The organism is Curtobacterium sp. NPDC092190, from assembly GCF_044755625.1.
Lineage (GTDB): Bacteria > Actinomycetota > Actinomycetes > Actinomycetales > Microbacteriaceae > Curtobacterium.
The window spans coordinates 454174-506687 of the sequence record NZ_JBIVRJ010000002.1 but is presented as its reverse complement, the minus strand read 5'-3'; the positions used below and the strand labels follow the sequence as shown (position 1 = coordinate 506687).

Below are 52514 nucleotides of genomic sequence, written 5' to 3'. Positions count from 1 at the left end.
CTCGGCAGGTCGACGATCGGTGACACCTGCGTGCCACCGAGCACAGCGTCGTCACCGGACGTCGTGCCACCCGCGACCGGGGTCGAACCCGAACCCCCGCCGGTGCCGGTCGTGCCGGTGCCGGTGCTGGTGCCGTCACCGACGACGCCGATGCCGTTCCCGCCGATCGTGATCGGCAGGTCGACGATCGGTGACACCTGCGTGCCACCGAGCACAGCGTCGTCACCGGACGTCGTGCCACCCGCGACCGGGGTCGAACCCGAACCCGAACCCGAACCCGGGGCAGCGGTCGGCGCCGTCCCCGTCGCGGAGCCGTCACCGAGCACCCCGATGCCGTTGCCGCCGACGGTCACGGGGACGGACACGACCGGGGCGACCTGCGTCCCGGACGCGATGCCGTCCGAACCGGACGTCACCGGCTCGGCTGCCGGTTCCGGGACCGCCGGGCTGCTCGTCGCCGCGGCCGGAGCGGACGCCGGAGCGGCTTCCGCGTCACCCGCGACACCGACGGCGTTGCCGGTGACCGACACCGGAGCGATGACGTCACCGACGACCTGCGTCCCCGACGCGAGAGCGTCCGAGCCGGTCGTCGTCGGAGCAGGAGCAGGAGCCGGGGCGGGCGCCGGAGCCGAAGCGGGCGCCGGAGCGGTCGCCACGGCGTCGCCCGCCACGGCGACCGCGTTGCCGGTCGCCTGCACCGGTGCCGTCACGACGGGCGCGACCTGGGTGCCGGACGCGATGCCGTCGTCACCCGAGGTGCCCGGGGCAGGAGCCGGGGCCGGAGCAGCCGGAGCGGGAGCCGGAGCCGAGCCGGTCGTGGACACGGCGTCGCCGAGCACCCCGAGGGCGTTCCCGGAGACGGACACCGGGGCACTGATCGACGGTGCCACCTGGGTGCCGGACAGGAGGCCGTCGTCACCGGAGGTCGTGGCGGCGTTCGCCACCGCGGTCCCCCCGAGCGTCAGGCCGCCGACGAAGAGGGTGAACCAGAGCCCTCTCGAGACGTACTTGTTCATGGTCGTTCGTTCCTCACTGATCGAGATCTGTCCTCCGACCGCGATCGCGGTCGGGTGGTGCGTGCCTGCCGTGCTGGACAGGCGCACCGATCTCAGTCAGGAGCGACGTCGTGGTCGCCGACGACGGACGCGGGGACCACGTCGTCGGCGAGGCTGCCGCGTGACCCCACGGCGAGGGAGAACCGGACACCGGAGGTGCCGTCGAGCCCGACGGGCGCGGCGCCCGCGGAGCCGGAGATGGCACCGCCCGCGGCACCGGAGACGCCCGGGCCGGACGGGAGGCCGTCGTGGCCGTCGCCGTCCGCCGGGACGAACAGCGCCGCCCCGCCGACGGTCGCCGCGGCCGGAACCGGAGCGGCCGGGGCGGCAGCACCGACGACGGTGGCGACCGCCACGTGCTCGGTGGCCGGAGCGCCGTCGCGTGCGACGTCACCCGGTACTACCGGGACACCGGCCACCGTCAGTGGGCCGCTGGCGCCGTCCACGGCGACGGCGGAGGCTGGGGTGGGCGCGTCGTGCCGGACGCGCACCGGCTGCTCGTCCGTGCCGCCCACCGGGTTCGGCGCGGTCCCGGGGACGGGCGCCGTGCCTCCCGGCAGGAGGGGCGGCAGCGGGGCCGGCGTGACGGGGAGCGGCAGGACCGGCGTCACCGGGAGCGGCAGGACCGGGAGCGCGTCCTCGACGGGCGGGAGGACCTGCTCGACCGTGCCGGGCAGCGATCCGACGGTCGTCCCGACACCGTCGACCACGTCGTCGACCGCTCCGGTGACCGGCGCGGTGACGGTGCCGACGGTGTCGTCACCGAGCAGGTCGCGGGTCACCGGGAGGGCGCGGACCACGCTGTCGACCGTGTCGACGACGCCCGTGACGGGCCGTGCTCCCGTGACCGTCTGCACCGTCTCGGTGACGGGGCGGAGGGCGCCGGTGAGGGTGTCGGTGAGCGGCCGGGAGGCACTGCTCGCCACGTCCTCACCACCGGCGGTCGTCGGCGTGGCCGGGATCGCGGCGGTGCCGGTCGGCGGAGTCGGCGACGCCTGCGGCGTGGTCGGGGCCTGCTGGGCCGCCGGCGTCTGCTGTGCGGTCGTCGTCTGCTGGGTGGTCGGAGCGACGGGAGCCGGAGCAGCGGGGGCGGGGGCTGCGGGAGCCGGAACTGCGGGAGCCGGAGCCGCTGGCACCGGGGCAGCGGCGGGCGGTGCGACGGCCTGCCGCACGGGGGCGACCGCACTGTCGACGGCCTGCGTCGCCCCCTGCACGGTGTCGCCGACGTCCTGGACCAGCCCGCTGATCAGCCCGCGCTGCTGCGGAGCCCCCTCGGCTGCTGCCGCCGGACGGGCACCGAGGAGCAGCGAGAGCAGCACGAGCGCAGCGGCGACCCCGACGCCCACGAGGGCGGTCCGGAGCAGCGCGCCCCAGGGGTCGCGCAACGGCTGGTCCATGCGCTCACCTCCTGATCTCGGCTGCGCACGTAGAGTGGTTGACCGGCACTGTACGCCGATCGATCCCGGACCGGAACCGGTCACGGAAGAAATTCTCAGGAAAGGCCGCACGTGGTCTCGATCTTCTCCGCCCCGACGCGCAACCTCGACATCGTGACGCTGCACGAGATCCTGCGGCTCCGACAGGACGTGTTCGTCGTCGAGCAGGAGTGCGCCTACCCGGACATCGACGGTCGCGACCTCGAGCCGGGCACGGTGCAGTTCTGGGCAGGTCAGGGCTCGGTGGACGCCACGCTCCGGCTGCTCCGCGAGGACGACGGCACCGAGCGCATCGGCCGCGTCGCCACCGCCCGGCACGCGCGGTCGCAGGGGCTCGGGGCGCAGCTCATGGAGGCGGCGATCGCCGAGTCCCGCTCGTCGTCGATCGCGATCAACGCGCAGGCGCACCTCGAGCAGTGGTACGGCCGGTTCGGTTTCGTGCGGTCCGGCGACGACTTCCTCGAGGACGCGATCCCGCACGTCCCGATGACGCGCACCCGCTGAGCGCACTGTCGTCCGCGTCCCGGGTCGGTGCGACGTCGTCGGCCCGGATCAGGCTCGCCGGCGCCGCAGCTCGTCGCCCGGGTCAGGCGCGCCAGCGGCGGAGCTCGTCGAACGACCGCCCCTGGTGCGCGCGGTCCGCGACGAGCCGCTCGAACACGATGTTCGTCTGCGTCGTCGCGACGGCGGGATCCCCGCTCAGCTCGTCGGCGACGAAGTCCCGCAGCTGCTCCGTCGACGTGCAGGCGATGTGCACGAGGAAGTCCTTGTCGCCGGCGAGGAACGCCACGTCCTGCACGACGGGCACCCGGAGCAGGCGCTTCGCGAAGTCGCGCAGTTCGTGCCGGGCCGCGGCGTGCACCCGGACGGACACCATCGCCTCGATCGCGAACCCGAGCTTCGCGACGTCGACGTCGGCCCGGTAGCCGCGGATCACCCCGGCGTCCTCGAGCGCGCGCACCCGCGTCAGGCACGTGGACGGCGCGACCCCGACCGCGGCGGCCAGCCGGTTGTTCGGCATCCGGGCGTCGCCGGCGAGGGTCCAGAGGATGCGCTCGTCGACCTCGTCGAGGCGCGGTGCGGGATCGGGGCGACGGACGGTTCGGTCGGACACGCCCCGACGTTACCGCTGGTCGACCCCCGCGCTACATCGCCAGCGTCATCCCGACCACGGCGACCGTCATCGCGAAGACCTCACCGCTGCGGACGGCTCGACGGTCCTCGCGCGCCCACTCGTACCGGAGCAGCCACCCGCTGAACGCGCAGTAGCCGACCACACCGGCTCCGAGGACCGCGGAGAGCGCGATCCCGTGTCCGGCGTGCCCGTCGGACAGCCCGGTCGCGTGCCCCATCAGGAGCATGCCGGCCATCACGACCGACGACAGTGCCCGGTGCACGTCCATCGGCTCCGCCCGACGCCCGTCCGGCCGACGGCGCCGCAGCACGGGCAGCGGCGCGAGGAGCAGCAGCGTCGCCGCGGCCAGCAGCGTCCACGAGGCGCCCGCCTGCACGACGGGGAGCACCATCGCCACGAGCATCACCGCGGCGGGGACGATCACACCCGGTCGGGGCCGGTAGCGGTCCCCCACGATGCAGCAGACCGACGCGAACTGCGGCACGACGAGCATCGCGTCGGCGACGGTCTCGTGCACGGCGGTCACGGCGAGCGGCGTCCGGGTCGGTCCGGTCGGTCAGTCCTGGGCGCGCGCAGCGGCCTTATCGGCACGCTCCTGCTTCACGCGGGCGTTCTCGGCGTGCACCTCGGCCTGCGTCGCACGCTCACGCACGAGCCACTCGGGCATCTCCTGCAGGAGGTCCTTGACCTCGGCGGTGGTCAGGGGCTCCTCGACCCCGGCACGCACGAGGCCGGAGATCGACACGCCGAGCTTCTGCGCGACGACCGGACGCGGGTGCGGCCCTTCGCGACGGAGTTCCTCGAGCCACGCCGGCGGCTGCGTGCGGAGCTCGTCGAAGGCGGTCCGGGTGACCGGCTCCGCGCGGAACGACTCCGGGGCTGCCGCCAGCAGGATGCCGAGCTTCTTCGCAGCCGTCTCGGGCTTCATCGTCTGTTCCTGCGCCATGCGTACCAGGGTACGGCCCCTACACTCGGTTGCATGACCGCGGCCCTCACCATCGCCTTCGTCCCGGGGGTCTCCCCCGCGAAGTGGGTCCGGGTCTGGCGGGAACGCTTCCCGGACGCCGAGCTCGGCCTGCTGCCGATCGGACCGACCGAGGTCGACGACGCGCTCACCGGCGAGGCCGACATGGCCTTCGCCCGGATGCCCGTCGGCGCCCACCTCAACGCCATCCCGCTCTGGACCGAGACGGCCGTCGTCGCGATGCCGAAGGACGCGTCCCTCGCCTCCTCCGACGTGGTGACCGAGGCCGACCTGGCCGACGTGCACGTCGTCGACGCCGGGCCCGTGCCGGAGGACGTGTCCGCCGCCCTCGACCTGGTCGAGGCGAACGTCGGGGTCGTCGTGCTCCCCCAGTCCCTCTTCCGCGCGGCCAGCCGCAAGGACCTGGTGGCGAAGCCCCTCGACGGCGCAGCGGGCACCCGGATCGCCCTCGTCTGGCGCGACGCGGACGCCTCCGACACCACCGAGGAGTTCATCGGTGTCGTGCGCGGTCGCACCGCCAACAGCTCGCGGAACGCCGCCGACCGACCGGGAGGCACGACGAACGCCGACGACGCCGGCGCGCGCGGCACGCGGGACGGCTCCGGAGCCGGTCGCGGCAGCACCGCCCGTGCCGGTGGTGGCAAGGCCACCGCGAAGCAGGCCGCCGGCGGCAAGGCGGGCGGCAAGGGCGCCCGCAAGCCGCGCGGGAGCGGACGACCGGGCACCCAGCGACTCGGCAACGGCAAGCCGAAACGCGGGTCCAAGGGCAACCGGTGACGGACACGCGGCTCGTCCCGATGCCGGCCACGCGCCTCCCGGCCTGGCTGGACCGCACGATGGCGGAGTACGTCGGATCGCGCATGCGGGCCGGTGAGACCCGCGAGCAGGCCGAGGCGAACGAGCAGCGGTCGCTCGACCAGTGGTTCCCGGACGGGGCACCCCTGCCCGACCACTTCGTCTGGGACCTGGTCGACGACGCGGACGCCGTCGTGGGGTACCTCTGGATCGGACCGTTCTCGTCGGGCAGCACCGAGTGGTGGGTGTTCGACGTCGAGGTCGACGAGCCGTTCCGTCGCCGCGGTCACGCCCGACGGGCGCTCGAGGCCGGGCAGCGGGTCGCCCGTGAGCACGGCGCCACGAGCATCGGGCTCAACGTGTTCGGGTACAACACGGGCGCGCAGGACCTGTACGCCGCGCTCGGCTACCGCGTCACCGCGACGCAGATGCAGCTCCCGCTCGACTGATCGCGGCCTGTCAGCCCCAGACGCCGGACGTGCCGCGTCGGTGGCTGCCGACCAGGTGCGTGTCGACGATGCCGAGTGCCTCCATCAGGGCGTGCATCGTCGTGGGCCCGACGAACGCGAACCCGCGCTTCCGCAGGGCCGTCGACAGTGCCACGGACGCCTCGCTCGTCGTCGGGACCTCGGCGATCGTCCGCGGCGCCGGTGTCGCGTCCGGCCGGAAGGACCACACGAGGTCGGCGAGCCCACCGTCGGCGCGCAGGGCGATCGTCGCGTTCGCGTTCGTGATCGTCGCGCGGATCTTCGCCCGGTTCCGGACGATGCCGGCGTCCGCCATCAGGCGCTCGACGTCGTCGTCCCCGAAGACCGCGACCACGTCCGGGTCGAAGTCCGCGAAGGCCGCGCGGAACGCGGGGCGCTTGGCCAGGATCGTGCGCCAGGACAGCCCGGACTGGAACGCCTCGAGCGACAACCGCTCGAACACTCCGCGCTCGTCGCGGACCGGCATGCCCCACTCGGTGTCGTAGTACTCGCGGAGCATCGGGTCGGTCGCGGCCCAGACCGGGCGCGCGAGGCCGTCCTCTCCGGTCACCAGGCCGTCGGGGATCGTCGTCGGGTCGTCGCTCACGCGTCCATCCTGGCGGACCGCACCGACGACTCCGGGGTCACCGGTCGGTGCCGTCGCCCGTCATCGCGGCCTGGTCCATCCAGACGTACTCCCACCGGTGGCCGTCCGGGTCGGTGAAGCTGCGCTGGTACATGAAGCCGAGGTCGGTCTCCGGGCGGTCCTCGTTCCCGCCGCTCATGACGGCGGCGTCGACGATGCGGTGCACCTCGTCCTTCGAGGCTGCGCTCAGCGAGTTGATCACCTCGACCGTCCCGGGGGCGGCGATCGTCCCGTCGGTGAACTCCTGGAACTTCGCGTGCGTGAGGAGCATCACGTACACGGTGCTGCTCACGACGATGCACGCGGCGGTCTCGTCGGTGAACTCCGGGTTCACCGTGTAGCCGAGCGCCTCGTAGAAGCCGACTGCCCGGTCCAGGTCGGTGACCGGCAGGTTGATGAACACCATCTGCTCCACGGTGGTTCCCTTCGTCGAGCACCAACCTGGCGCAGCCGCCCGTCGAGCGCAACCGTTCCGTCCCGGGACCGACCGCGTCCCGGCCGCTCGCTCCTTCCCAGAACGCCCGAGATGGAACGTGAGAACGGGCGTACCTGGTCGGATGATCCGACCCGGTACGCCCGTTTTCACCAGATACGCCCGTTCGTGCTGGCGGGCCGTTCAGCCGCGCAGCCGCGCGCAGCGGGGTCAGACCCGCTCGCGCCCCTCGCCTGCGGCGCGCTGGTCGGCCTCGGCCTCGGCCTGCCCGACGATGTCCTCGGCGGGCACCGGGTTCAGCCGGTCCCACAGGAAGAAGAGCAGCCCGCCGACGAGCAGCGACAGCCCGACCCACAGGTTGATGTGGATGCCGCCGGTCTTCTCGGGGTCGGTGTCCCAGTGGACGATGCCGACGATGGTGGTGATCACGCCGTAGAGCACGAACAGGCCGCCGAGGATGCGGCGCAGGTCGAGTCGGCGGGTGGAGCGGACGAGCGCCGCCTGCTCCTCGGTGAGCTTCGTGGTGTCCTCACGCATGGGAGTACTCCTTCGGGTCCGGGCCTAGAGGAACGGCAGGTAGAGGGCGACGCACAGCACGAGCGCGACGGTGCCGAGCAGCGCGGGCGAGCGGTACCAGGCGGTGTCCGTCGCGACGGCTCCGGCGGTCATGTCGATCTTGCCGACGCCGTACACCAGGCCGCCGAGCTCCGACACGTCCTTCGGCTTCGTGGCGAGCGAGACGAGCACGCCGACGACGAGCACCGTGACGAACGAGATGATCGCGCCGTACATCGTCTCGGCGGTCGCCGTCGAGAACAGCGACGGGTTCACGAGGTACGCGATCCAGGTGATCGTCGGCGTCACGATGCCGAGCACGTAGCCCCAGAGCGCGCCCTGGGTGGTCATCCGCTTCCACAGCAGTCCGAGGATGAAGACGCCGAAGAGCGGTGCGTTGAAGAACGAGAACAGCGTCTGCATGTAGGTCATGATGTTGCCGGCCTGCGCGGCGAGGAACGCCGTGCCGATGCCGACGACCACGCCGACGACCGTGACCCAGCGACCGGTCTTCAGGTAGTGCAGGTCGGGCATGTTCGGCTTGATGTACCGCTGCCAGATGTCGTACGTGAAGACGGTGTTGAACGAGGAGACGTTCGCCGCCATGCCCGCCATGAACGAGGCGAGCAGACCCGTCACGGCGATGCCGAGCACGCCGGTCGGCAGGTACATCTGGATGAGCTTCGGGATCGCGTCGTTGTAGGTCAGCTCCCCCGAGGCGAACTGGTTGCCCACGACGGCCGCGGCGATGAGCCCCGGCACGACGACGATGAACGGGATGAAGAGCTTCGGGATCGCCGCGATGAGCGGGGTCCGGCGGGCTGCCGACATGTTCTTCGCCGAGAACGCGCGCTGCACCTCGGTGAAGTTCGTCGTCCAGTAGCCGAAGGAGAGCACGAAGCCGAGGCCGAGCACGATGGCGAGCCAGTTCGCCCCGATCGGGTTCGTGACGTCGCCGATGCCGGTGCCCGTCCAGGCCTGCAGGTGCTGCACGCCCTGGGTCTGCTTGATGGCCTCGGTGAGACCGCCCCACCCGCCGACACGGTGCAGGCCGACGATCGTCAGCGGCACGAGGCCCGCGATGATCACGAAGAACTGCATGACCTCGTTGTAGATCGCGCTGCTCAGGCCACCGAGGGTGATGTAGGCGAGCACGAACGCGGCGGACACCAGGATCGCGAGCCACTCCGGCCAGCCGAGCATCGCCTCGATGACGATCGCCATGGCGTAGAGGTTGATGCCGGCGATGAGCACGTTCGACACCGCGAACGCGATCGAGTTCACCAGGTGCGGCGCCTTGCCGAAGCGGCGGAGCATGAACTCCGGCACCGACCGGACCTTGGACCCGTAGTAGAAGGGCATCATCACGAGCCCGAGGAACACCATCGCGGGCACGGCACCGATGAGGTAGTAGTGCAGCGTCGCCATGCCGATCTGTGCGCCGTTCGCCGCCATGCCGAGGATCTCGGTCGCGCCGAGGTTCGCGGACACGAAGGCGAGGCCCGTGATCCAGGCCGGCATCGAGCGGCCGGACAGGAAGAAGTCCATGCTCGTCCGGACCTGCTTGCGGGCGGTGAACCCGATGCCGATGACCACCGCGAAGTACACGATGATCATCAAGTAGTCGACCCAGCCCAGTTCGAGCCGGATCCCGTTGGTCGCCGCAGCGAGAACCATGCGATCTCCACATCAGTGTGTTGCAGTCGGCAACTGCGCCGACCCGAGCGGGAACGTTACACCGCGATGTGACCGTTCACATAGCTCGCGCATCCGTCGCCGTGGCCGCAGCCCCGTCGCTCGGTAGGCTCTCCCCATGAGCGAGCCGGTCACCGACACCACGACACGCCCCCGGCGGATCCTCGTCCTGAACGGGCCGAACCTCGACATCCTCGGGCGTCGCGACCCGGCACAGTACGGCACCGTGACGCTCGCCGAGCTCGAGGCGATCGTGCACACGGAGGCGGCGGTCCACGAGCTCGAGGCGGACTTCCGGCAGACCAACCGCGAGGGCGAGCTCGTCGAGTGGCTGCACGAGGCGCTCGACGACTTCGTCGCGGTGGTCGTCAACCCCGCCGCCTACGCGCACACCTCGGTCGCGCTGCACGACGCGGTCGAGGCACTGAGCGTCCCGGTCGTCGAGGTGCACCTCTCGAACACGTGGAAGCGCGAGCCGTTCCGGCACGTCGACCACGTCGCGACCGCGGCGACCGCGGTCATCGCCGGTGCGGGCGCCGACGGCTACCGCCTGGCGGTCGCCCACGTCGCGTCGCTGGTGGCCGACCCGACCGACTGACGGCCTGGAGGCGCGGCACCCGCCCGCCACGCGCCTCCCGTCCGCCCCGCGTCCAGACGTCCCGTCCGTCCCGTCCCGTCCCGGTGAGGTTCCGAGCGGGCGATGTACGTCACGGTCGCGCTCGACCGTGACTACATCGCCCCCTCGGCGGAAGACGCGCGGCGTGTCGTGCCCGCTCGGCGGCGCGACCGGCGGCGCGTCGTGCGACCGCGAGCGGCGGGCGGGCGGCGACTAGAAGTCGGCGGGACGGCGGACGTCGTCGGCGCCGACGGCGGCGAACCCTCCGCGGACGATCGGCAGCGCGCGCCGGACCGCCTGGTCGATGCGCAGCTCGAGGTCGACGCTGGCGATGTCGTACCCGCCCTCGCGCTTGGTGAAGTCGCGCTCGTTCCCGAACACGCCGAGCGGCAGGGTCGTCGACTGGAAGAAGCCGAACAGCGGCCGCATCTGGTGCTCGACGAGCAGTGCGTGCCGGTCGCTGCCGCCCGTGGCGGTCAGGAGCACCGGGGTGTCGACGAGGTCGTACTGCCCCACCCAGTCGAAGAAGAGCTTGAAGGCACCGGAGTAGGCGGCCCGGAACGCCGGGCTGCCGACGACGAGCACGTCCGCTGCCTCGACGGTCTCGAGCGCTCGCCGGGTGCAGTCCGACATCGCCTCGCGGGAGGGCGCGGCACCGAGGTCCGCGAGCAGGGGTCCGATCTCGACCTGTGCGGTCCGGGCGTCCGGCAGGTCCTCAGCCATGCGCGCCACGGTCGCCCCGACCAGGGTCGAGGTGCGCGAGGGGTCCGATGGGCTGCCGCTGACGCCGACGACGAGTGCTCCGTCCATGCGGTCGATGCTCACACGTCGTCCGAGGGCCCGTCCGGGTGTGACGACTTGTGTCGCCCACCAGCACGCGCGGGTACCGTCCGGGTGATGCAGACGTTCCTGCCGTACGCCGACTTCCGCGCCTCGGCCGAGGTCCTCGACGACAAGCGACTCGGCAAGCAGCGCGTCGAGACCCTGCAGGTGATGCGGGCGTTGACCCTGCCGGACTACGGCTGGCAGCACCACCCCGTCGTCGCCATGTGGCGCGGGTACCGCCCGGCGCTGATGGCCTACCAGGACGCGACGTGCCGGGTGTGGCTCGAGCGCGGGCACGCCGACACCTGCCTGGAGAAGACCCTGGCCGACCTCGGGCTGGTCCCCGAGGACCTGGTCGCGTACGAGCGCGGCGACTTCGCGGTGCCCGCGTGGAACGCCGACCCGGCGGTGCACGCGTCGCACCGGTCGAAGCTCGTGCAGAAGGCGCCGGAGCACTACCGACCATTGTTCCCCGACGTGCCCGACGACCTGGACTACGTCTGGCCGGGTATCCCCGCGCCGCCGGCACGCTGACACGCTGACACGCTCACCCCCGGGCACGACGACCGGTCGGCCGCTCGACGGCGGGACGGGAGCCGCGCGGCCGTTCGACGCCACCGCGACCCGTCGTGGACTGACAGGGGGTGCGGCGCCGGTCAGGGTCCGGCGCCGCGTCCACGACGGGCGCGGCGGCCGCTCGGGCACGACGACAGGGGATGTCGTGTCCGGCGCCGGACGCGGTCAGGGGTGCTGCGTCCGGTCATGAGCACCGCGCGCCCCGGGGGGACGGGACCGCGCGGTGCTGGCCTCGGGTGGTGGGTTCCTCAGAGGTGTTCGGTGTCTCCTCGGTACCGGTCCGTCTCGCTGGGGGCGGGCATGGCCCGACGGAGTGCCGCGGTGCCGACCGTCGGGAGCAGGGCGCTCACGACGGTGGCGAGTGCCCCCACGGTCGCGATGGCGCCGAGCGGGGCGGTGCCGAGGTCGTGCTGCGCGGCGAGTGCGATGGCGACCACGGTCGCGGGTGCCGGCAGGAGCTGGACCGCACGGAAGGGGACCTCCTGTCGGTCCCTGGTCGTGATCGCGTTCGCCATGGCTCCATCGTGACGGACGATCGCTGTCCGCAGAAGGGGGGACATCACCCCCAACTATGGAGTAGAACGTCTAGTACACTCAGCTCAGGCGCCGGACCACGGCGACCGACGCGGCGACCGCCCGCACGACGACGTCGACGTCCTCGTCCGTGAGCCCGTCGTCGAACGTCAGTCGCAGGGCCGTGCGCGCGGTGTCCTCCGACAGTCCGAGGGCGGTGAGGACGTGGGAGGCCTCGGTGCTCCCCGCGGCACAGGCGCTCCCGGAGGAGGTCACGACGTCGCGCTCCTCGAGTTCGAGCAGCACGGTCTCGCCGTTGACCGCCGGCGGACCACCCGGCACCGCCGGGAAGCAGAACGACGCGTGCCCCGGGAGCCGACCCGTCCCGGCCAGCGCCGACCCGACCGGCGCCGCCCCGGTCAGCACGGCACCGGGCACCGAGGCCAGCACGCCCTCGACCACGGCGTCCCGGGTCGCGGTCGCACGGGCGGCAGCGGCGCCCCGGGCCCCCTCGACGAGCGACACCGCGGTGGCGAGGGCGACCGCTCCGGCGACGTCCTCGGTCCCCGACCGTCTCCCCCGCTCCTGTCCCCCGCCGTGCAGCAGCGGCTCGAGCGGTACCCCACCCCGGACCGCGAGTGCGCCGGTGCCCTTCGGGGCGCCGAGCTTGTGCCCGGAGAACGACAGCGCGTCGACGCCGAGCTGGTCGAGCCCGAGGGGCAGCCACGGAGCGCTCTGCACGGCGTCGGTGTGGAACCGGGCGCCGACGCGGTGCGCGACCGCCGCGAGGGCCGGGAGGTCCTGCACGGTGCCGACCTCGTTGTCGGCGTGTGCCACCGAGACGAGCGTGGTGTCCGGACGGACGACCCGCGCGAGCGCCTCGGGCGTCACGGTCCCGTCGCGTTCGACCGGCACGAGCGTGACGGTGAACCCGTGGTGGCGCTCCAGGTACCGGCAGCTCTCGAGCACCGCCTCGTGCTCGATCGCGCTCGTGACGACGTGCCGGCCGCGGGGTCCCGCGAGCGCGATGCCCTTGATCGCGGTGTTCGCACCCTCGGTGCCGCCGGTGGTGAGGACGACCTCGCCCGGACGGCACCCGAGGAAGCGGGCGATCGTCGCCCGGGCGTCGGCGAGTCCCCGGGCCGCCGCCTCGCCCACCCCGTGCGTGGACGACGGGTTGCCGAAGACACCGGTGAGGTACGGCCACATCGCCTCGAGCACCTCGCGGCGGACCGGGGTGGTCGCGGCGCGGTCGAGGTAGAACACCGGATCAGCCGCCGGTCACGTCGACGTCGAGCCCGAGGTCGAGTGCCCGCGCCGAGTGGGTGAGTGCGCCGACGGAGACGACGTCGACCCCGGTGTGCGCGATCGCGCCGACCGTGTCGAGCGAGACCCCGCCGGAGGCCTCGACGAGCGCACGGCCCGCGACCAGCCGCACGCCCTCGACGAGCTGCTCCGGCGTGAAGTTGTCGAGCATGATCGTGTCGACACCGGCCGCGACGACGGGTTCGACCTGGTCGAGCCGGTCGACCTCGACCTCCAGGTGGACCGTGTGCCCGAGCCGACCACGGGCTCCGCGGACGGCGTCGCCGATCGCGGAGCCGCCGGCGAGCAGCACGGCCAGGTGGTTGTCCTTGGCGAGGACGGCGTCGGACAGCGAGTTCCGGTGGTTGTGGCCACCGCCGCAGCGCACGGCGTACCGCTCGACGGCCCGCAGGCCCGGGGTGGTCTTGCGGGTGTCGACGATCCGTGCGCCCGTCCCCGAGACGGCTGCGACGTACCGCGCGGTGACGGTCGCGATGCCGGACATCCGCTGCACCAGGTTGAGCCCCACCCGCTCGGCGCGCAGGACCGAGCGCGCGGGTCCGTGCACCGTGGCGAGGACCTGTCCGGCGTCGAAGGGCTCGCCGTCGGCCAGGTGCAGCTCCGTGCGCACCGTGGGGTCGACGGCGTGCATCACGGCGGCGAACACCGCGCCGCCGGACAGCACGCCGGGTTCGCGGGCAGCCAGGGTCGCGGTCGCACGGGCGTCGACGGGGATGAGCGTCTCGCTCGTGACGTCACCCCACGGGGCGTCCTCCTCGAGCGCCGTCTCGATCACGCGACGCAGGGCGTGCGGCGGGATCGTCCCGGGGTCGACTGCGGTGGTGGTGGTCATGCGGGGACTCCCTGTTGGACGGGCGCGGTGCTGCTGGACTGCGCGGTGCTGCTGGTCGGGACGGAGGCCGGGGCGCTGCCGCGTCGGGCGGCACGGACCCACCCGGTCGACACCGGCGCGGAGGGATCGGTCTCCGGGTGGTCGGTGCGCGCGTGCGCCCCGCGCGACTCGGTCCGGGACCCCGCGGCGAGCGCGGTGACCCGCGCCAGGTCGAGCAGGGCGCGGTCCTCGTGGTCCCGCACGGTGCGCGCCACCGGTGACCGGAGCGCAGCGAGCGCGCGGTGCGCGGCGGCGAGTCCGTCCGCGTCCCGGAGCAGGCCGACCCGCTCCGTCATCTCGGCCTGGACCGCCTGCCGGAGGTCGGTGGCACGGTCCGGGTGGGCGGCGCCTCCAGGCCGTCCGCTGCGGTCCGTCCCGTGCGGCGTCGATCCCGGCGCCCCTCCGTCCGGCCGGGAGGCACGGTGCGGCTCCGCCTCCGTGCCCACCTGGTCGTCGGGGACGGAGCGCACGGGCAGGGCCGCGTCGCCGCGCAGGCGCAGCTGCGCGGGTCGTGGGGCACCGATCTGGTCGGCGGTCCGCACGCCGAAGACGAGCCCCTCGAGCAGGGAGTTCGACGCGAGTCGGTTGGCGCCGTGGACGCCGGTGCAGGCGGCCTCGCCGACGGCGAGCAGTCCGGGGAGGCTGGTGCGCCCCTCGCTGTCGGTGGCGATCCCGCCCATCGCGTAGTGCGCGGCCGGGGCGACCGGCACGCCCTCCCGCGTCCAGTCGAAGCCGGCCGCGCGGGTCGCGCGGGTGAGGCCGGGGAAGCGTGCGACGAGCCGGTCCGCGCCGAGCCCCGTGGCGTCGAGGAGCACGGGGGCGCCGCCCTGGTCGCGGACGGCGGCCGCGATGCCGCGGGCGACCACGTCGCGCGGCGCCAGCTCGGCGTCCGGGTGCACGGCGCTCATGAAGCGTCGTCCGGCGGCGTCGCGCAGGACGGCACCCTCGCCGCGGACCGCCTCGGAGACGAGCCCACCGTCGGGCACGGCCAGCCGGGTCGGGTGGAACTGGACGAACTCCAGGTCGGCGAGGACGGCCCCCGCCCGCCAGGCCGCTGCGACGCCGTCGCCGGTCGCGACCAGCGGGTTGGTCGTCTCGCGGTACAGGTGGCCGGCGCCCCCGGAGGCGAGCACGACCGTGTCCGCCTCGATGCGTCGGGGCTCGCCGAGCAGGTCGAGCACCTCCACACCGACCACCACTCCGTCCCGGACGACCAGGTCGGTGAGGCAGGTGCGCTCCAGGACCGTGACGTGCTGCCGGTGCAGGGCGGCGACGAGCGTGCGCTCGACCGCGGCACCCGTGGCGTCGCCGGCGGCGTGCAGGACGCGCCAGCGACCGTGCGCGGCCTCGCGCCCGCGCGCCAGGTCGTCGCCGTGGCGGTCGAGGGACGCGGGGTCCGACGTCCGGTCGAACGGGACGCCCAGCGCGAGCAGGTCCCGCACCCGTGCGGGCCCGTCGGCGCAGAGCAGCGCGACGGCGCGCGCATCGGCCCCACCGACGGCCGCGACGTGGGTGTCGTGCTCGTGCAGCGCGACGGTGTCGTCGGCGCCGAGCGCGACGGCGATCCCGCCCTGGGCAGCGGCGGTGGCGCCGTCGGCGAGCCCGCCCTTCGTCACCAGGGTGACGTCGTGGCGGGCGCTGGCGCGGATCGCGGCGGTGAGCCCGGCGATGCCGGACCCGACGATGACGACGTGCACGGTGCGGTCCCCGGTGTCCTCGCGCGGGGCCGTCAGCCGCGGGGCTTCGCGGCGAGCATGCGCTCGAGCGCGACCCGGGCGTCGGCCTGCACGTCGGCGGGCACCGTGATCTCGTTGAGGACCTCGCCGCGGACGAGTGCCTCGAGCACCCAGGCGAGGTAGCCCGGGTGGATCCGGTACATCGTCGAGCAGGGGCAGACGACGGGGTCGAGGCAGGTGATCCGGTGCTGCGGGTACCCGGCCGCGAGCCGGTTCACCATGTTGATCTCGGTGCCGATCGCGAACGAGGTCGGTTCGGTGGCGGCGGCGACGGTCCGGCGGATGAGGTCGGTGCTGCCCGCAGCGTCCGCGGCGTCGACGACGGCCATCGGGCACTCGGGGTGCACGATGACCTGCACACCGGGGTCCTCCCGACGGGCCTGGTCGATCTGCTCGACCGTGAACCGGCGGTGCACCGAGCAGAACCCGTGCCAGAGGACCACCTGCGCGTCGAGCAGGGTCTGTGCGTCGTTGCCGCCGAGCGCCTTCCGCGGGTTCCACATGGGCATGCGGTCGGTGCTGATCCCCATGGCCTTCGCGGTGTTCCGACCGAGGTGCTGGTCGGGGAAGAACAGCACGCGCTGCCCCCGCTCGAACGCCCACTCGAGCACGGTCGCCGCGTTCGACGACGTGCAGACGATCCCACCGTTCCGGCCGCAGAACGCCTTGAGGTCGGCGGCGGAGTTCATGTACGTGACGGGGATCACCGGCACGCGCCCGTCGGCGTCGGGCTCGGTGCCGTACACGGCGGCGAGCTCGGCCCAGGCCTCCTCGACGCTGTCGATGTCGGCCATGTCCGCCATCGAGCACCCGGCGGCGAGGTTCGGCAGGACCACACGCTGGTCGTCACGGGCGAGGATGTCCGCCGTCTCCGCCATGAAGTGGACGCCGCAGAACACGATGGCCTCGGCGTCGGGCCGGGTCAGGGCGGCGTTGGCGAGCTGGAACGAGTCGCCGAGGAAGTCCGCGTGCCGGACGACCTCGTCACGCTGGTAGAAGTGGCCGAGCACGACGACCCGGTCCCCCAGCGTCGCCTTCGCCCGCTCGATGCGCTCGTGGAGTTCCGCGTCGCTCGCGGTCCGGTACTCGTCGGGGAGCTGCCCCTGCCGCGGTGCGGAGGTCGGGGTGACGTCGGACATCGACGAGCCGGGGCCGTAGCCCGGGCGGCTGTCGAAGTCCCAGGTCGGCGCGGCGAGGTCGGGGGTGCAGGTGCTGCCGTCGGCCTTGCCGTTGGAGATGAGCTCGATCGTGGTGGCGATGGACACTGTGGTTCCTATCGGTTCTGCGGGTGGTGCTGCCGGGGGTGGGCGGGCTGCAGCGGGCCGTTGTCCGCGTAGGCCAGGTCGGGGTTCGAGCGGTACAGCCGAGCCGGGCGGTGCCGGTCACCGCTCGTGGTCTCGTCCGTCGCGATGACGGCGTCGGACTGCGCGACCTGTCGACGGAAGTTCGCGGGGTCGAGCGTCCGCCCGAGCACGGCCTCGTACACACCGCGCAGCTCGGCGAGGGTGAACCGGTCCCCGAGGAACGCCTGCGCGATCCGCGAGTACGACACCTTGTTGCGGAGTCGCCAGAGGGCGTAGGCGACGATGTGGTCGTGGTCGAACGCGAGTGCGGGGTGCTCGTCGGCCAGGAACCAGCGGACGTTCCAGTCGTCGGGGACGGACTCGGCCTCGTCGGGGTGGACGAGCGCCCAGTAGACGATCGACACCACGCGGCTCGGCGAACGGTCGACGTCGCCGAACGCGTACAGCTGCTCGAGGTACCGCGGCTGCACGTTCGTCGTCTCGCGCAGGCGCGCCGCGGCGGAGTCCTCGAGCCCCTCGTCCGGGCCGACCCAGCCACCGGGCAGCGCCCACGACCCCTCGAACGGATCGGCGACGCGGCGCACGAGCGGCATCCACAGCGCCGGGGCACCGGTGTCGGGGTGCGGGCGCAGGGCGACGATCACGGTGGAGACCGCGACGCGGATGCTGGTGGGAGGTGTTTGTGTCATGATGACTCGAAGTGTTCGGGTTGTGATGACACTATCAGTCGGTTCACGGAACCGGAACAGCGTCGTAACGTGCGGGGCCCCCGACGTGCCTACATTGGCGCCATGACGACGGTGACGAGGGTGCACGCCGTGGTGTCCGGCTCGGTGCAGGGGGTCGGCTTCCGGTACTGGACCGCACGCAAGGCAGACGGGCTCGAACTCGACGGGTACGCCAGGAACCTGTTCGACGGGACCGTCGAGGTCGAGGCCGAGGGGCCGTCCGAGGCGGTCGAGGCGCTCATGGCGTTCCTCCGCACCGGTCCGCCGACCGCCACGGTCACCGAGGTCGCCCGACGCAGCGTGGTCCCGCACGGCGACGGCGACGGGTTCGCGATCCTGCGCTGACCGCGCACGGGGTGGACCTGTTCACGAGGACGACACACGGAAGCGGAATACTCGGATCCGTTCAGGCGGTTGCCCTGTCTGCGCGGTCCGCGCGCCCTCGTCCTCTCCGCCGTACTCCCCCGTCACTCCCCAGGAGCCCCGCATGACCCAGGCCGTCGATTCCGCCCCGCGCACCGGGAGCGTCTCGCAGCCCTCCGCCGGCGAGACCAGACTCGTGATCGGGCTGCTGCTCGTCTCCGCGTTCGTCGTCATCCTCAACGAGACGATCATGGGTGTCGCGCTCCCCCGGCTCATGGAGGACCTCGACATCTCGGCGGCCACCGGGCAGTGGCTCACCACGGGCTTCCTGCTCACCATGGCGGTGGTGATCCCGATCACCGGGTTCCTGCTCCAGCGCTTCAGCACGCGCCAGGTCTTCATCGCGGCGATGGCGCTGTTCAGTCTCGGCACGCTCGTCGCCCTCGCGGCACCCGGCTTCCCCGTGCTGCTCGTCGGCCGCATCGTGCAGGCCAGCGGCACCGCGATCATGATGCCGCTGCTCATGACGACCGTCCTCAACCTGGTCGAGCCCGCGCACCGCGGCCGCATCATGGGCAACATCTCGATCGTCATCTCGGTGGCGCCCGCCGTCGGCCCGACCATCTCGGGCCTGATCCTCAACGCGTTCTCGTGGCGCTGGCTGTTCGGGTTCGTGCTGCCGATCGCCCTCGCCGCGCTCGTGCTCGGCGTGCTCAAGGTCCGCAACGTGACCACGCCCCGCCGCGCGCCGCTCGACGTCCTGTCGGTCGTGGTCTCCGCCGTGGCGTTCGGCGGGATCGTCTTCGGGCTGTCCAGCTTCGGCGAGGCCGGGTCGACCGGGCCGCTCGTCCCCGTCCTCGCCCTGGTCGTCGGCTTCGCGGCACTGGCGTTCTTCGTCGTCCGGCAGACCCGCCTGCAGCGCACCGACAGCGCCCTGCTCGATCTCCGGACCTTCCGCACGAAGGGCTTCACGGTCCCGATCGTCGCGATGGGCATCAGCTTCATGGCGATGTTCGGCACGCTGATCCTGCTGCCGATCTACCTCGAGCGCGTCCTCGGGCTCGAGGTGCTGACCGTTGGGCTCCTGCTCCTGCCCGGCGGCCTGATCATGGGGCTGCTCTCCCCCGTCGTCGGCCGCATCTACGACCGCCGCGGCCCCCGCGTGCTCCTCGTGCCCGGGTCGATCATCATCAGTGCCGTCCTCTGGGCGCTCTCCACGGTCGGGGTCGACACCAGCGTGTGGTTCGTCCTCGGCGCCCACGTCGTGCTGAGCATCGGCCTCGCGCTCACCTTCACCCCGCTCTTCACCGCCGCGCTCGGTGGCCTGCCGCCGAAGCTGTACTCGCACGGCAGCGCGGTGCTCGGGACGACGCAGCAGCTCGCAGGTGCCGCGGGGACAGCGCTCTTCGTCACGCTCCTGACGATCGGTGCGGCCTCGGCGGGAGCCGACGCGGACGCCGCCGGGGTCGCCGCCGCGACCGCCTCGGGCGTGCAGACCGCGTTCCTGGTGGGCGGCGTCATCTCCCTCGTCGGCATCCTCACCTCGGCGTTCGTCCGCCGCCCGGCGACGCCCGAGGGCGCCCCCGCTGGCGCCCCCGCGATGCACTGACCCGGAACACCACCGGACCGGCCGACGGTCCGCGATGCCACGTCGACGACGGCGTGACATCGTGGGCGGCATGCGGTCGACGGCGCGCGAGGTCAACTGGTCCGGTACGGTCACCTACTCGGCCGAACGGGTCGAACGGCCGCGCACCCTGGAGGAGGCCGCCGAGGTCGTCACCCGGTCGCAGCGGGTGCACGGGCTCGGCACCCGCCACTCGTTCAACGACGTCGCGGACACCCACGGGGTGCTGCTCGACCTGACGGGGCTCCCCACGGACCTCGTCGTCGACGCCGCCGCCGGCACGGCCTCGATGGGTGCCGGTACCCGCTACGGGGTGGTCGCGCCGGAACTCGACGCCGCGGGGGTCGCGCTGCACAACACCGGCTCGCTGCCGCACATCTCGATCGGCGGCGCGATCGCCACCGGGACGCACGGGTCGGGCACGACGCTCGGGTCGCTGAGCACCGCCGTCCGGTCGTTCGAGCTCCTCGGGGCGGACGGCGCCGTGCGGACGGTCCGTCGCGGCGAGGACGACTTCGACGGGGCCGTGCTGCACCTCGGGCTGCTCGGCATCGTGACGCGCGTCGAGGTGGACGTCGAACCGTCCTACCGGATGCGCCAGGACTCGTACGGGCCCATCCCGTGGGACCGGTTCGTCGCGCACGTGGCCGACGTGCACGCCGCGGCCTACTCGGTGTGCTCCTACACGGTGTTCGGGGACGAGGTCGGCGAGGTGCTGCTGAAGTCCCGCGTGCCGGACGGCGCCGACGACGTCGACGTCCCGGAGGCCCTGCTCGGCGCACCGCGGCTGCCGGGACGCCTGGCCGACGGACACGTCACCGCTCGCGACGGCACCGTGGGCCCGTGGTGGGACCGGCTGCCGCACTTCCCGATCGACGCGGTGCCGAGCGTCGGGTCCGAGGTGCAGAGCGAGCACTTCGTCCCGCTGCGGCACGCTGCCGCCGCACTGGAGGCCCTCCGCGGGCTCGCCGACCGCATCCAGCCACACCTGCACGTGTGCGAGCTCCGCACGATGGCCGCCGACCCGTCCTGGCTCAGCCCGACGCAGGGCGAGGACGTCCTCTGCATCGCGTTCACCTGGCGGAAGCACCCCGAGGCGGTCGCGGCGCTGCTGCCGGACCTCGAAGCTCGGCTCGCGCCGTTCGACGGCCGGCCGCACTGGGGCAAGACGAGCTCGCTCGACGCCGACGCGGTCGAGGCCCTCTGGCCGCGGCTGCCGGACTTCCGCAGGCTGGTGGCGGCGGCCGACCCGGAGCGGCGGTTCGCGTCCGTGTTCGGTGCGCGGGTGCTGCGGACCTGAGCCGCGCCTCCCGACCGGGGCCACCCCTCACGCGACGGGGGTGACCGTCTTCGTCTCGCCGTCCCAGTGGCGGACCCCGCCGACGGTCAGGGTCTCCGGCAGCGGGGTCGCCCGGAGCGTCGCGACCGCGGCGGGCAGGTCCTCGTCGCGCACCCGACGGGCGAAGGTGACGTGCGGCGACCAGCCGCCGGGCAGCGAGGTCTCCACGGCGTCGGGTGCCCTCCGGTGCACCGCCGCGTGGAAGGCCGCGAGGACCGGGTCCACGACGACGGCACGGACGAGCACGGACCGCCCGGCGCCGGCGGGGAACAGCAGGAGGCCACCGAGCCGGAGCGTCGTCGGCACCGCGGCGTCGAACCCCTCCGGGACCGGCAGCGCGTCGCCGGCCGCGAGGGTGACGTGCGGGGCGTTCGTCCCCGACCGGCCGAGGCTCGGCAGGTCGGCTGCCGTCAGGGCGTCCCACGCGGCGCGCACGGCGGCATCGGAGTCGGGGTCGAGGACGAGTTCGAGGCTGCGCACGCTCCGAGTCAACCAAGCCCCGCAGCGCCCGGTGCTCGCCGTGCGGCACCTGTGGAGGACGGCACGGATGTAACACGGCGGAACGGATCGTGCGTGTCGCGCCGCGGGCAGCCACACTCGGAACCTGGCCGCGGCACCCCCGCGGCTCCCCACGCACCGCCCGTGCACGCCGCCGTCCGGGCTCGCCCCGCCCGGCCCCGCCCCACCCGTCCGGGCACGTCCCCCACGAGGAGCACCCATGTCCGCAGCACCCGTCCTGCCCCAGAAGCCGAAGGGCAGGCGCCCCGTCGGCTGGATCATCGCCGCCGCGGTCGTCGTGGTCGCGATCGTCGTCGCCGTCGTCGTGGCGGCCGTCCGCTCCGGCGGGTCCGAGGGCGCTGCCTCCGGTGACGGCGCCGGGAAGACCGTGACGATCGGCGTCGCCGACAAGTCGCTCGGCTACTGGAGCACGTACACGAAGCTCGCGAAGGACGAGCTCGGCGTGACGGTGGAGCTCACCAACTTCTCGGACTACTCGCTGCCGAACCCCGCACTCAAGGACGGCCAGCTGGACATCAACCAGTTCCAGCACATCCAGTACCTGGCGGACTACAACGTCACCTCGGACGACGACCTGCAGCCGATCGGCTCCACCGCCGTGTACCCGCTGCCGCTGTACGCCACGCAGTACTCGAAGCCGAGCGAGCTGCCCGAGGGTGCGAAGGTCGCGATCCCGAACGACTCGATCAACCAGGCGCGCGCGCTCCTCATCCTGCAGTCCGCGAAGCTCCTCGAGCTCAAGGACGGCGGCTCGGCCTTCTCGACCACGACCGACATCGAGTCGTCGAAGGTCGACGTCCAGCCCCTCGACGCCTCGCAGACCGCGAACGCGCTCCAGCAGGGCTCCGTCGCCGCCGCGGTCGTGAACAACAACTTCGCCACCGCCGCGAAGCTCCCGACCAGCGACATCGTCTTCCAGGACGACCCGGCCAGTGCGAGCGCCGCCCCCTACGTGAACGTCTTCGCGGTGCGCGACGCCGACAAGGACAACAAGACCTACCTCGACCTGGCGAAGCTGTTCCAGGACCCGGCGGTGCAGAAGGCCTTCGCCAAGGACCTGCCCGAGGCCGTCGCCCGCGACGAGAGCGCCACGAAGCTCCAGGCCGAGCTCGCGACGGTCGAGCAGGACGCGAAGGCGGCCAAGCAGTAGTGCCCGCCCTCGTCGAACTCCGCGGCGTCTCGAAGCACTACCGCCGCGCCGACACCGGCGAGACCGTGGTGGCCGTCGAGGACGTCTCCCTGGACGTGCACCAGGGAGAGGTCCTCGGCGTCATCGGGTACTCCGGTGCCGGCAAGTCCACCCTCGTCCGCCTCGTGAACGCCCTCGAGCTCCCCTCGTCCGGCACGGTCACCGTCGGCGGCAGGGAGCTCACCGCGATCCCGGAGAAGGAACGCCGCCTGGCCCGCCGGAAGATCGGCATGATCTTCCAGCAGTTCAACCTGTTCCGCTCGCGGACCATCGCCGGCAACGTCGCGTACCCGCTCAAGGTCGCGGGTGTCGCGAAGGCCGAGCGGGACCGCCGTGTGGCCGAGCTCCTCGACTTCGTCGGGCTGCTCGAGCGCGCACACGCGTACCCCGAGCAGCTGTCCGGCGGCCAGAAGCAGCGCGTCGGCATCGCCCGCGCGCTCGCCTCGAACCCCGAGCTGCTCCTCGCCGACGAGGCCACGAGCGCCCTCGACCCGGACACCACCTCCGAGGTGCTCGCGCTCCTCCGTCGCGTGAACCGCGAGCTCGGTGTCACCATCGTCGTCATCACGCACGAGATGGACGCGGTCCGCCGGATCGCCGACCGGGTCGCCGTGATGGAGAACGGCCGCGTGGTCGAGGTCGGCGACGTCTACGACGTGTTCGCCTCGCCGCAGACCGGTGCGGCGCAGCGCTTCGTGCGCACCGCCCTGCACGACCGCCCCTCGGCGGAGCAGCTGGCGCGGCTGCGGGAACACCACCGCGGCCGCCTGGTCACGGTGCAGATCACCGACGAGGTCGGCCTGCAGAACCGGATCGACGCGGCCTTCCGCATCGCCGGGGTGTCGGCCGAGCTCGTGTTCGGCGGCGTCGGCGAGATCCGCGAACGCCGCATCGGGTCGCTGACCTACGAGTTGACCGCGGACGACCCCGCCGCCGTCGACCGCGCGATCGGGGCACTGCGCGACGGACACGTCACCGTCGACGAGGAGGTCGCAGCATGAACGGCAACGGCTTCCAGAGCGTGATCGACACGTCCGACGTGTTCCTCGCCGCGATCCGCGACACCCTCGTGATGACGCTGGTCTCCCTCGTCTTCGCGGGCGTGATCGGCCTCGCGCTCGGGTTGGTCCTCTACGCCACCCGTCCGGGCAACCTGCTCGGCAACCGGGCGGTGTACACGGTCGTCAACGTGCTCGTGAACGTCGTGCGCCCGATCCCGTTCGTGATCTTCCTGGCCGCGATCGCACCGCTGTCGCGCGTCGCCGTGCAGACCACGATCGGCGTCCCCGCGGTGACGTTCGCGATCTCGCTCGCGGCGTCCTTCGCGGTGTCCCGGATCGTCGAGCAGAACCTGCTCGCCGTCGACCCGGGCGTGGTCGAGGCAGCGCGCGCGTCCGGGGCCCACCCCGTGTCGATCCTGCTGACGGTGCTCATCCCCGAGGGCGTCGGACCGCTCATCCTCGGCTACACGTTCATCTTCGTGGGCATCGTCGACATGACCGCGCAGGGAGCCCTGATCGGTGGCGGTGGCCTGGGCGAGTACGCGATCGTGTACGGCTCGCAGCGGTACGACTGGTGGATCGTCTACGTGTCCGTGGCGGCGATCGTGGTGATCGTCCAGCTCGGGCAGTTCATCGGCAACCGGCTCGCGCGGGCGACGCTGCGTCGCTGAGGCGCGGACCGGTCGCCCCGGCGACCGACGACGGACGGGAGGCACGGTGCCAGCTGGCACCGTGCCTCCCGTCCGTCGGCGGTACCGTCCCGCCGCGGGGGCGGGTCGGGCGGGCACGATCCGTCACGCTCGACGCTGCCGACGACCGATCGCACCCGTTCGACGCCGGAGCCGCGGCATGTCCTACCCGCTGAGTGGACCCGGCGGCCGCGGCTCCGTGCTCGGCGGACCCGTGCGCGGCGGACCTGCGCGCGGCCGACGGCGAGCGGGCAGGATCCGTCACGCCCGGCGCTGCTGGCGGCCGGACGTGCCCGCTCGACGGACGGACACGGCACGTCATGCCCGTTCGGCGGGACGGTGCCGGAACGCGGGCGAGGGACAGCGAGCACCGCGACGTGGCGGCGTCAGGCGGCGGGGGTCTCCGGGACCTCGACGGCGGCGGTCGCGACGCCGGGGTGCTCGTAGTGCGCGCGGACCAGGATCGGCCGGTGGTCGGAGATGCCCGCGGGCAGGGTCTCGACGCCGGCGATGTGCAGCCCGACACTCGTCGCGAAGTCGAAGTGGCCGGTGAACTTGCGGTAGCGCAGGTAGGTCGGCTGGTCCGACAGCGACAGCGCGAAGCCGTGCTCCTCGATCTTCCGGCGCAGGTTCGTCTGGAACCACGGGTAGTTGAAGTCGCCGACCATGATCGCCGGAGCCTCGTCGGACAGCTCACGGACGAACTGGTGGGCCGCCTCGATCTGCTTGCGTCGCAGGGAGTTCGTGGCCGTCAGCGGCGAGGCGTGGAACGAGGCCACGATGACCTCCGTCTCGGCCTCGGTGTCGCGGAGCCGCATCGCGATGAGCCGTTCGTGCGCGGGGGCGAGCACCCGGTCGTGCAGCGACTTCTGCAGCGAGTGGATGCTGAAGTCCTGCACCTCGAAGCGGTCGTCGCGCTTGTAGATCGCGAGACCGAGACGGTTGGCCTTCGTGGAGGCGGCGAGCGACAGCCCGGCGACCTCCGGCGCGAGGTCGTTGCTGTCGCACTCCTGCACGCAGATGACGTCCGCCTGCGACGCTTCCGCCAGGGCGGCGAGCTCGCTGTTGGCGGTGTGCTCGCGGAGGTTGTAGCTGACGACGCGCAGCTCGGTCGGCTGCACGGCGGTGTCGTCGGCGATCGTCCCCTGCTGCTGTGGCCCGGCCATGCTGCCTTCCGTCCTGGGTGTCTCGGTCACCCTGCCGCGGCAACCGTACTCGGCTGTCGCGGACAGTTGCTGTGACCGTAGCGCACCCGGGGTCCCGATCGTGTGACCGTGTCGCGAACGGACAGTGGACGGCCGACAGCCCCGCCGGACAGCGGGACAGCGCCGGTCAGCGCGCCGCTGCCCGCACCCGGCGCGCCGGTCGCACCGTGTCCCCCGCGGTCCGGCTCATCAGGACACCCTCGACACAGGCGACCACGAGGAGCACGGCGATCACCCAGAAGGCCACGTCGTAGGACCCGGTCCCACCGAGCCCGGCCGCAGCCCGGATGGCCACGGCGGCGACGGCGACCCCGAAGCCCGCTGCGACCTGCTGCAGCGTCGACGAGAGCGTGTTCGCCGGCGTCATGTCCGCCTGCTCGACGTCGGCGAAGGCGATCGTGTTGTACGCCGTGAAGCCGACCGACCGCGCGGCGCCGCTCACCACGAGCAGCACGGCGAGCAGCCAGAACGGGGTGTCCTCGGTCAGGAACACCATCGCGACGACGCTCAGCGCTGCGATCGCGCTCGACACGACGATCACCGGCCGGTAGCCGAACCAGCGGAGGAACGGCGTGGTCATCGGCTTGATCCCGAGGTTGCCGACGAACACCCACAGCACCGCGGACCCGGCGAGCACCGCGCTCCAGCCCCAGGCGTCCTGGAAGAGCAGCGGCAGCACGAACGGCACGGCCGACACGGCGAGCCGGAACAGGCTGCCCCCGGCGTGCGAGACGCGGAAGGTCTCGAGCCGGAACGACCCGAGGCCCATGATCGGGTGCGGGGCCCGACGGAAGTGCCGCACGGCGAGCCAGCAGCAGACGCCCCCGACCACGCCCGACACGACGACCGCGACCAGGGGGATCTCGTCGAGCGCGAGCAGGGACGCCATCACCACGAGCGACCCGAGTCCGAGGCAGGCGAGCAGCGACCCACGCCAGTCGAACGGGACGCGTTCCGGAGCGCGCTCCTGCGGCACGAGGACCAGTGCGGCGACGAAGGCGATCACCCCGAGCGGGATGTTGACGAGGAAGATCCAGTGCCAGCTGAGGGTGTCGACGAGCACGCCGCCGACGAACGGGGCGATGATCGGTGCCGCGAGTGCGGGCCAGGTGAGGATCGCGATGGCGGTGACGAGCTGTTCGCGTCCGGCGCTCCGCAGGACGACGAGCCGTCCGACGGGCACCATGAGCGCTCCGCCGAGCCCCTGCAGGATCCGCCAGAGCGTCAGCTCGACGAGCCCCTCCGACGCCGCGCACAGGGCGGAGGCCACCGTGAAGAGCGCGATCGCGCCGGTGAAGACCGTGCGGGAGCCGACCCGGTCGGTGAGCCAGCCGCTGACCGGGATGAACACCGCGAGCGTGACGAGGTAGGCGGTGATCGCGACACCGATCGCGGCGGAGTCGACGCCGAGGTCGCGGCCCATCGCCGGGGCTGCGGTCGCGAGGATCGTGCCGTCCAGGAGCTCCATGAAGAAGGTGCCCGCGACGAGCACGGCCACCGCCGTGCTCCCCCGTCGTCGTGTCGTCGTCATCGTCGTCATCACGTCGAATGCTATGCCCGCTCGGTTTCTGCCCGACGCAGCCGGCAGGCGCCGGGGGCGTATCACCGTTCTGCATCGCAGAATGGGCGGGACGAGGACGTTGCCCGGTGGACCCGGCACCGGGAGCGTTGCCCCAGGAGCACACCGCACGACGCAGGAGGACCGATGACGACCACCCCCGCAGCAGCAGGGCACCCGGTCCGCCCGCCCGGCACCGTCACGACGAAGGGCGCGGCCGACCCCGCCGCCCCCGTCCTCGGCCGGCACGTCCTCGACCACGCGCACCTCCCGGTGATGACGCTCCGCGAGTCCGCCCTCGCCCACAACACCGCCGTCATGCAGTCGTACGTCGACCGCCACGGGCTGCTGCTCGCCCCGCACATGAAGACGCACATGGCCCCGGCCCTCGCCGACCGCCAGGTCCGTGCCGGCGCCTGGGGCGTCACGGTCGCCTCCGTCCAGCAGGCCATGGTCGCGTGGGCACACGGCGTGCACCGGATCCTCGTCGCCAACGAGGTCCTCGACCCCGCCGGCCTCGCCTGGCTCGCCTCCCGCCGGAGCGTCGACCCCGACGCCGACGTGCTCTGCAACGTCGACTCCGTCGCCGGTGTCACCGCGGCGGCGAGCGCCGCCCGCTCCGTCGACGGCACCGTCCACGTGCTGGTCGAGGTCGGGTTCCCCGGCGGCCGGACGGGCGTGCGCTCGGCCGAGCAGGCGCGCGAGGTCGCCGTCGCGGCGCACGACGCGGGTCTCGTCCTCCGCGGGGTGACCGGGTACGAGGGGGGCCTGCCCGACGTCGACACCGCACGCGCCTGGGTCGCCGAGGTCCTCGCGATCGCCAGCGACGTGCGTCGTCTCGTCGCCGGCCGCACCCTGCTCAGCATGGGCGGCAGCGCCTGGTTCGACGGGGTGGTCGACGCCGTGCAGGGCCGCCCGGACGACGTCGACGTGCTCCTGCGCTCGGGCGCCTACCTCACGCACGACGACGGCTTCTACGCCGAGCGCACGCCGTTCGGCCGCCGCCCGGAGGAGGGCTCGCTCCGCCCGGCGATCGAGGTGTGGGGCCGCGTCACGTCCTGCCCGGAGCCGGGCCGCGCGCTGGTCGCGGTCGGCAAGCGCGACGTCTCGTTCGACGAGGGCCTGCCGGTGGTGCGCGGCGTCCGGCCGGGAGGCACGGCACACGACCCGCAGGTCGTCCCACCACCCGGGGCGGTCACCGTCACCCGCCTCGACGACCAGCACTGCTACCTCGCCCTGGATGACGGGGCGCCCGGGCTGACGCCCGGCGACGTCGTCGTGCTCGGGGTCTCCCACCCGTGCACGGTCTTCGACAAGTGGCGGCAGGTGCAGGTGCTCGCGGACGACGACACCGTCACCGAGACGATCGCGACGTGGTTCTGATGCCCGACGACGAGCAGTCGCCGCCGTCGCCCGTGCCCGCGCGCAACGCCGCACTGTCGCTCCGCCGGGGCCTGACGCTCCTCGACCACGTGGCCGACCGCACCCGGAACGGCGCCGCCTCGGTGTCGCTCGGCGAGCTCGCGACGGCCCTCGGCACCGCGAAGTCGACCGTGCTGCGCCTGACCGCGCCGATGGTCGAGACCGACCTGCTCCGCCGCACCCCGGACGCCGGCTTCACCCTCGGGCTCGGCGCACTGCTGCTCGGGCAGAGCTACCTCGAGGGCATCGACCTGCGCGCCGCAGCGGCGCCGTTCATGCGGCGCACCGCGGAGTCGACGGGCCTGACCTGTCACCTGGTGGTGCCGGACGGCACGGACATCGTCTACGTCGACAAGGTCGAGACCCGCGGAACGGTCCGGATGGGGTCACGGATCGGCCACCGCCTGCCGATGCGGAACACCGCCTCCGGCAAGGCGATCGTGGCGTTCGGCGACCCCGGGCTCCTCGGCGCGGTGCTCGCCGTACCCGCGACCGCGATGACCGACCAGTCGATCACCGACGACGGACGCTGGCGGCAGGAGGTCGACCGCACCCGGGCGCGCGGGTACGGGATCGACGACCGCGAGAACGAGCCGGGCATCCGCTGCGTGGCCGCGCCCGTGCTCGACCACGCGAACCAGGTCGTCGGCGCGATGAGCATCTCGGGGCTGGCGTCCCGCTTCCCGGCGGCGGCGGTCCGCGAGCTCGGCGACGGTGTCGTGCGGACCGCGCTCGAGATCTCGGTCGCGCTCGGGTCCTCGTCGGCACAGCTCGCCCTGCGTCGCACGGCACCGGGTGGGGTGACCCGGTGAGCGCGGGCACGGGGGTCCTCACCCTCGGCGAGACGATGCTCCTGCTGGCCGGCCCCGGTGTCGGCGAGGTGTGCGACCTCGACCACATGCGCGTCGACACCGGCGGGGCGGAGAGCAACGTCGCGATCGGGCTGGTCCGCGCGGGTGTCCCGGCCACGTGGGTCGGACGCGTGGGGGCGGACCCCGCCGGCGACCGGGTCCTGCGGGACGTCGGGCAGGCCGGGGTCGAGGTCGCCGCGGTCGTCGACCCCGAGCGTTCGACCGGGCTCATGATGAAGGAACGACTGCGGGACGGCCGGACCCGCGTGACCTACCACCGTCGACACTCCGCGGGCTCGGCACTCGCACCGGAGGACGTCCCCGCCGGGCTCGTCGAGCGGTCGGCGCTCGTCCACGTCAGCGGCATCACGCTCGCGCTCTCGGAGTCCGCCCGGCGGACCGTCACCACGGTGCTCGACCGCGCCGAGGCCGCCGGGGTCCCGGTGTCCTTCGACGTGAACCACCGGCAGAAGCTGCTCGACGCTGCGGTCGCCCGGGAGCACTACCGCGCCGTCGCCGCCCGTGCCGCGGTGGTCTTCGCCGGCGACGACGAGGCCCGCATCCTGCTCGGTGACCCGGACGGTGCCGGGGACGACGGGGCGAGCCCGCTGCAGTCCGACGAGGACCTCGCCCGTGGGCTCGCCGACCTGGCCCGTGGTCGTGCCGTGGTGAAGCTCGGCTCCCGCGGCGCCGTCTCGGTCGTGGACGGGCGGACGACCCGCCGCGCGGCGACACCGGTGCGCGTCGTCGACCCGGTCGGCGCCGGTGACGCGTTCGTGGCGGCCTGGCTCGCGGCGACGCTCACGGGGGCCGACGCGGACGCCGCGCTCGACCGGGCCGCCGACGCCGGAGCGCTCGCCTGCACCGTCCCGGGCGACTGGCGGTTGCCCGGCCCCGGCGCGACCCCCGACCCGCTCCCCGCTGACGCTTCGGACTCGTCGGACGCGTCCGACCCCCGAGCAGCCGCTGTCGACACCGCGGTGCACGACCGCGTCGACCGCTGACCGCGACGACCACCCGTCCGGCACGAACCCGCCCGACCGATCCGAGGAGCCACACCGTGAGCACCCACCACACGTCCACCGGCGACAGCCCGTCGGTGCCGGACCACGGCACCCGGCACGGCGCGGGTCCGGCCGTCGCGATCCTCCGCGGCGGCACGGGCGAGCACGTCGAGGCGGTCGTCGACACCCTGGTGGGCGCCGGCGTCCGCGCGGTCGAGCTCACCACGAACACCCCGCGCTGGCGCGAGGGCACCGCCTGGACCGCGCGACGGTTCGGCGACGGCGTCTCCGTCGGGGTGGGCACGGTCCTCGACACGGCACAGGTCGACGACGCCGCCGACCTGGGGGCGTCCTTCGTCGTCAGCCCGCACCTCGACCCCGCGATCGGCGAGCGTGCCCACGAACGGGGCCTCGGCTGGTACCCGGGAGCAGCGACGCCGACCGAGATCGTGCGGGCGTGGCGGCTCGGCGCCCGGGCGGTGAAGCTGTTCCCGGCGGCACAGCTCGGCGGCCCCGCGTACCTGCGCCAGGTGCTCGCCCCGCTCGACTTCGTCGACGTGGTCCCGACCGGCGGCATCGGGATCGACGATGCTGCCGACTACCTGGCAGCCGGTGCGGTGGCGGTCGGACTCGGCTCCCCCCTGGTCGGTGACGCCCTGGGCACCGGGGACACGGTCGCGCTGCGGTCCCGCGCGGAGCGGCTCGTCGCGGGGCTCGCCCGGTGACCACCACCGCGGAGACCGGTGCGCCGCTCGTGCTCCGCGGCGGGTCCGTCGTCGACCGGGACGGCCCCACCCGCGCGGACGTGCTCGTGGAACGCGGTCGGATCACGGCGGTCGGTGCGACGCTCCCCGTGCCGGACGACGCCAGCACGATCGACTGCGGTGGCCGCACGGTCCTCCCCGGGGCCGTCGACGCGCACTCGCACGCCGGGTCCCGGGTCTTCGACGAGGACGTCCAGCTCGCGCTGCTCCGTCAGGGCGTCACGTCGGTCGTCACCGGCCAGGACGGCGTCGGCCCGGCCCCGGGCGACGGCAGGTGGGCGGGCCGGTACTTCGCGGCGATCGACGGCCCGCACCCCCGGTACCGCGGCGGCGGCACGGCCGGCCTGCTGGCGACGTACGACGGCACCACGCCGCTGAACGTCGCGACCCTGGTGCCCGCCGGGACGATCCGGCACGAGGTGCTGGGCGACGAGGACCGACCCGCGACCGCCGCGGAGACCGCGGCGATGCGCGCGCTCGTCCGCCGCGGGCTCGCCGAGGGAGCGCTCGGGCTCGCCACCGGGCTCGACTACGTGCCGGGGCTGTACGCCGACACCGCCGAGCTCGCGGCGCTCTGCGCGGAGGTCGCCGCCGTCGACGGGATCTACGTGTCGCACGTCCGCGGCGGGTACGAGGCGAACCTCCGCGTCGGGCTCGAGGAGGTCGCCGAGATCGTCCGGTCGAGCGGGGTCCGTGCGCACGTGTCGCACCTGCACGCTCCGGTCGACACGGCCCTCGGCGTGCTCGAGGACCTGGCGGCCGCGGGGGTACGGCTGACCTTCGACGCGTACCCGTACTCCCGCGGGTGCACGATCCTGTCGATGCTGCTGCTCCCCGCTGCACTCGCGCGCCCCGGCACCGACGACCTCGCCCGCGCGGTCGCCGACGTCGCCGGACGCCGCCGGGTCCGCACCGCCGTGCTCGACCGGGTCACCGCACGCCCGGACCTCGGACCGGGCTGGGCGGACCAGGTCACGCTCTCGCACGTGCCCTCCCCGGCGCACCACGACCTGCAGGGCCGCACCCTGACCGACGCCGCCGCCGCGCGGCGCACCGACCCCGTGTCCCTGGCGATCGACCTGCTCGTCGCCTCCGACCTGCAGGTGACCGCGATCATGCGGGTCCCGCACCCGCGCTCCCCCGCCGACCTCGCACCGCTCGTCCGGCACCCCGGGCACACCGCGGGGTCGGACGGCATCCACGTCGGCACGCACCCGCACCCGCGGGCCACCGGCACCGTGGCGCGGTACCTCGGCGACTTCGTGCGTGCCGGGCTGCTGTCGTGGCCGGAGGCCCAGCGGCACCTGTCGACCACCGCCGTCGAGCACCTGCGGCTCGGCGACCGCGGGGTCGTGCGTCCGGGGGCGGTCGCCGACCTCGCGGTGGTCGATCCCGAGCGGGTGGCGGCGCGGTCGACCTACGACGACCCGACGGCCACGGCTGTGGGGACGGACGACGTCGTGGTGGCGGGCGTGCCGGTACTCGCCGACGGACGTCTGACGGGCACCACCCCGGGCGCCGGGATCCGGCGTGCGGGCGCGGCGGCACCGCGGGGTTCCGGAGGTTGGTGAGGTTCCGCTCAGGGAGCGGGACGGCGGGTGACGATCAGGAGGCGCTGGGCAGCACCGCGACGACGTCGATCTCCACGAGGATCCCGGCCAGGTGCGACTGCACGGTCGTGCGGACCGGGTACGGCTCCGAGAAGTGCTTCGCGTACTCCTCGTTGAAGGCGGCGAAGTCCCGGTCCGAGTGCTCGAGGTGGACGGTCGACTTCACGACGTCGTCGAGGGTCGCGCCGTGCTCGGCGAGGACGGCGGCGACGTTGGCCAGCACCTGGGCGGTCTGTCCGGCGACGTCGTCGGCCATCGCCCCCGTCGCCGGGTCCTGCGGCCCGAAGCCCGCGGTGTACAGGAACCCGCCGGCCACGATGCCCTGGCTGTACGGGCCGGCGGGTGCCGGGGCGTTCGCGGTGACGATGGCGGTCTTCGGCACGGGGACTCCTCTGGTCGTCGGACGCGGTCCGTCCGGGTGGCCTCCAGGCTAGGGCCGGCCCCACTGCGCGGACCGACCACCCGCCGGGGCCGTTGCGGTGTGCAGAACGCGGGACGGGCCTCCCGGCCGACCACCGACGACCGGCCCGTCCGCGACCGGCCACCGGCGTGCCGGAGGGTGCCAGGCGCCGGTCGGTACGCTCGGTCCGTGCCCACCGAGAGCCCTGCGCCCGCCGGAGCGGGCCGGTGAGCCGCACCGACGGCGCCGTCACCGGGACGCTCGCGAACGGTCGACGTCGCATCGTCGACCTGGCGACGAGCCTGCCCGTCTGGGCCGCGGTGCTGCTGGTGTGGGGCGGCGGCCGTCTGGTCTCCACGGTCTGGCTGGCGCTCGCCTACCCGCTGATGGCCCGGCAGATGCCGGACAACGCCATCTGGGGCAACGAGCACGGGTTCGGGTCGTTCCTCACCGCGTGGGACGGCCAGTACTACGAGCAGATCTCGGTGCACGGCTACCCGACGACGTTGCCGCTCGATGCCGCCGGGCACGTCGGCCAGAACGCGTGGGCGTTCCTGCCGGCGTTCCCCTTCGCCATCCGCATGCTGACGGCCTCGACCGGGGTGCCGTTCGCCGTGGGGGCGCCCCTCGTCGCGCTGGCCGCCGGGCTCGTGGCGACGTTCCTGCTGCACCGGCTGGTGAGCGACCGTGCCGGCAACGCCGCGGGCATGTGGGCGGTCTTCTTCTTCACGTGCGGTCCGCTGTCGTTCCTGCTGCAGGTCGGCTACGCGGAGAGCACGTTCCTGGCACTGACGTTCGGCGCCCTGCTGGCGCTCGAACGACGGCGCTACGGCCTGCTGACGGTGCTCGGCGTGGTCGCGGCGTTCACCCGTCCCGGGGCGCTCGCGCTGCCGCTCCTGCTCGGGGTCGTCGCACTCGTCCGCTGGGTGCGTGCACGACGAGCCGCCGCGGGCACCGGTGTGCGGTCCCTCGAGGCGTTCCCGATGGCGGAACGCGTCCGGGTCGTCGCCGCCGGCGTGGTGATGGCCGCGGCGGGGCTGGCCTGGCCGGTCATCGCGGCGCACGTCACCGGGCGGTCGGACGCCTACCTGGAGACCGAGATGTCCTGGTGGGTGAACTTCATCGGGCGGGTCGACTTCACACCGATGACGCCCTGGTTCCTGATCGCCGGGCGGTGGCTCGGGGTCGGTGGGGTCCTGATCGTGGTCTTCCTGCTCGTGGCGTACCCCGTCTGGCTGCTGCGGCGCTCGACCCGGGCGCTCGGCTCGACGACCGTGCTGTACTCCGCCGCCTACGCGCTCTACATCTTCGCGGTGTCCCTGCCGATGGCGTCCACCCCGCGGCTCCTCATGCCGCTCGCGCCGTTGTTCGGCTCCCCCGAACTCGTCGCCCGGCCCTGGATGCGCTGGACGTTCGTGAGCTGTGCACTCCTCGGGCAGCCGGTGCTCGTCGCGGTGCTGTGGCTGCTCGGCCCGCCCTGACCCCGGTCGCGGGGCGGTCGGAAGACTCGCGGAACGCAACCTCGGCGGCTCCTCGCAGGGCTCTACCGCTGCGAGGAACCGCCGACGTTGCGTGGTGCGGAAGGGAGACGGGCTAGAGCTCGACGGTGCCGTGGTGGCCGGTGTCGGGCTGGCTCTGCTTGCCGATCGCGGCCTTGAGGGTCTGCACGAGGCTGCCGACCGGACCGGTGTCCTGCGTCCAGTACTCGACCGAGTCGCCCTCGACGGTGAGGAGTCGGATGGTCGGGTCCTGTCGGCCGTCCGGGAACCACGCCTCGGCGAACGGGGACCAGAGTTCGTCGATGACGGACTCGTCGCGGGTGACCGTCGCCGTGCCGGCGATCGAGAGGTACCCGCCCTGCGACTCGATGGCGACGTTGACGTGCGGGTTGCGCGCGATGTCCTCCACCTTCTCGCTGCCGTCCTGCACCAGGAAGCGGAGGGTCCCGTTGAACGCCTTGTCCTGCACGGCCAGCGGACGGGCGTGCAGCTGGCCGTCGTCGCTGACGGTGGTGAGCAGGGCGGTTCGAGCGCCGTGGACGATGTCCGAGATGGCTGCGCGGTGGTCTGCCTGCGTGTCGGTCATGATGCTCCTGTTCGTCGTGCGCCCCGTTGTGCTCGACGTCCGGCCGGGCACTGCCCGGGCGCGTTCCGTTCCCGCCAGTGTGCCCCTCGTCGCTGGGACCTGCCCGCCCGGGTCCCGGGCCCCCGCACGAGTGGCTGCGGCGTGGACGAGTGCCACGCGGGACCGGGCGTGCAGGGCGACAACGGGCGCACCTGGCGAGGACGGGCGTCCCTGACGAGAACGCGCGTACCTGGCGAGAACGCGCGTACCTGGCCGTCGGAGAACAGGAGGTACGCCCGGAACGATCGGGTACCGCGGTCGTCATGGGAAGGAACGGGCACGGACGGGCGCCCACACGCTCCGACCCAGCGACCCCACACCGCGCCGCCCCCGGGGCCGAGGGTGACGCGTCAGACGGCGGGCTCGCGGATCGTCGTCTCGACGTCGACGACCTGCGGGACGCGCGGCATCGAGGCGAAGCCGAACGCCACGGGCGGGTCGAGCGGGGCCAGGGACCCGAGCGGCTCCCCCGCCCACGACCCCGTGACGGCGGTCACGTCGTGCGCGCCGGTCACGCCGTAGTACTCGCGGCGGCCACCACCGGCGGTGCCGGCCGTGCCCGCGCCGGGCGCGACCAGTCGTGCGACCGGATCGATCACGCTGAGCCACCGCGGATCACGCGCGATCGGCTTCGGCACGATGCGGAGCACCCGCCCGAGCGGCGAGATGGATCCGACGTCGATCGAGGCGCGGAGCGGGCCGGCGTCGAGCTCGAGACCACGAGCGGTGCGCCGGGCGTCGATGTCGACCACCGAAACCGTGTCGAAGCGGTAGGTCCCGGAGACGTACGCGGCGACGATCTCGTCCGGAGCGAGCAGCACGCTCGATCCGTCCGGCTGCTCCACGAAGACGTCCGTGAAGGCTCCGAACGGCGACTGGTCCCACATGCCGACGACGAACCGCACGCCGGACGTCGTGCCGACGCCCATGATGCGACCACGGAACCGACGCTCGACGATGTTGGGGCGGGGCGACATGCGGTGGACGGTACCCGGCGCTGCCGTGAGTCGGCGTGGCGGCGGTGGGGCGCGCCTCCCGGCCGACGGGACGCTGCCGGACCCGGCACAACGGGAAGCACCCCGCGCCACGGAATCCCGTGGTGCGGGGTGCTTTTCGTTGTGCACGAGCACGCCGCACCGGCCCGCACCGGCTCGCACCGAGCCGCACCGGCCCACCCCGAGGAGGCGTCCGCCTACGGCACCGGCACCGGCTCGGCGAGCAGCTCGCGCACCCGCGGTGCGACCCGCGTGCCGTAGAGCTCGATCGACCGCATCATGTCCTCGTGCGGCAGGCGCCCCGTCGCGTAGCGCATGTCGAAGCGCGAGACGCCGAGGATCCGCATGTTCCGCGCGATCTTCCGCGCCACCGTCTCCGGCGACCCGACGTACAGCGACCCGCCGGCGGACAGTCCCGCCTGGTACTGCGCGGCGTCGAGGGGCGGCCAGCCGCGCTCGCGGCCCAGCCGGTCGGTGACGGCCTTGTGGTACGGCCAGTAGCGCTCGGCTGCCTCGGCGTCGGTCTCGGCGACGAAACCCGGCGAGTGCATCGCGATGGGCTGCTGCGGGAGCTCGAGCTGCGTGAGCGCCTGGCGGTACAGCCGCGAGAACGGGGCGAACTGCGCCGGCTGCCCGCCGATGATCGCGAGGAACAGCGGCAGGCCGTAGGACGCCGCACGGATGACGGACTGCGGCGAGCCGCCGACGCCGATCCAGGTCGGGATCGGGCCGTGCTCGAGCTTGGGGAAGACGTCCTGGTCGACGAGCGCCGCGCGCTTGGTGCCGGACCACGTCACCGCGTCCCCACCGCGCAGGGAGTTCCAGAGCTGCAGCTTCTCCTCGAACAGGACCTCGTAGTCGGCCAGGTCGTAGCCGAACAGCGGGAAGGACTCCGTGAACGAGCCGCGGCCGAGGATCACCTCGGCGCGCCCGTCCGACAGGGCGTCCACGGTGGCGAAGCGCTCGTACACGCGCACCGGGTCGTCCGAGGACAGGACGGTGACGGCGGAGCCCATGCGGATCGACGAGGTGCGGGCGGCGATGGCGGCGAGGACGACCTCGGGAGCGCTGACCACGAAGTCCTCGCGGTGGTGCTCCCCGACGCCGATGAAGTCGATCCCGACCTGGTCCGCGAGGACGGCCTGGTCGACGACGTCGCGGATGCTCTGCGCGTCCGAGCGGAGCGACCCGTCGGCACGCTCGGTGACGTCACCGAAGGTGTCGAGGCCGAGCTGGACCGGCCCGATGCGCTCGGGTGCGGGCGGCGGGACGTCCGACGGGCGGTCGGTGCCGAATGCGTTGCTCATGTGCGCCTCCTGATCGATGCGTTTGCATGAACTGTAGCACCGCGGGAGCCGGACGTACAGCCCCGACGGCGCGCGCCCGGCGGGTCACCAGACCGCCGGCGTACCGTGCCGCGCATGGCGAACATCCCCGACCAGACCGGCCGTCGCATCGTCGTGACCGGCGCGAACAGCGGCACGGGCAAGGAGACCGCGAAGCGGCTCGCCGGTGCCGGCGCGAGCGTCGTGCTCGCCGTCCGCACCACCGCGAAGGGCGAGGACGCCGCGACCGAGATCCGCCGGGAGCACCCGGGCGCCGACCTCGAGGTGCGCGAGCTCGACCTCGCCGACCTCGCCAGCGTCCGCCGGTTCGCCGCGGGCATCGCCGACGACGGCCGTCCCCTCCACGTCCTGGTGAACAACGCCGGCGTGATGGCCCCGCCCGAGCGCTTCGAGACCGCGGACGGCTTCGAGCTGCAGTTCGGCACGAACTTCCTGGGACACCTGGCGCTCACGAACCTGCTGCTGCCGACGTTGCTCGGCACGGCCGCGGGCAGCGACGACGCCCGGCCCCCGCGCGTCGCGACGATGTCGAGCCTCGCCGCCATCCCCGGCAGCATCCGCTTCACCGACCCGCAGTGGGAGCGCGGCTACAACGGCTGGCGGGCCTACTCGCAGTCCAAGCTGGCCGACCTGCTCCTCGCGCTGCACCTGCACCGGCTGTCCGTCGAGCGGGACTGGCCACTCGTCAGCACGGCGGCCCACCCCGGCTACACGCGCACGAACCTGCAGTCCACCGGCCGCTCGCTCGGCCGGTCGCGTCCGGTCCGCGCGAGCGACCGCGCGCTCCCCTTCACGCAGGCGGTGGAGCAGGGCGCGGAGCCGCTCCTGTACGCCGCCGTCGGTCCGGCCGCGGTCGGCGGGGCCTACTACGGGCCGTCCGGGTTCGGGGGGCTGACCGGACCGACCACGACGGTCTCGGTGCCGCGCTCGGCGCGCAGTGCGGACCTCGCCCGGTCGCTCTGGGCGGTCGCCGAGGACCTCACCGACACGCACGCGCCCGCCTGACCGCTGGCTCGGCACCCGCACCGGCCGGGAGGCACGACCCGACCGCGCCCCGTCGGCGTCAGAACCGCAGGTGGTCGCGCGCGAACGCGTCGATCACTCCCGCCTCGAGGGCACGCTGTCCACGGGCGGTCGGGTGCACGTCGTCGGACTGCATCCACTCCGGGTGACCGGACAGCGGCTGCCCGACGTCGACGTAGGTGCCGCCGTCGCGCCGGGTCGCCCGCTGCAGGGCGTGCGAGATCGTCGCCAGCTGCGCCGGCGGGGCCTGCTCGTTCCACACGGCGCTCAGCCCCACCACCCTGGCTCCGGGCAGGTCGCGGTGGACGAGGGCCACGAGCTGGTCGGTGGCGCTCGTCACCTGTGCGTCGTCCTCGCCCAGGTCGTTCGAGCTCGCCTGCACGAGGACGACCCGGGGGCGCAGGTCGACCGCACGCTTGACGAGCCCCGGGTAGGCACTGGCGCACTCGTCCGGGTCCCCCGTGGCGACGACGCCGGCCCCGTCGCAGGACAGGTTCGTCAGCTGCCACCGTTCGGTCCGGGCGAGGAGCGCGGGCCAGGCCTGCTCCGGCGTCAGGCCGTGGCCGCCGCTCACCGAGTCGCCGATGACGACGATCCGCTCCCCCGGGGCGTGGTCCCAGGCGCGGCCGGTCGGGCTCGGCGAGGAGGCCGCGACCACCGAGGAGTCCTCGCTGCAGCCGACGAGGGCGAGCGCGGTGAGGGCGGCGAGCGTCGTCGCGAGGACGGCTCGACCGCGGGGACGGCGCCGCGGAGCAGGGTCACCGATGCCCGCGACGGTGCGCGGGGACGGCCGTGTGGTCGGGGTCACGACGGGGACCGTACGCCGCCGGACCACGGCGGGACCGGCCGGTGCGCTGCTGCTCCTCACAGCATCGGGGACGTCCGGGCGGGACGATCACGCCCGGTGCAGCTCCACCGAGCCGTCGAGGCGTCCCGGGTGGGCGAGCCGCGCGTGCTGCAGTACCGTCCGACCGGGCCCGACCGCGGCGGCGACGACGGACAGCGTCGCGACGTGGCCGTCCGGCTCGACCGCGTCGCGCAGGATCGCGTCCGGGTGGTCCGGGGGCAGGGCCGCGGAGTCAGCGAGCACGCCGAACCAGCCGCTCCAGCCGTCGCCCGCGTCGTCGCCGAGGTCGGCGGTACGGAGTTCGTCGAACGGGCCGAGCGCCGGCGGTCCGGCCGGCGCCGGGGCCGCGCGGAAGGCCTCGAGCCACCGGCCGACCCGCGGCGCGGCGGGGTCGTCCGGGGCTCCGTGGGTCACCATGTGCACGCCGGGCTCGAGCAGGGTCGTCCGCACCGCCCTGCCGTCCCAGGTGTCGACGGCGGCGCCCTCGGCCGTGGCCCGTACCAGGTTGAACGCACGCGTGGTCGGGAGCGAGCCGCCCGCGCCCGGCGCCGCGCCGGTCAGCGCGTCGAGCGGCAGCACGCCGCGGGTGGTCCAGGTGCCGTCGTCGCTCGGCACCGGTTCGGCACGGTTCAGCACGACGGCGAGCCCCGCAGCGTCGGACGCGGCGAGCCACGCTCCGCTTGCCGACCGGTCGCGCACACCCCGGACGGCGGGGTCGAGCTCGGGCCACCAGGCGGCGGGCGGGTCCCAGGGACGGTCGGGCGACTCGTCACGGAGCGCCAGCACGGTGACGGGCCACGCGGCGCCGGGGTCGACGCGGACGACGACGGTGCACATGGGCTCGATCCTCGCACGGCCGTCCGGGTAGCGTGACCGACGTGGATGCTGCAGCAGGTCGCCGTCTGTCCGTCGTCGTCGGGATCACCGGGGGCATCGCCGCCTACAAGGCCGTGGGGGTCGTCCGCGACCTCGTCAAGCGCGGCCACGACGTGCACGTCGTCCCGACCGAGGGTGCACTCCGCTTCGTCGGACTGCCGACGCTCGAGGCGCTGAGCCGGAACCCGGTCACGACGAGCGTCTGGGACGACGTGGCCGAGGTGCGGCACGTGGCGCTCGGACGCCGGGCGGACCTGGTCGTCGTCGCGCCCGCGACCGCCGACTCCCTGGCGCGGATGGCCCACGGACTCGCCGGGGACCTGCTCGGGACGACGCTGCTCGCGACCGAGGCGCCCGTGGTGGTCGCCCCCGCGATGCACCCGCAGATGTGGGAGCACCCCGCGACCCGGGCGAACGTCCGGACCCTGCGCGACCGCGGGGTGCACTTCGTCGGGCCGGTGGTCGGCGCGCTGACGGGTGACGACGCCGGGATCGGCCGGATGGCGGAACCCGAGGACATCGCGGCCGCGGCGCTGGCGGTGCTCGACCGGCCGACCGAGGCGGGCCGACGGGACCAGGGCGGCGCGGGCCTCCCGGCCGGTGCCGCAGCGGGGTCGGGGACGGGGGCGCGAGGTGACCAGGGCGACCTCGCCGGGGTGCGTGTCGTCGTGAGCGCCGGAGGGACGCGCGAGCCGTTCGACCCGGTGCGCTTCGTCGGCAACCGGTCGAGCGGACGCCAGGGCGTGGCGATCGCCGCGGACGCCGTCCGACGCGGCGCGACCGTGACGCTCGTCGCCGCGAACGTGGACGCCGGGCTCACCGCGGAGCTCGGTGCGACCGTGGTGCCCGTCGGGTCCGCCCAGGAACTCGCCGACGCGGTGCACGCCGCGGCGGTCGACGCCGACGTGGTGGTGATGACCGCCGCGGTCGCGGACTACCGACCGGCCGAGGTCCGCCCCGACAAGCTGAAGAAGGACGACCAGGGCGACACCATGACCCTCGAGCTCGTCCGCAACACCGACGTGCTGGCCGACCTCGTCCGAGCACGCCGCACGGGTCAGGTCATCGTCGGGTTCGCCGCGGAGACCGAGCCCGACAGAGAGGCCCGGATCGCCCTCGGACGCGCCAAGATCGCCCGGAAGCCGGCCGACCTGCTCGTCGTGAACCACGTCGGGTGGGACGCGGGCTTCGAACGCGAGGAGAACGCGATCGAGATGCTCGTGCCCGGCGGCGACGTCGTCCGGGAGACCTCCGGCAGCAAGGCGGACGTCGCCACGGCGGTGCTCGACCTCGTCGCGACCGCCCTGACCTGAGCGACGCCCGACACCCGCTCGGGCGAGGGCGTGCACGATGGGCGCATGCGACGACGCGAGCGCGCCCGACGTGCCACCCGGACCGCCACCATGCTCGCCGTGCTCCTCGGCGGAGCCGGCGTCACCCACTTCCTGCGCCCGCGGGGCTACGACCGGATCGTGCCGGAGGGCCTCCCCCCGCGCCTGACCACGGTCGCCTCCGGCGTGGCCGAGCTCGGCATCGCCGCCGGACTCGCCGTGCCGGCCACCCGTCGCGCGTCCGGCTGGGCGGCAGCGGCACTGTTCCTGGCGGTCTTCCCCGCGAACGTCAAGATGGCCGCCGACCTCCTCGACAGCCCACGCGCAGGGCGCGCCGCACGGCTGGTCGGCGTCGCGCGGCTCCCGCTGCAGGCGCCGCTCGTGGCCTGGGCCGTGCGCGTCGCACGACACGCGCCACGACGGTGACCGACGCGGTCCGACAGCGGGCGGCGGTCCCGCTCGTGCACCGGCCCGTCGCCGTGCACGCGTGGGAGGACATCGTGTTCGCGCACTGGCGGCGGCACCCGGCCTCGCTCGCCCGGCTCGTGCCACGCGGCACCCGGCCCGACGTGGTCGACGGCAGCGCGTGGGTGGGTCTGACCGCCTACGTGTTCCGCGAGACGGCCCTCCCGCCGTTCCCGCCCTCACGACGACTCGGTTCGATGACCGAGGTCACGATCGAGATCCCGACCGTCGACACCAGGGGTCGCCACGGCATCGTCTACCGCACGGTCGACACCGGCCACGTCCCCGCCATCGTCGCCGCGAACACGCTGCTCGGCGTGCCGTACACGTTCTCCCACGTCCGGGCGACGCGTCGCGGGGACACCCTCGACCACCGGTCGGTCCGACACCCGGCCCGGGCGGCGCACCCGGTCCGCTGGGCGCGGGCGCTCGTGCACGCGGGGAACGCACGCCCGCCACGACCCCGCCCGCGGCACGACGTCCTCGTCCGGGTCACCGCGGGCGACGTCGTGGACACGCCGCTCGCCGCCGCGCTCACCACGCGCGCCGGCATCCACGCGCGACACCTGGCGCAGACGCTCTTCTGGCAGCGGCAGCACGCGCCGCTGACCGTCCGCAGCGCCCGGCTCGAGCGGCTCGAGGGCGACCTGCCGGTCGCTGTCGGCCTGCCCGGGCTCCTCGACCGCGACCCCGACTCACTGCTCGTCGTGGACGCGACGACCGTGCGCTACGCGTGGGGCGAGGTGGTCCGGTGAGCGACGACCCGTACGACCTCGACCGGTTCGTGCGTGCGCAGGAGGGCGTCCACGAGCAGGCACTCGCGGAGCTGGCGGCCGGCCGGAAGCGGTCGCACTGGATGTGGTTCGTGTTCCCGCAGCTCGCCGGCCTCGGGCGCAGTGCGACAGCGCAGCGGTACGCGATCGAGGGGCTCGCCGAGGCGCGGGCGTTCCTGGCACACCCCGTGCTCGGGCCACGCCTGCTCGAGGCCGCCCGCACCGTCGTCGACGCACCGGCCCGGAGCGCGGACGACCTGTTCGGTGGGATCGACGCGCTGAAGGCCCGGTCGTCCGCGACCCTGTTCGCCAGGGCCGCCGAGGACCCGGCTCCGTTCCGTGCCCTGCTGGACCGGTGGTTCGACGGGACCGAGGACCCGGTGACGGTCCGGCTGCTCGCCGCCACCTGAGGCACGGCGGTCGACGGACGACCGTTCACATATCAGGTACTGTGATCAGGCGTCGACACCGACCGGTCCGGCGCTCCCGACCGTCCACCGAGAACGAGGACACCCGCATGCCGGTCCCCAGCAGCGCCCCCACCGAGCACCAGCTGCTCCGCGACACCGTCCGCCACAAGATCCACGCCGCGATCATGGACGGCACGCTCGAGCCCGGTGAACGCCTCAACGACGACGAGCTCATCGCCTGGCTCGGCGTCTCCCGCACCCCGATCCGCGAAGCCCTCAGCCAGCTCGCCCGCGCCGGTCTCATCGAGATGGCACCGAACCGGTACACCCGGGTCACCACCCCGAAGGCCGAGGAGGTCGTCGAGGCGATGCAGACCCTCGGCGTGCTGTTCGGCGGGGTCGTCCGGCTGGCCGTCCCCCGGCTCACGGCGCCGACGCGGAAGAAGATCCTCGCGCAGCTCGACCGGACGATCACCGAGCTCGACGCGCACGACGTCCCCGCCGTCAACCACGACGCGCTCTCGGTCTTCGGGCTGTACGTCGACGCCTGCGGCAACGAGAACCTGCAGCGGGTGTGCCGCGACACGACGGACGGTCTGGCGTTCCGCCTGCGCCTGCCGAACCTCGACGAGCTCATCGACTGGGACCAGCTGACCGCGGACTTCCGCCGGCTGCGCGACGCGACCGAGAGCGGTGACAACATCGCCGCCGAACTCGCGACCGAGGCGATCCACCTGCTCCCGGGCGAGAAGCGGCACCGCTCCAGCTGAGCACACCTGTCACGTCGTACAGGAACGCCCGTCCCGAACCCCGGGACGGGCGTTCCTGCACCCGGCGGCAGCACCCCGCACGGCACTCGGTCACACGCCCGTGGGGACCGGTAGCATCGCTCCGACCCGCTCGAACAGCCTCGACCCGACGACCCGGGAGCACCGCATGAGCCACCGCCAGCCGGACCGCACCGAGATCGCCGCGCGCCTCGCCGCCGCCGTCGGACGCATCAACCGCCGCGCGCGCACCGACTCGGCCGCGCTGGGCTACGGGCTCGTCTCCGCACTCGCGACGATCCAGGCAGAGGGACCCCTGCGTCCCGGCGACCTGTCGCGGATCGAGGTCGTCACGAAGCCCACGATGACGCGCATCCTCACCGAGCTCGAGCAACGCGGTTTCATCGAACGCGAGGCCGACCCGCGTGACGGCCGGGCGTTCATGGTGTCGGCCACCCCCGCGGGCATCGCCGCCGTCGAACGGGCCCGCTCCGACCGCACCGGCATCGTCGCCGGGCTCATCGCGGACCTGCCCGACGACGAGGTCGACTCCATCGCCGCCGCCCTCGCCGCCCTCGAACGGATCGGCCAGGGCGAGCGCTCCCAGGAAGCACGCACCTCCGAGCGCTGACCCGGCCGCGTCAGCACCGTTACCGAACCGTCACCAAGAGGTGGACGGACGGTTCTGCCAGGGGTTCCGGACGGGCCGTCCAGGCTGGCACGTCATCGTGGCGGCTTCGCCCGAGCAGGCGGCCACCCGGTCGCCCAACGGCGGACGGACGGGCCCCACACCACCGTCCGGTCCTCCCCCGGCTCGCGGCTCCCCCACGACGGCCGTCCCGACGGTCGTGCACGCTCCCCCACACCCGCGTGCCCGATCCGGCGTGCCCGGGAGTCGCCCTCCAGCCGGCCGACCACCGGAACCGATGACGCGAACCACCCCCGAAGCCCCCACCACCGCGACCACCCGACGCCAGGCGCTCGACACCCCGAGCCGCCGTGTCCGCCGTGCGCTCCGCAGTCGCTCCGCCCTCGTCGTCGGGGGCGCTGCCGCCGTCGCCCTCGTCGGCGGACTCGCCACCGTCGGCACACAGCCGGCCATCGGCGAGGCCATCGGCGTCCCCTCCGCGAGCGCCTCGGCCACCCCGGCGCTGCACGGCGCGGACCTCGACCGCGCCCAGGCCGCTGCGACCATCGCGACCGCCCGCACGGTGCTCGCCGACGCGAACGACAAGACCGACACGCGCGCCCTCGAACGCCAGGTCGCAGCCCTGTCGGACTACCGCGGCATGTCCGGCTCCGCGATCACCACCCGCATCGCCTCGACCGTCGACGCCACGACGCAGGTCGCCGACGAGAGCGCGTCCCAGGACAAGGCGGACGCCGACGCGGCGGCAGCGGCAGCAGCGCAGGCGAAGGCCGACGCCGAGGCGAAGGCCGCAGCCGAGCGTGCGGCAGCGGAGTCTGCGGCAGCAGCCGAGCGCCTCGCCGCTGCGAACACCGTCGCCGGCGCCAAGGCCACGGCGTCCTCGATGGCGTCGTCGCAGTACGGCTGGGGCTCCGCGCAGTTCCAGTGCCTCGACAACCTGTGGACCAAGGAGTCCGGCTGGAACTACCGGGCCGTGAACCCGAACGGTGGCGCGACGGGCATCCCGCAGGCGCTCCCCGGCTCGAAGATGGCCACGGTCGCGGCCGACTGGCAGACCAACGCCACCACCCAGATCACCTGGGGGCTGCGGTACATCAGCGCGGCCTACGGCACGCCCTGTGCCGCGTGGGCCCACTCGCAGGCGAACAACTTCTACTGAGCCGCGAGCGGGTGACGGGCGTCACCGGATGACGGACGGGAGGCACGGTGCCGGCGGGCGCCGTGCCTCCCGTCCGTCCCGTGGTCCGTCGTCGTCGCCCTGCCGCCGTGCGAGCGAGCCCGTCGGGTCAGCCGACGCGCGCGATGCGCACGTCCACGCGGCCGAGCGCGAGCCCGCGCTCGCCCGCGACGCGGAGCGCGGCGTCGTGCGCCGCACGCGCCGCAGCCCGCGCGGGGGCCGATCCGTCGGTGCCGATGACGACGCGGAGGACGTCGTCGTCGAGCACCACCCGGGAGACCGGCGCACGCGACGCGAGCCGCCGGGCGGACTCGACCGCGCTGCCGAGGGTCGGCCGCGCGCGGTACAGGTCGGCAACGCCGGGCGCCGCGAGGACCGCGGCCTCGATCGCCGCGGCCGTCTCGTCGTCGATGCTCATGCGCGGCCCTCCTCGTCGATCGCTCCGGATGCAGCCTGGACCCCGTCGTGCGCGGGCGGGAGCGGGGGCAGGAGGTCCCGGACGTGCACGTCGACCGCCTCGACACGGAGGTCGGTCTGCTCGGCGAGGATCTCGGCGACGGTCTGGCGGACGTGCTCGGCGGTGGCGTGGATCGGTGCCCCGGACCGGATCGCCAGCTCGACCAGGACCCGGACGGGTGCATCGAGCAGCGTGACGTCGCCCTGCAGCGCGCAGCGGGCGATCACGACACCGGGGACGACGTCCCCGGCGGTCCGGACCAGGGACCGGATGGCTCCCTCCGTCATCACGGGACGCTCGGTCGGGACGGACGGGCGCAGCGGGACGTCGCGACCGGCGCGGGCCTCGAGCGAGATGTTCGCCAGGACACCGCCGATCCACGACTCGTCCGCGGGTGCCTCCTGAGCAGCGGCGGTGTCGAGCGAGCCGAGGGACGACTGTCGGAGCCGGACGAGTGCAGCGAGCGCGTTCTGGCACGCCGCGGAGTCGTCGATGCTCGGGTCGGCCGGTTGCATCCCGGCGTCCAGGTAGTCCGCGAGCTCGTCGATGGTGTGGCCGTCGAGGTCCTCGGGTTCGAGCGCGTCGAGCGGTACGTCGTCGGGGCGCGTGCGGTCGGGTCCGGTCATCGCCATGCCTCCATGAGACGGATCATGTTCTTCCTCGCACGCGAGAGCAGGCCGCGCACGGTCGACACCGGCAGGTCGAGCTCCTCGGCGATGTCCTCGTAGCGGTACTCGAGCATCTCCTTCATCACCCAGCACCGTCGCTGCGCCTCGGGGAGCTCGGCGAGGGCGGTCTCGACCGCCTCCTCGCGGGACCGGGCCTCGGCGACTCGCTCCGGAGCGTCGTCCCGCGGTGCCGCGACCTCGAGCTCGGTGACGTCGAGGTGCTCGCGCCGCGCCCGGATGCGGTCGATGCACTTGCGACTGAGGATCCGCATGAGCCACGACTTGACCTTGGCGCCGTCGTCGAGCGCGTCGAGCCGGTTCCACGCGGTGATGAAGGTCTCCTGCACGACGTCGTCGAGCTCGTCGGTGGATCCGAGGGTCCGCCGGGCGTAGGCGCGGAGCAGCGGTGTGTACCGCCGGATCAGGACCTCGAACGCCCGGACGTCGCCGTCGGACGAGCGGCCCGCGAGGACGGCGTCGTCGAGGTCGGCGAGGGGCTGGTACGGCACACCACCCTTCTACCGGTCAGTGGTGGAGGAAGTCTGGGCGGGTGGCCGCGCACGAGGGCGGGCTCGGCTCAGTGACCCCGGTGCGCCAGGATGTGGGCATGAGCCACGTCACCGCCGTCTGCCGCGTCGACCAGCTGCTCCGCGACTCCGGGACGATCGGCATCACCGCCATCGACAAGCGCCCGGTCGTGGGGCCCGTCCGTGTCCGCCCGCTCGGGCTCCACGCCGACGTGCAGGCGGACCGCAAGCACCACGGCGGCGAGGACCAGGCGGTGTACGCCTACGCCGACGAGGACGCCGCGTACTTCGCCGAGGCCCTGGGGCGCGACGTCCCACCCGGGCTGTTCGGCGAGAACCTGCGCACGAGCGGGGTCGACGTCACGGGTGCCGTCACGGGCGAGCGGTGGCGCATCGGCGAGACGCTCGAACTCGAGGTGACCATCCCACGGGTGCCGTGCGGGACCTTCGCCCGCCGGATGGGGATCCCCGGCTGGGTGAAGCGGTTCGCCGCGGAGAACCGGCCGGGTGCGTACCTCCGGGTCCTGCACAGCGGACCGGTGGCGGCCGGCGACCCGGTGGTCGTCACACACCGCCCGGAGCACGGCGTCACGATTGGCGAGATCTCGGCCGGCCCGTCACCCGAGCGGGCCCGCGCGGTGCTGGACTCCGGGGACCGACTCGCCCCGACGGTCGTCCGCGACCTCGCGAAGGTCCTCGCGCGCGGCCGGGTCTGATCCGTCCGCCCGCCGGCTCGCCGCCGGGTCGAGGGGACGCCGGTTCCGCGGGAGGCCGGCGACGACCAGGTCGTACGAGTTCGCCACGAGGTCCTCGACCATGGTCTCGTCGAGACCGTCCCCCGGTGACAGGGTGATCCAGTGACGCTTGTCCATGTGCCACCCCGGGCTGATCTCGGCGTGGTCGCGGACGAGTGCCGCCCCGTGCGGCGGCGCGCACTTCAGGTTGACGATCGGCACCCCGCGCAACGTCGTGGCGAGCACGAACATCCGGCCGACCACCTTGTGGACGACGGACCGCTCGCCGAAGGGCTGCGTCTCCTCGACCGCGGGCAGGGCCAGTGCCGTCCGGAAGGTCACCTCGTGCAGTGCTGCGCCGTCCATCGTACCAGCATGCCGCACACGCCTCGTTCGGGGGGATCAGGGAATGAGTGCCGCTCGGGTACGCTCGGTCCGCCGTGCACCCGACGCGGCGGCCGCGCGAGCGGTCACGACCCGTCCCAGGGGAAGAACCCGTGCGCATCATCCACAGCCTCGGCGTCGCCGCCGTCACCACCGCTCTCGCCGCGTCCGTCGTGCTCGGCGGCGCGACCACCGCCTCCGCCGCGCCGAAGACCTACGCGAACTGCACCGCCGTCCACAAGGTGTACTCCGGTGGCATCGCGAAGAAGTCCGTGACGAAGAACCGGGTGACCTCCGGTGGGAAGACCACCTACCGCGCACTCAAGGGCACAGTCAAGAAGGACGACGCGCTCTACGGGGCCAACAAGAAGATGGACCGCGACGGCGACGGGATCGCCTGCGAGAAGAGCTGACGTCCGACGGACCGAGGGTCCGGTCAGGCGGGCGACGGACCGCTCGGTCGACCGGGGCGCTCGATCGCCCGGCGCTCGCGGCCGCCCACGGTCAGAGCGTCGGGACGCCCTCGTGCCCCGACCTCGGCCGGGCCGTACCGGCGACGCCGGTGACGACCGAGCCCGCGGGGACGTCCTTCGTCACGACCGTGTTCGCGCCGACCACGGAGTCCGCGCCGATCGTGATCGCGCCGATCAGCGACGACCCGGCTCCGAGCACCACGCGGTCACCCACGGTCGGGTGCCGCCGCCGCCCCGGGCCGTGCTCGCCCCCGCGCCCGCCGAGCGTGACGCCGTGGAACACCAGCACGTCGTCACCGATGACCGCCGTCTCGCCGATCACGACACCGAGGCCGTGGTCGATGAAGAAGCGCCGACCGATGCGGGCGCCGGGGTGGATCTCGATGCCCGTGATCGATCGAGCGACCTGCGCGACCACCCGGGCCGCGAACCGGGATCCAGGGAGACCACGCGCGAGCCACAACCGGTGCGTGAACCGGTAGGTCCAGATCGCGTGCAGCCCCGAGTAGACCACCGCGTTCTCCAGGTCACCCCGGGCAGCGGGGTCACCGCGGCGTGCCGCAGCGAGGTCCTCGCGGACCCGCCACAGCACGCCGCGTCGGACGGCACGCGTCACGCAGTGAGCCCCTCGAACAGCGGTGTCGACAGGTAGCGCTCGCCGGTGTCGCACACGATCGCGACCACGCGCTTGCCGGCGTTCTCCGGACGGGCGGCGATCTCGACGGCGGCGTGGATGATCGCGCCCGACGAGATGCCGGCCAGGATGCCCTCCTCGGTACCGAGCGCGCGGGCGAGCAGGAGTGCGTCGTCGAGCTCGACGTCGAACACCTCGTCGATGACCTCACGGTCGAGGACCTCGGGGACGAAGTTGGCGCCGATCCCCTGGATCTTGTGCGGCCCCGCCTTGCCCTCGGTCAGCAGCGGGGAGTCCTTCGGCTCGACAGCGACGATCTGCACGCCCGGCACGCGCTCCTTGAGCACCTGACCGACACCCGTGATCGTCCCGCCGGTCCCGACACCGGCGACGAAGACGTCGACGTGGCCCTCGGTGTCGCGGAGGATCTCCTCCGCCGTGGTCCTGCGGTGGATCGCGGCGTTCGCGGCCGTCTCGAACTGGTGGGCCAGGATCGCGCCGGGGGTCTCGTCGACGATCTGGCCCGCACGCGCCACGGCGCCCTTCATGCCCTCGGAACCCGGGGTCAGGACGATCTCGGCGCCGAAGGCACGGATCAGGGCACGCCGCTCGACGCTCATCGTCTCGGGCATCGTGATGACGACGCGGTAGCCGCGGGCGGCGCCGACCAGCGCCAGGGCGATGCCGGTGTTGCCGGACGAGCCCTCGACGACGGTGCCGCCGGGGCGCAGCTCGCCGGACTCCTCGGCCGCGTCGATGATCGCGACACCGAGGCGGTCCTTGACGCTCGAGCCCGGGTTGTAGAACTCGAGCTTCGCGAGGACCTCGGCGCCGTCGGCCTTCGGCAGGCGGTTGAGCCGGACGAGTGGGGTGTTGCCGAACGCCTGCGAGATGTTGTCGTAGATGGTGCCGGTCATCCGTTGTCGTCCTCCGGGTCGAGTTCTCACGCCGTCGGTGGCGGCGCTGCGGTCCGCTCGCGATCCTAGCGACGGCGCCCGGTGTTCCCCTGTCGATGACGCCCCTTGACGCTCCCGTCATCCACCACCGAGCAGCGCCCGACGCAACTGTGCTTCGGTCGGCAGCGACCGCTGCAACTCCGGCGGCAGGAGCTCGGAGGAGGCGACTCCCACCGGTGCGCTCGTCGCGGTCGCCGTCCACCGCGAGGAAGTCGAGGACGTACGGGTCGCGGGTGATCTGCTGGGCCAGGTCGGCACCGTCAGCGTCGAGCAGACGGCTGAGGTCGGTCCGGGCAGCACCCTGTCGTCCGAACGCGTCGCTCCTGATGTTGTGACGCAGGACGTGCCGCGACCACCCGGAATCGGCAGCGTCGGCTGCGTACCACTCCCGTGCGTCAGGCTCTCGCACACCGAGCAGGAGCGTGATGTGGCCCCAGGGCGATCGCAGCTCCTGACCGATCGTCCAGGAGAGGTGGACCAGGTGCGCGTTCGCGGCGAGTTGCACCCTGGTCCTGGTGCCCCGGACGTGATCACGGATGGCGCAGAGCGTGTCTCGGTAGGCCGCTGGCAGCAGGTTCCCCTCATTCATCCCACGAGTGTCGTGGGCGCGACGGGCGCAACCGAGCAATCCGGATGTACGGCAACCGCGATCAGAACGCGATGCGCTGACGGGCCGGGCGGGAGGAGGCGGGCACACACCGCGCCTCCCGGCCGCCCCTGCCCCACCGCGCCGGCGCCCACGCGGCTCAGCGCAGCGCGCTCTGCGCGAACCGCTCGTCCGTCGCCTCGAGGACCCGCAGCACGTTCCCCCCGGCGAGCGCCCGCAGGTCGTCGTCACCCCAGCCGCGTCGCCGCAGCTCCTCCGCGAGCACCGGGTACCGCGACACGTCCCGCAGGTCCGGCGGCAGCACGGGCGTGCCGTCGTAGTCGCCTCCGAGGCCCAGGTGGGCCGCGCCCGCGACCGCACGGGCGTGGTCGACGTGGTCGGCGACGTCCGCCACCGTGACGATCGGCGGTTCCCCCTCGGACCCCGCTTCCTCCCAGTCGGCCCACGCGCGGGACACGAACTTCGGCACGAAGGTGATCATCACGACGCCCCCGTTGTCGGCGAGCCGGGCGAGCACGTCGTCGGGCACGTTCCGCGGGTGGTCGTCGACGGCGACGGTGGACGAGTGGCTGAACACGACCGGTTGCGTCGCGACGTCGAGGGTGTCGCGCATCGTCGCCGGCGCGGTGTGCGACAGGTCGACGAGCATGCCGATCCGCTCCATCTCGGCGACGATCTCGCGTCCGCGGTCGGTCAGGCCGCCGTGTGCCCGGGCGCCGGTGGCCGAGTCGGCCCAGGTCGTGTCGTCGTTGTGCGTCAGCGTCATGTAGCGGACGCCGAGCCGGGCGAAGGACCGGAGCACCGCGAGGTCGTCACCGATGGAGTGCCCGCCCTCGGCGCCGAGCAGCGACGCGATCCGTCCGGCGTCGACGGCGGTGCGCAGTTCGGCAGCGGTGCGGACGAAGGTCAGGTCGTCGGGGTACCGCGCGATGATCCGGTGCGCGGTGTCGATCTGCTGCAGGGTGGTGCACACCGGGTCCGGGTCGTCCGACGGCACGAACACCGACCAGAACTGGCCCACGACCCCGCCGGCCCGGAGCTTCGGCAGGTCGG

General features: G+C 73.5%; 58 protein-coding genes and 2 pseudogenes (1 of these 60 running past the window's edge). 27 read left to right on the top strand and 33 right to left on the bottom strand.

The genetic code is table 11. The annotated features are described in order from the left end of the window. Both ACIQFY_RS06615 and ACIQFY_RS06610 read right to left on the bottom strand, forming a co-directional pair. A pseudogene (locus tag ACIQFY_RS06615) lies at positions 1 to 1016 on the bottom strand (hypothetical protein); the annotation flags it as partial. 92 nt (positions 1017 to 1108) lie between these two features. After that, positions 1109 to 2452: a hypothetical protein gene (locus ACIQFY_RS06610; RefSeq protein ID WP_400338918.1), complete on the bottom strand. Its 1344-nt coding sequence runs from the start codon at positions 2450 to 2452 to the stop codon at positions 1109 to 1111. A 111-nt stretch (positions 2453 to 2563) separates the two neighbouring features. Here ACIQFY_RS06610 and ACIQFY_RS06605 point away from each other — a divergent pair, with 111 nt between their 5' ends. After that, positions 2564 to 2995: a GNAT family N-acetyltransferase gene (locus ACIQFY_RS06605; RefSeq protein WP_126892230.1), complete on the top strand. Its 432-nt coding sequence runs from the start codon at positions 2564 to 2566 to the stop codon at positions 2993 to 2995. Between the two features lie 82 nt (positions 2996 to 3077). Here ACIQFY_RS06605 and ACIQFY_RS06600 read toward each other — a convergent pair whose 3' ends face one another. The 3 genes from ACIQFY_RS06600 to ACIQFY_RS06590 are packed head-to-tail and all read right to left on the bottom strand — an operon-like array spanning position 3078 to position 4572. Further along, a complete protein-coding gene (locus ACIQFY_RS06600; protein ID WP_066655337.1) occupies positions 3078 to 3605 on the bottom strand; it encodes an Lrp/AsnC family transcriptional regulator in 528 nt (175 codons plus the stop codon). 31 nt (positions 3606 to 3636) lie between these two features. Next, a complete protein-coding gene (locus ACIQFY_RS06595; protein ID WP_400338914.1) occupies positions 3637 to 4152 on the bottom strand; it encodes a hypothetical protein in 516 nt (171 codons plus the stop codon). A 30-nt stretch (positions 4153 to 4182) separates the two neighbouring features. Beyond that, positions 4183 to 4572, bottom strand: coding sequence for a DUF5997 family protein (locus ACIQFY_RS06590; RefSeq protein ID WP_400338912.1), 390 nt, complete (start codon positions 4570 to 4572; stop codon positions 4183 to 4185). A gap of 33 nt (positions 4573 to 4605) precedes the next feature. Between ACIQFY_RS06590 and ACIQFY_RS06585 the strand changes: the two genes are divergently transcribed. Continuing rightward, positions 4606 to 5388, top strand: a complete 783-nt coding sequence (locus ACIQFY_RS06585; protein ID WP_400338909.1) for a LysR family transcriptional regulator substrate-binding protein — start codon at positions 4606 to 4608, stop codon at positions 5386 to 5388. Further along, positions 5385 to 5855 (top strand): GNAT family N-acetyltransferase, encoded by a 471-nt coding sequence (locus tag ACIQFY_RS06580; RefSeq protein ID WP_326495415.1) that lies wholly within the window; start codon positions 5385 to 5387, stop codon positions 5853 to 5855. Before ACIQFY_RS06585 ends, ACIQFY_RS06580 begins: the two co-directional genes overlap by 4 nt. Before the next feature lie 10 nt (positions 5856 to 5865). Here ACIQFY_RS06580 and ACIQFY_RS06575 read toward each other — a convergent pair whose 3' ends face one another. From ACIQFY_RS06575 to ACIQFY_RS06560, 4 genes are all read right to left on the bottom strand, one after another. After that, positions 5866 to 6480, bottom strand: a complete 615-nt coding sequence (locus ACIQFY_RS06575; protein WP_400338906.1) for a DNA-3-methyladenine glycosylase I — start codon at positions 6478 to 6480, stop codon at positions 5866 to 5868. A 37-nt stretch (positions 6481 to 6517) separates the two neighbouring features. Further along, positions 6518 to 6925 (bottom strand): VOC family protein, encoded by a 408-nt coding sequence (locus tag ACIQFY_RS06570; RefSeq protein WP_245172227.1) that lies wholly within the window; start codon positions 6923 to 6925, stop codon positions 6518 to 6520. Positions 6926 to 7162: 237 nt separating this feature from the next. Next, positions 7163 to 7489, bottom strand: coding sequence for a hypothetical protein (locus ACIQFY_RS06565; protein ID WP_194074877.1), 327 nt, complete (start codon positions 7487 to 7489; stop codon positions 7163 to 7165). Positions 7490 to 7513: 24 nt separating this feature from the next. Then, positions 7514 to 9184 (bottom strand): sodium:solute symporter family protein, encoded by a 1671-nt coding sequence (locus ACIQFY_RS06560; protein WP_066655354.1) that lies wholly within the window; start codon positions 9182 to 9184, stop codon positions 7514 to 7516. A gap of 136 nt (positions 9185 to 9320) precedes the next feature. Between ACIQFY_RS06560 and aroQ the strand changes: the two genes are divergently transcribed. Continuing rightward, positions 9321 to 9800: a type II 3-dehydroquinate dehydratase gene (aroQ, locus tag ACIQFY_RS06555; protein WP_326495414.1), complete on the top strand. Its 480-nt coding sequence runs from the start codon at positions 9321 to 9323 to the stop codon at positions 9798 to 9800. 231 nt (positions 9801 to 10031) lie between these two features. On the opposite strand, the gene ACIQFY_RS06550 is transcribed toward aroQ, so the two are convergent. Beyond that, positions 10032 to 10628, bottom strand: a complete 597-nt coding sequence (locus ACIQFY_RS06550; protein ID WP_400338902.1) for an NAD(P)H-dependent oxidoreductase — start codon at positions 10626 to 10628, stop codon at positions 10032 to 10034. An 87-nt stretch (positions 10629 to 10715) separates the two neighbouring features. On the opposite strand from ACIQFY_RS06550, the gene ACIQFY_RS06545 reads away from it, so the two are divergent. Beyond that, a complete protein-coding gene (locus tag ACIQFY_RS06545) occupies positions 10716 to 11177 on the top strand; it encodes an MSMEG_6728 family protein (RefSeq protein WP_400338900.1) in 462 nt (153 codons plus the stop codon). A gap of 290 nt (positions 11178 to 11467) precedes the next feature. Here ACIQFY_RS06545 and ACIQFY_RS06540 read toward each other — a convergent pair whose 3' ends face one another. The 6 genes from ACIQFY_RS06540 to ACIQFY_RS06515 form a co-directional block, all read right to left on the bottom strand. Further along, a complete protein-coding gene (locus ACIQFY_RS06540; protein ID WP_066655361.1) occupies positions 11468 to 11734 on the bottom strand; it encodes a hypothetical protein in 267 nt (88 codons plus the stop codon). Between the two features lie 79 nt (positions 11735 to 11813). Then, on the bottom strand, positions 11814 to 12998 hold the full coding sequence (locus ACIQFY_RS06535; RefSeq protein ID WP_400338898.1) for a cysteine desulfurase family protein: 1185 nt from the start codon (positions 12996 to 12998) through the stop codon (positions 11814 to 11816). Between the two features lie 4 nt (positions 12999 to 13002). Next, entirely contained in the window at positions 13003 to 13890 is an 888-nt protein-coding gene (nadC, locus tag ACIQFY_RS06530; RefSeq protein ID WP_400338895.1) for a carboxylating nicotinate-nucleotide diphosphorylase, read from the bottom strand. Next, entirely contained in the window at positions 13887 to 15626 is a 1740-nt protein-coding gene (locus ACIQFY_RS06525) for an L-aspartate oxidase (protein ID WP_400338893.1), read from the bottom strand. Before ACIQFY_RS06525 ends, nadC begins: the two co-directional genes overlap by 4 nt. Before the next feature lie 32 nt (positions 15627 to 15658). After that, positions 15659 to 16930 (bottom strand): quinolinate synthase NadA, encoded by a 1272-nt coding sequence (gene nadA, locus ACIQFY_RS06520; protein ID WP_400338890.1) that lies wholly within the window; start codon positions 16928 to 16930, stop codon positions 15659 to 15661. A gap of 8 nt (positions 16931 to 16938) precedes the next feature. Then, complete coding sequence (locus ACIQFY_RS06515) at positions 16939 to 17658, bottom strand: NrtR DNA-binding winged helix domain-containing protein (protein WP_311206096.1); 720 nt, start codon at positions 17656 to 17658, stop codon at positions 16939 to 16941. Positions 17659 to 17760: 102 nt separating this feature from the next. Between ACIQFY_RS06515 and ACIQFY_RS06510 the strand changes: the two genes are divergently transcribed. The 3 genes from ACIQFY_RS06510 to ACIQFY_RS06500 all read left to right on the top strand — a co-directional run bounded on the left by ACIQFY_RS06510 (position 17761) and on the right by ACIQFY_RS06500 (position 20987). Beyond that, complete coding sequence (locus ACIQFY_RS06510; protein ID WP_326495407.1) at positions 17761 to 18042, top strand: acylphosphatase; 282 nt, start codon at positions 17761 to 17763, stop codon at positions 18040 to 18042. A gap of 142 nt (positions 18043 to 18184) precedes the next feature. Continuing rightward, positions 18185 to 19669: an MDR family MFS transporter gene (locus tag ACIQFY_RS06505; RefSeq protein WP_400338886.1), complete on the top strand. Its 1485-nt coding sequence runs from the start codon at positions 18185 to 18187 to the stop codon at positions 19667 to 19669. A 34-nt stretch (positions 19670 to 19703) separates the two neighbouring features. Continuing rightward, positions 19704 to 20987 carry a D-arabinono-1,4-lactone oxidase gene (locus ACIQFY_RS06500; RefSeq protein WP_400338884.1) on the top strand — a complete coding sequence of 428 codons (1284 nt, stop codon included), beginning with the start codon at positions 19704 to 19706 and terminating at the stop codon, positions 20985 to 20987. Between the two features lie 27 nt (positions 20988 to 21014). On the opposite strand, the gene ACIQFY_RS06495 is transcribed toward ACIQFY_RS06500, so the two are convergent. Next, on the bottom strand, positions 21015 to 21506 hold the full coding sequence (locus tag ACIQFY_RS06495) for a 2'-5' RNA ligase family protein (protein ID WP_400338882.1): 492 nt from the start codon (positions 21504 to 21506) through the stop codon (positions 21015 to 21017). Positions 21507 to 21744: 238 nt separating this feature from the next. Here ACIQFY_RS06495 and ACIQFY_RS06490 point away from each other — a divergent pair, with 238 nt between their 5' ends. From ACIQFY_RS06490 to ACIQFY_RS06480, 3 genes are read left to right on the top strand one after another with little or no spacing between them, the layout of a single operon-like run. Continuing rightward, positions 21745 to 22695 carry a MetQ/NlpA family ABC transporter substrate-binding protein gene (locus ACIQFY_RS06490; protein ID WP_326495404.1) on the top strand — a complete coding sequence of 317 codons (951 nt, stop codon included), beginning with the start codon at positions 21745 to 21747 and terminating at the stop codon, positions 22693 to 22695. Further along, the gene (locus ACIQFY_RS06485; protein ID WP_326495403.1) at positions 22695 to 23735 is read left to right on the top strand and encodes a methionine ABC transporter ATP-binding protein; all 1041 of its coding nucleotides are present in this window, start codon (positions 22695 to 22697) and stop codon (positions 23733 to 23735) included. Before ACIQFY_RS06490 ends, ACIQFY_RS06485 begins: the two co-directional genes overlap by 1 nt. Continuing rightward, on the top strand, positions 23732 to 24406 hold the full coding sequence (locus tag ACIQFY_RS06480) for an ABC transporter permease subunit (protein ID WP_326495402.1): 675 nt from the start codon (positions 23732 to 23734) through the stop codon (positions 24404 to 24406). Before ACIQFY_RS06485 ends, ACIQFY_RS06480 begins: the two co-directional genes overlap by 4 nt. Before the next feature lie 404 nt (positions 24407 to 24810). Here ACIQFY_RS06480 and ACIQFY_RS06475 read toward each other — a convergent pair whose 3' ends face one another. Continuing rightward, on the bottom strand, positions 24811 to 25590 hold the full coding sequence (locus ACIQFY_RS06475) for an endonuclease/exonuclease/phosphatase family protein (protein WP_251154580.1): 780 nt from the start codon (positions 25588 to 25590) through the stop codon (positions 24811 to 24813). 166 nt (positions 25591 to 25756) lie between these two features. Continuing rightward, positions 25757 to 27169 carry an MFS transporter gene (locus ACIQFY_RS06470; RefSeq protein ID WP_400338879.1) on the bottom strand — a complete coding sequence of 471 codons (1413 nt, stop codon included), beginning with the start codon at positions 27167 to 27169 and terminating at the stop codon, positions 25757 to 25759. 165 nt (positions 27170 to 27334) lie between these two features. On the opposite strand from ACIQFY_RS06470, the gene ACIQFY_RS06465 reads away from it, so the two are divergent. The 5 genes from ACIQFY_RS06465 to ACIQFY_RS06445 are packed head-to-tail and all read left to right on the top strand — an operon-like array spanning position 27335 to position 32799. Continuing rightward, positions 27335 to 28570: an alanine racemase gene (locus ACIQFY_RS06465; RefSeq protein ID WP_326495400.1), complete on the top strand. Its 1236-nt coding sequence runs from the start codon at positions 27335 to 27337 to the stop codon at positions 28568 to 28570. Beyond that, positions 28570 to 29421 carry an IclR family transcriptional regulator gene (locus ACIQFY_RS06460; RefSeq protein ID WP_400339239.1) on the top strand — a complete coding sequence of 284 codons (852 nt, stop codon included), beginning with the start codon at positions 28570 to 28572 and terminating at the stop codon, positions 29419 to 29421. Before ACIQFY_RS06465 ends, ACIQFY_RS06460 begins: the two co-directional genes overlap by 1 nt. After that, positions 29418 to 30464 carry a sugar kinase gene (locus tag ACIQFY_RS06455; RefSeq protein ID WP_400338876.1) on the top strand — a complete coding sequence of 349 codons (1047 nt, stop codon included), beginning with the start codon at positions 29418 to 29420 and terminating at the stop codon, positions 30462 to 30464. The genes ACIQFY_RS06460 and ACIQFY_RS06455 overlap by 4 nt, the downstream gene beginning before the upstream one ends. Before the next feature lie 56 nt (positions 30465 to 30520). Next, entirely contained in the window at positions 30521 to 31189 is a 669-nt protein-coding gene (locus ACIQFY_RS06450; RefSeq protein WP_400338873.1) for a bifunctional 4-hydroxy-2-oxoglutarate aldolase/2-dehydro-3-deoxy-phosphogluconate aldolase, read from the top strand. Next, positions 31186 to 32799, top strand: coding sequence for an amidohydrolase family protein (locus ACIQFY_RS06445; protein WP_400338871.1), 1614 nt, complete (start codon positions 31186 to 31188; stop codon positions 32797 to 32799). The genes ACIQFY_RS06450 and ACIQFY_RS06445 overlap by 4 nt, the downstream gene beginning before the upstream one ends. Before the next feature lie 34 nt (positions 32800 to 32833). Here the strand turns inward: ACIQFY_RS06445 and ACIQFY_RS06440 are convergent, their stop codons facing one another. After that, positions 32834 to 33220: a RidA family protein gene (locus ACIQFY_RS06440; RefSeq protein WP_066655379.1), complete on the bottom strand. Its 387-nt coding sequence runs from the start codon at positions 33218 to 33220 to the stop codon at positions 32834 to 32836. 245 nt (positions 33221 to 33465) lie between these two features. Between ACIQFY_RS06440 and ACIQFY_RS06435 the strand changes: the two genes are divergently transcribed. Then, the gene (locus ACIQFY_RS06435; protein WP_400338868.1) at positions 33466 to 34719 is read left to right on the top strand and encodes a hypothetical protein; all 1254 of its coding nucleotides are present in this window, start codon (positions 33466 to 33468) and stop codon (positions 34717 to 34719) included. 112 nt (positions 34720 to 34831) lie between these two features. On the opposite strand, the gene ACIQFY_RS06430 is transcribed toward ACIQFY_RS06435, so the two are convergent. The 3 genes from ACIQFY_RS06430 to ACIQFY_RS06420 form a co-directional block, all read right to left on the bottom strand. Further along, complete coding sequence (locus ACIQFY_RS06430) at positions 34832 to 35323, bottom strand: pyridoxamine 5'-phosphate oxidase family protein (protein ID WP_209685002.1); 492 nt, start codon at positions 35321 to 35323, stop codon at positions 34832 to 34834. Positions 35324 to 35712: 389 nt separating this feature from the next. Beyond that, entirely contained in the window at positions 35713 to 36339 is a 627-nt protein-coding gene (locus ACIQFY_RS06425; RefSeq protein ID WP_326495395.1) for a hypothetical protein, read from the bottom strand. A 215-nt stretch (positions 36340 to 36554) separates the two neighbouring features. Further along, entirely contained in the window at positions 36555 to 37664 is a 1110-nt protein-coding gene (locus ACIQFY_RS06420) for an LLM class flavin-dependent oxidoreductase (RefSeq protein ID WP_326495394.1), read from the bottom strand. A gap of 114 nt (positions 37665 to 37778) precedes the next feature. Here ACIQFY_RS06420 and ACIQFY_RS06415 point away from each other — a divergent pair, with 114 nt between their 5' ends. Continuing rightward, on the top strand, positions 37779 to 38708 hold the full coding sequence (locus ACIQFY_RS06415; RefSeq protein ID WP_066655390.1) for an SDR family oxidoreductase: 930 nt from the start codon (positions 37779 to 37781) through the stop codon (positions 38706 to 38708). 58 nt (positions 38709 to 38766) lie between these two features. Here ACIQFY_RS06415 and ACIQFY_RS06410 read toward each other — a convergent pair whose 3' ends face one another. Both ACIQFY_RS06410 and ACIQFY_RS06405 read right to left on the bottom strand, forming a co-directional pair. Further along, positions 38767 to 39534 carry an SGNH/GDSL hydrolase family protein gene (locus tag ACIQFY_RS06410; RefSeq protein WP_400338865.1) on the bottom strand — a complete coding sequence of 256 codons (768 nt, stop codon included), beginning with the start codon at positions 39532 to 39534 and terminating at the stop codon, positions 38767 to 38769. 87 nt (positions 39535 to 39621) lie between these two features. Beyond that, a complete protein-coding gene (locus ACIQFY_RS06405; RefSeq protein ID WP_400338862.1) occupies positions 39622 to 40410 on the bottom strand; it encodes an NRDE family protein in 789 nt (262 codons plus the stop codon). A gap of 65 nt (positions 40411 to 40475) precedes the next feature. Between ACIQFY_RS06405 and ACIQFY_RS06400 the strand changes: the two genes are divergently transcribed. The 7 genes from ACIQFY_RS06400 to ACIQFY_RS06370 all read left to right on the top strand — a co-directional run bounded on the left by ACIQFY_RS06400 (position 40476) and on the right by ACIQFY_RS06370 (position 46003). Continuing rightward, on the top strand, positions 40476 to 41762 hold the full coding sequence (locus tag ACIQFY_RS06400; protein WP_400339236.1) for a bifunctional phosphopantothenoylcysteine decarboxylase/phosphopantothenate synthase: 1287 nt from the start codon (positions 40476 to 40478) through the stop codon (positions 41760 to 41762). A 45-nt stretch (positions 41763 to 41807) separates the two neighbouring features. After that, positions 41808 to 42206 (top strand): hypothetical protein, encoded by a 399-nt coding sequence (locus tag ACIQFY_RS06395; RefSeq protein WP_326495390.1) that lies wholly within the window; start codon positions 41808 to 41810, stop codon positions 42204 to 42206. Beyond that, positions 42203 to 43000 (top strand): DUF2071 domain-containing protein, encoded by a 798-nt coding sequence (locus ACIQFY_RS06390; protein WP_400338859.1) that lies wholly within the window; start codon positions 42203 to 42205, stop codon positions 42998 to 43000. The genes ACIQFY_RS06395 and ACIQFY_RS06390 overlap by 4 nt, the downstream gene beginning before the upstream one ends. Further along, positions 42997 to 43428 (top strand): DUF1810 domain-containing protein, encoded by a 432-nt coding sequence (locus tag ACIQFY_RS06385; RefSeq protein WP_400338856.1) that lies wholly within the window; start codon positions 42997 to 42999, stop codon positions 43426 to 43428. The genes ACIQFY_RS06390 and ACIQFY_RS06385 overlap by 4 nt, the downstream gene beginning before the upstream one ends. Positions 43429 to 43535: 107 nt before the next feature. Next, positions 43536 to 44198 (top strand): GntR family transcriptional regulator, encoded by a 663-nt coding sequence (locus tag ACIQFY_RS06380; protein ID WP_081985319.1) that lies wholly within the window; start codon positions 43536 to 43538, stop codon positions 44196 to 44198. Positions 44199 to 44364: 166 nt separating this feature from the next. Continuing rightward, on the top strand, positions 44365 to 44826 hold the full coding sequence (locus ACIQFY_RS06375; RefSeq protein WP_326495386.1) for a MarR family transcriptional regulator: 462 nt from the start codon (positions 44365 to 44367) through the stop codon (positions 44824 to 44826). A 295-nt stretch (positions 44827 to 45121) separates the two neighbouring features. Beyond that, positions 45122 to 46003, top strand: coding sequence for a phospholipase (locus tag ACIQFY_RS06370; protein ID WP_400338852.1), 882 nt, complete (start codon positions 45122 to 45124; stop codon positions 46001 to 46003). 127 nt (positions 46004 to 46130) lie between these two features. Here ACIQFY_RS06370 and ACIQFY_RS06365 read toward each other — a convergent pair whose 3' ends face one another. Genes ACIQFY_RS06365 through ACIQFY_RS06355 form a run of 3 tightly spaced genes read right to left on the bottom strand, consistent with a single transcriptional unit; the run spans position 46131 to position 47655 of the window. Continuing rightward, a complete protein-coding gene (locus tag ACIQFY_RS06365; protein ID WP_251159616.1) occupies positions 46131 to 46439 on the bottom strand; it encodes a hypothetical protein in 309 nt (102 codons plus the stop codon). After that, positions 46436 to 47110, bottom strand: coding sequence for a hypothetical protein (locus ACIQFY_RS06360; protein ID WP_400338851.1), 675 nt, complete (start codon positions 47108 to 47110; stop codon positions 46436 to 46438). The genes ACIQFY_RS06365 and ACIQFY_RS06360 overlap by 4 nt, the downstream gene beginning before the upstream one ends. Next, a complete protein-coding gene (locus ACIQFY_RS06355) occupies positions 47101 to 47655 on the bottom strand; it encodes an RNA polymerase sigma factor (protein WP_066655417.1) in 555 nt (184 codons plus the stop codon). Before ACIQFY_RS06355 ends, ACIQFY_RS06360 begins: the two co-directional genes overlap by 10 nt. A 98-nt stretch (positions 47656 to 47753) precedes the next feature. Between ACIQFY_RS06355 and ACIQFY_RS06350 the strand changes: the two genes are divergently transcribed. Continuing rightward, positions 47754 to 48389 (top strand): MOSC domain-containing protein, encoded by a 636-nt coding sequence (locus ACIQFY_RS06350; protein WP_251154568.1) that lies wholly within the window; start codon positions 47754 to 47756, stop codon positions 48387 to 48389. On the opposite strand, the gene ACIQFY_RS06345 is transcribed toward ACIQFY_RS06350, so the two are convergent. Further along, positions 48291 to 48773, bottom strand: coding sequence for an MmcQ/YjbR family DNA-binding protein (locus tag ACIQFY_RS06345; RefSeq protein WP_326495383.1), 483 nt, complete (start codon positions 48771 to 48773; stop codon positions 48291 to 48293). The genes ACIQFY_RS06350 and ACIQFY_RS06345 overlap by 99 nt on opposite strands. Before the next feature lie 131 nt (positions 48774 to 48904). Here ACIQFY_RS06345 and ACIQFY_RS06340 point away from each other — a divergent pair, with 131 nt between their 5' ends. After that, entirely contained in the window at positions 48905 to 49204 is a 300-nt protein-coding gene (locus ACIQFY_RS06340; protein WP_200884105.1) for an excalibur calcium-binding domain-containing protein, read from the top strand. Positions 49205 to 49295: 91 nt separating this feature from the next. On the opposite strand, the gene epsC is transcribed toward ACIQFY_RS06340, so the two are convergent. The 4 genes and pseudogenes from epsC to ACIQFY_RS06320 all read right to left on the bottom strand — a co-directional run. After that, a complete protein-coding gene (gene epsC, locus ACIQFY_RS06335; protein WP_235426355.1) occupies positions 49296 to 49880 on the bottom strand; it encodes a serine O-acetyltransferase EpsC in 585 nt (194 codons plus the stop codon). Next, positions 49877 to 50815: a cysteine synthase A gene (cysK, locus tag ACIQFY_RS06330; protein ID WP_400338847.1), complete on the bottom strand. Its 939-nt coding sequence runs from the start codon at positions 50813 to 50815 to the stop codon at positions 49877 to 49879. Before cysK ends, epsC begins: the two co-directional genes overlap by 4 nt. 355 nt (positions 50816 to 51170) lie before the next feature. Further along, positions 51171 to 51443: pseudogene (locus ACIQFY_RS06325) on the bottom strand (DUF1016 N-terminal domain-containing protein); the annotation flags it as partial. Between the two features lie 157 nt (positions 51444 to 51600). Beyond that, on the bottom strand, positions 51601 to 52514 hold the 3' portion of the coding sequence (locus tag ACIQFY_RS06320; RefSeq protein WP_400338845.1) for a dipeptidase. It continues 121 nt past the right edge of the window; only the last 914 of its 1035 coding nucleotides appear in the window; its start codon lies beyond the right edge, outside the window — the gene reads right to left on this strand; the stop codon is at positions 51601 to 51603.

Excerpts from the sequence above, each read along its gene's own strand:
- ACIQFY_RS06610 (WP_400338918.1), bottom strand. The coding sequence starts at position 2,452 with ATGGACCAGCCGTTGCGCGACCCCTGGGGCGCGCTGCTCCGGACCGCC.
- ACIQFY_RS06590 (WP_400338912.1), bottom strand. The coding sequence starts at position 4,572 with ATGGCGCAGGAACAGACGATGAAGCCCGAGACGGCTGCGAAGAAGCTC.
- ACIQFY_RS06585 (WP_400338909.1), top strand. The coding sequence starts at position 4,606 with ATGACCGCGGCCCTCACCATCGCCTTCGTCCCGGGGGTCTCCCCCGCG.
- ACIQFY_RS06570 (WP_245172227.1), bottom strand. The coding sequence starts at position 6,925 with ATGGTGTTCATCAACCTGCCGGTCACCGACCTGGACCGGGCAGTCGGC.
- ACIQFY_RS06565 (WP_194074877.1), bottom strand. The coding sequence starts at position 7,489 with ATGCGTGAGGACACCACGAAGCTCACCGAGGAGCAGGCGGCGCTCGTC.
- ACIQFY_RS06560 (WP_066655354.1), bottom strand. The coding sequence starts at position 9,184 with ATGGTTCTCGCTGCGGCGACCAACGGGATCCGGCTCGAACTGGGCTGG.
- aroQ (WP_326495414.1), top strand. The coding sequence starts at position 9,321 with ATGAGCGAGCCGGTCACCGACACCACGACACGCCCCCGGCGGATCCTC.
- ACIQFY_RS06550 (WP_400338902.1), bottom strand. The coding sequence starts at position 10,628 with ATGGACGGAGCACTCGTCGTCGGCGTCAGCGGCAGCCCATCGGACCCC.
- ACIQFY_RS06545 (WP_400338900.1), top strand. The coding sequence starts at position 10,716 with ATGCAGACGTTCCTGCCGTACGCCGACTTCCGCGCCTCGGCCGAGGTC.
- ACIQFY_RS06540 (WP_066655361.1), bottom strand. The coding sequence starts at position 11,734 with ATGGCGAACGCGATCACGACCAGGGACCGACAGGAGGTCCCCTTCCGT.
- nadC (WP_400338895.1), bottom strand. The coding sequence starts at position 13,890 with ATGACCACCACCACCGCAGTCGACCCCGGGACGATCCCGCCGCACGCC.
- ACIQFY_RS06515 (WP_311206096.1), bottom strand. The coding sequence starts at position 17,658 with ATGACACAAACACCTCCCACCAGCATCCGCGTCGCGGTCTCCACCGTG.
- ACIQFY_RS06510 (WP_326495407.1), top strand. The coding sequence starts at position 17,761 with ATGACGACGGTGACGAGGGTGCACGCCGTGGTGTCCGGCTCGGTGCAG.
- ACIQFY_RS06505 (WP_400338886.1), top strand. The coding sequence starts at position 18,185 with ATGACCCAGGCCGTCGATTCCGCCCCGCGCACCGGGAGCGTCTCGCAG.
- ACIQFY_RS06500 (WP_400338884.1), top strand. The coding sequence starts at position 19,704 with ATGCCACGTCGACGACGGCGTGACATCGTGGGCGGCATGCGGTCGACG.
- ACIQFY_RS06490 (WP_326495404.1), top strand. The coding sequence starts at position 21,745 with ATGTCCGCAGCACCCGTCCTGCCCCAGAAGCCGAAGGGCAGGCGCCCC.
- ACIQFY_RS06480 (WP_326495402.1), top strand. The coding sequence starts at position 23,732 with ATGAACGGCAACGGCTTCCAGAGCGTGATCGACACGTCCGACGTGTTC.
- ACIQFY_RS06475 (WP_251154580.1), bottom strand. The coding sequence starts at position 25,590 with ATGGCCGGGCCACAGCAGCAGGGGACGATCGCCGACGACACCGCCGTG.
- ACIQFY_RS06470 (WP_400338879.1), bottom strand. The coding sequence starts at position 27,169 with ATGACGACGATGACGACGACACGACGACGGGGGAGCACGGCGGTGGCC.
- ACIQFY_RS06465 (WP_326495400.1), top strand. The coding sequence starts at position 27,335 with ATGACGACCACCCCCGCAGCAGCAGGGCACCCGGTCCGCCCGCCCGGC.
- ACIQFY_RS06460 (WP_400339239.1), top strand. The coding sequence starts at position 28,570 with ATGCCCGACGACGAGCAGTCGCCGCCGTCGCCCGTGCCCGCGCGCAAC.
- ACIQFY_RS06430 (WP_209685002.1), bottom strand. The coding sequence starts at position 35,323 with ATGACCGACACGCAGGCAGACCACCGCGCAGCCATCTCGGACATCGTC.
- ACIQFY_RS06425 (WP_326495395.1), bottom strand. The coding sequence starts at position 36,339 with ATGTCGCCCCGCCCCAACATCGTCGAGCGTCGGTTCCGTGGTCGCATC.
- ACIQFY_RS06420 (WP_326495394.1), bottom strand. The coding sequence starts at position 37,664 with ATGAGCAACGCATTCGGCACCGACCGCCCGTCGGACGTCCCGCCGCCC.
- ACIQFY_RS06415 (WP_066655390.1), top strand. The coding sequence starts at position 37,779 with ATGGCGAACATCCCCGACCAGACCGGCCGTCGCATCGTCGTGACCGGC.
- ACIQFY_RS06405 (WP_400338862.1), bottom strand. The coding sequence starts at position 40,410 with ATGTGCACCGTCGTCGTCCGCGTCGACCCCGGCGCCGCGTGGCCCGTC.
- ACIQFY_RS06395 (WP_326495390.1), top strand. The coding sequence starts at position 41,808 with ATGCGACGACGCGAGCGCGCCCGACGTGCCACCCGGACCGCCACCATG.
- ACIQFY_RS06380 (WP_081985319.1), top strand. The coding sequence starts at position 43,536 with ATGCCGGTCCCCAGCAGCGCCCCCACCGAGCACCAGCTGCTCCGCGAC.
- ACIQFY_RS06375 (WP_326495386.1), top strand. The coding sequence starts at position 44,365 with ATGAGCCACCGCCAGCCGGACCGCACCGAGATCGCCGCGCGCCTCGCC.
- ACIQFY_RS06370 (WP_400338852.1), top strand. The coding sequence starts at position 45,122 with ATGACGCGAACCACCCCCGAAGCCCCCACCACCGCGACCACCCGACGC.
- ACIQFY_RS06365 (WP_251159616.1), bottom strand. The coding sequence starts at position 46,439 with ATGAGCATCGACGACGAGACGGCCGCGGCGATCGAGGCCGCGGTCCTC.
- ACIQFY_RS06360 (WP_400338851.1), bottom strand. The coding sequence starts at position 47,110 with ATGGCGATGACCGGACCCGACCGCACGCGCCCCGACGACGTACCGCTC.
- ACIQFY_RS06350 (WP_251154568.1), top strand. The coding sequence starts at position 47,754 with ATGAGCCACGTCACCGCCGTCTGCCGCGTCGACCAGCTGCTCCGCGAC.
- ACIQFY_RS06345 (WP_326495383.1), bottom strand. The coding sequence starts at position 48,773 with ATGGACGGCGCAGCACTGCACGAGGTGACCTTCCGGACGGCACTGGCC.
- cysK (WP_400338847.1), bottom strand. The coding sequence starts at position 50,815 with ATGACCGGCACCATCTACGACAACATCTCGCAGGCGTTCGGCAACACC.